Source organism: Streptomyces sp. NPDC002076 (genome assembly GCF_053593835.1).
Genome location: NZ_JBSFDI010000016.1, coordinates 113,963 through 171,115 on the forward strand (window position 1 = coordinate 113,963; position 57,153 = coordinate 171,115).

Genomic DNA, 57,153 nt, shown 5'->3' on the forward strand with positions numbered 1-57,153 from the left:
CGGTGATCGCGGCGGCGGGTATGAGGCGTCGTCGTACGTTCATGACAGTCATTTTCAACAAACATGGAAACCGTTGTCAATAAATGCCGGTGAGCGGCCGGTGAGAGCCCGGGGGAGTGGCTCGGGGAGGGGGCCGATTTGGTCCGGGGGGAGCCTGCGCCGGTAACCTGAATCATTCGCTGGAAGCATCTCGCTTCAACGCCCGTCGTCGTAATGAAGAGAGCACCGTGGCCGCCGACAAGATCGACACCATCGTCAGCCTGAGCAAGCGCCGTGGCTTCGTTTTCCCGTGCAGTGAGATCTACGGCGGACAGCGTGCCGCCTGGGACTACGGACCGCTGGGTGTCGAGCTCAAGGAGAACATCAAGCGCCAGTGGTGGCGCTACATGGTGACGTCGCGCGAGGACGTGGTCGGTATCGACTCGTCCGTCATCCTGGCCTCCGAGGTCTGGGTCGCCTCCGGCCACGTCGCCACCTTCACGGATCCGCTGACCGAGTGCACCGCGTGTCACAAGCGGTTCCGCGCCGACCACCTGGAAGAGGCGTACGAGGAGAAGAAGGGCCACGCCCCGGCGAACGGTCTGGCCGACATCAACTGCCCGAACTGCGGCAACAAGGGCCAGTTCACCGAGCCCAAGCAGTTCTCCGGCCTGCTGTCCACGCACCTCGGCCCGACCCAGGACAGCGGCTCGGTCGCCTACCTGCGCCCCGAGACCGCCCAGGGCATCTTCACCAACTTCGCCCAGGTGCAGACCACCTCGCGCCGCAAGCCGCCGTTCGGCATCGCCCAGATGGGCAAGTCGTTCCGCAACGAGATCACGCCGGGCAACTTCATCTTCCGCACCCGCGAGTTCGAGCAGATGGAGATGGAGTTCTTCGTCAAGCCGGGCGAGGACGAGAAGTGGCACGAGTACTGGATGGAGCAGCGCTGGAACTGGTACACGGGCCTGGGCCTGCGTACTGAGAACATGCGCTGGTACGAGCACCCGAAGGAGAAGCTCTCCCACTACTCCAAGCGCACCGCCGACATCGAGTACCGCTTCCAGTTCGGCGGCAGCGAGTGGGGCGAGCTGGAGGGTGTCGCCAACCGGACCGACTACGACCTCGGTGCCCACTCCAAGGCCTCCGGCCAGGACCTCGCCTACTACGACCAGGAGGCCCAGGAGCGCTGGACTCCGTACGTCATCGAGCCGGCGGCGGGTGTCGGCCGCACCATGCTGGCCTTCCTGCTCGACGCCTACGTCGAGGACGAGGCGCCGAACGCCAAGGGCAAGATGGAGAAGCGGACGGTGCTGCGCCTGGACCACCGGCTGGCGCCGGTGAAGGCCGCCGTGCTGCCGCTGTCCCGCAACCCGGAGCTGTCCCCGAAGGCCAAGGGCCTCGCCCAGGCGCTGCGCCAGCACTGGAACATCGAGTTCGACGACGCCGGCGCGATCGGTCGCCGGTACCGGCGCCAGGACGAGATCGGTACGCCGTACTGCGTGACCGTCGACTTCGACACGCTCGACGACAATGCGGTTACGGTGCGTGAGCGCGACTCGATGAAGCAGGAGCGCGTGTCGCTGGACCAGATCGAGGGGTACCTGGCCCAGCGCCTCCTCGGCTGCTGAGGCCTGCGGCGCTTCAGCCGTTTTTGCCCACCCACCCGCCCGAAACCATCGGCCGGGTGGGTGGGCCTTTTGCGTTCAGGCCCCCCTGCCTCCATGCCATAGGGCCAATCCGGGGCGCCCCGTAGCGCCTCGAATGACAGAGTTGGACTGACAGATATTGAAATCTGTCAGCTGTCATGCAACAGTGAAGCCATGACGATGCACACCCGAACCCTCGGAACCACCGGCCCCCACACTTCCGCCCTCGGCCTCGGCTGCATGGGCATGTCCGCCCTCTATGGCGACGCCGACCGCGCCGAGTCCATCGCGACCGTCCACGCCGCCCTGGAAGCGGGCGTCACCCTGCTGGACACCGGCGACTTCTACGCCATGGGGCACAACGAGATGCTGATCGGTGAGGCCCTGCGCACCGCCCCGGCCGCCCTGCGCGAGCAGGCCCTGACCAGCGTGAAGTTCGGCGCCCTGCGCGACCCGGAGGGCAACTGGAGCGGCTACGACGGCCGCCCCGCCGCCGTGAAGAACTTCGCCGCCTACTCCCTGCAGCGCCTCGGCGTCGACCACATCGACGTCTACCGGATCGCCCGCATCGACCCCGACGTGCCGATCGAGGAGACCGTCGGCGCGATCGCCGAACTGATCGAGAAGGGGTACGTCCGGCACGTCGGCCTGAGCGAGGCCGGCGCCGAGACCGTCCGCCGGGCCGCCGCCACCGCCCCGATCGCCGACCTGCAGATCGAGTACTCGCTGATCAGCCGGGGCATCGAGCGGGACATCCTGCCGACCACCCGCGAACTGGGCATCGGCATCACGGCGTATGGCGTGCTGTCCCGCGGCCTGATCTCCGGCCACTTCACCCGCGACCGGCAACTGGCCGCGAACGACTTCCGCGCCCACTCGCCCCGCTTCCAGGGCGAGAACCTCCGGCACAACCTGAACCTGGTCGAGGCCCTGCGCAAGATCGCCGAGCAGAAGGGCGTCACCGTCGCGCAGATCGCCATCGCCTGGGTGCTCTCCCGCGGCGACGACATCGTGCCGCTGGTCGGCGCCCGCACCCGCGAGCGGCTGGGCGAGTCGCTGGGCGCGCTGGACGTCACCCTGGACGCGGCCGACCTGGCGGCGATCGAGGACGCCGTGCCGGTGGACGCGGCGGCCGGTGACCGCTACCCGACCGCGCAGATGGCACACCTCGACAGCGAGCACTGACCATGGCTCCAGGTACGGTCTAGGGCATGGCACCGCCCACCGAGACCCTGACCGCCGAGCGCATCCTCGAAGCGACCGAGGAGGTGCTGCGCCGTCACGGCCCGGCCAAGGCCACCGTGGTCGACGTGGCCCGCGCGCTCGGCGTCAGCCATGGCAGTGTCTACCGGCACTTCCGCACCAAGGCGGCGCTGCGCGAGGCCGTCACCAAGCGCTGGCTGGACCGGACGTCGGCGAAGCTCGCCGGGATCGCCGTGGCGGACGGCACCCCCGAGGAGCGGCTGCGGGCCTGGCTCGCGGCGCTGTTCGAGGCCAAGCGGCACAAGGCGGGTGACGACCCCGAACTCTTCGCCACCTACACGGTGCTCGCCGACGAGAACGGCACGGCGGTCGGCGAGCACATCGCCGACCTGACCGGACAGCTGACCCGGATCATCGCGGACGGGGCCGGGTCGGGCACCTTCCCGGTGCCCGACCCGGCCGCCGCGGCACGAGCCGTCTTCCAGGCCACCGGCCGTTTCCACGACCCCTGCTACGCCCGGGAATGGACCGCTCCCGGTGTCGACGAGGAGTTCACGGCCGTCGTGGACCTGCTGATACGGGGACTCAGCTCACCCTCACGGTGACCGGCGAGGAGTGGAGCGTGCCGGACTTGGTCGCCACCCGCACATGGTGGGTGCCCTTGTCGGTGAACGTCCGCTTGATCGTGTAGGTGCCGTTCTTGTTGACGACACCTGTGTACTTGAGCGAGATCCACTTGCCGTTGCGCAGGTGCTGCAGCACCAGCGTGGAGCCGGACTTCACGCCCCTGACCCGGCCGGTGAACACCACGGTGTTGCCGACCTTGACGGCCCGGTGGTTGGCCGCGACGGTGATCAAACCCATCGCGTTCGGCATCCGCGACGGCCGCATGGTCGGCATGCCGCTGCGCGTCATCGAGGGTTTGGCGGTCGGCATGCCGCTGCGGGTCATGGTGGGGGAGGGGGTGGGGCTCGGCGCGTGGGTCGCGGCGAAGGCTCCGGTCGTACCGCCGGAGAGCAGCGCCACGGAAAGGACGCCGGCGCCCAGCGCGCGGCCGTAGCGGTGGTGGCGGAGTACGGAGGTCATGTTCATCTCCTGTCGATCGCTCGATCGGACGTATCCCAGGCTGACCCGACTTCGCTCCGTCGGCCACTCGGGACGCTGAGTAACCGTCCGCCCGAGCGCCTATATGCGCAGGTCAGTGGGGATATTCGGAGACTTCGCCGACCCCCGCGCTCAACGGGAGGGCTGCCGGTCCGCCGCCGGATCGACCGTCGCCTGATGGGCCTCGGCCAGATGCTCCTCCGCCTTCAGCCACGGCAGGAACTGGGCGCCTCTGCGCCAGCCGCACGTGTCGCATCTGATCGTGCGCTGCACCCCCGTGCGCTGGACCCGGACGACGTGCTCCCGGCCGTGCTGGTCCCAGCGGCTGACCTTGCTCGTGCTGTTGCCCTGCGGCATGACGCCTCACGTCTCCTCGGCTCCTGTGGCACACCCCGGCCGGGACAGGAGTGTGCAGCAAGACGAACATCAACAGGGGGAGCTTCACGTGGAGTTGTCCAAGCCGTGGCCGGAGTCGTCCCGGCCCGGCCCCGGCTCAGCCGACCTCGCGCGGCAGCCGCAGGCTGAGCAGCCCGGTCAGCACGACCCCGGCCAACTGCACCAGCAGCGTGATGACCAGCGCGTCCCGCATGCCCATGCTCGACGTGAGGGTGAGGAACAGGGTGCCGAGCGTGGCCACGCCGAGGGCGAGCGCGGACTGCTGCGTGGTGACCATCACACCACTGCCGACACCGGCCCGGGCCGGCGGCACCTCGGACATCACGATCCGGAAGACATTGGGCAGTTGGAGCGCCTGCCCGGCACCGGCCACGGCGGCGCCCGGCAGCAGCGAGCCGAAGTCCAGGTGCGGCCAGTCCCGCCAGGCGGCCAGCACGATCAGCAGCACGCCCACACCCTGGATCACCGAGCCGGCGGTGACGACCCGCGTCCCATGACGGGCCGTCAGCCGGGGCCCGGCGAGGGAGGTGAACAGGAACACCACGGCCATCGGCGCGAGCGCGAGCCCGGCCGAGACCGGACCGAGCCCGGCGCCCTTCTGCAGGGCCAGCGCGATGACGAACATGAACCCGCTGAAGCCGATCGAGAACGGCAGGATCAGGATCAGACCGTGCCGCAGCGAGGCCAGCGCCAGCAGACTCGGCGGCACCAGCGGGGTCCGCCCCGCCCGGTCCGCCCGCCGTTCCACTGCCCAGAAGGCGCCCGCGGCGAGCGGGAACGCGGCCAGCGACAGCCAGGTCCACAGCGGCCAGCCCGCGGCCCGGCCCTCGGTGAGCGGGGCGAGCAGCGTCAGCAAGGACGCCGCGAGCAGGACCGTGCCGGGCCCGTCGACGGGCTCGGGGTGCTGTGACCGGGTCTCGGGTACGACCCGCACGGCGAGGATCAGGCCGAGGGCGACCACGGGCACGTTGACGAGGAACACCGCGCGCCAGCCGGTGCCGGCGACATCGGCGGCGACGAGCACCCCGCCGAGTATCTGCCCGGCGACCATGGACAGTCCGGCGGTCGCGCCGTACAGGCTCATGGCCTTGGCGCGGCGCGCGCCGCGGGTGGTGGCCTGGATGGTGGCGAGCACCTGCGGCAGCATCGCGGCGGCCGAGGCGCCCTGCGCGACCCGCGCCGCGACCAGGCTCCAGGCGTCCGGCGCCAGCCCGCAGGCCAGCGAGGTCAGTCCGAACGCGGCCATTCCGCCGAGGAACAGCCTGCGCCGCCCGAACAGGTCGCCGAGCCGCCCGCCGAGCACCAGCAGCACGGCGTACGCGACGCCGTACCCGGCCACCACCAGCTCCAGCACGGCCTCGCTCGCGGCGAGGTCGGTGCCGATGGTCGGCAGGGCGACGTTGACGATGAAGAAATCGACGAGCGGCAGTGCCGCGGCCAGCAGTACGGTGAACAGCCCGAGCCCGCCGAGTGCGGGTGGTGCGGCCGTCGTTCGGACGGCCGGGGTGGTGACGGTTTCACTCATGTCCCCGAGCCTGCGCCGCCGCACAGACTGGTACCAGAGTGTCCTCATCCTGGTACAAGAAGTACCTGGCAACAGGATGACGGGCCAGGCACCCTGGAACCATGACCACCATGGCCACGGACCGCAAGACGCCCGCCACGCAGCCGACGCCCCGGGGATCGGAGATCCGGCGGCACGAACTGGCCGCCTTCCTGCGCAGCCGCCGCGAGCGCATCGGCCCCGAGCAGGTGGGCCTGCCGCGCGGGGCCCGGCGCCGTACCCCGGGACTGCGCCGGGAGGAGGTCGCCCAGCTCTCCGCGGTCGGCGTCACCTGGTACACGTGGCTCGAACAGGCCCGTGACATCCAGGTCTCCGTGCAGGTCCTGGACGCCCTGGCCCGCACCCTGATGCTGGACGCCAGCGAACGCGCCCACCTCTTCCAGCTGGCCGGCGCCACCGATCCGACGCCCGCCGCGAGCTGCCCGAGCGTCACCCCGGCCCTGCGCGAGATGCTGCGCCAACTGGAGCCGATCCCGGCCTGCGTCCAGAACAGCCGGTACGACATCCTCGCCTACAACCTCACCTACGGCCGCCTCCTGTGCGACCTGGACGCGATACCGGCGGAGGACCGGAACTGCATGCTCCTCGTGTACACGAACAAGGACTGGCAGTCATCGGTCATCCACCTGGAGGAGACCCAGCGCCTGATGGCCGCCAAACTGCGCGCGTCCCTGGCCGGCCATCTCGGCGAGCCTGCCTGGAAGATGCTGCTGAAGCGTCTGGAGACGGAATCCCCCAACTTCCGCGAGCACTGGGAGCGTTACGAGGTCGTCGCCGCCCGCACCAAGACCAAGGAGTTCGTCAACGCCCATGTGGGCCACCTCAAGTTGGCGCACACCGACCTGTGGCTCGGCCCCGAACAGGGCGCCCGCATGGTGACGTACACCCCCGCCGACGAGGAGACCCGCGAGCGCCTGGAGAGGCTCTACGACATCGCCCGCGGGGCCGTTGCCGGGGCCGCCAGAGCATCCTGAGGAGGCGGCCCTCCTGCGCCCCGAAGGGGCGCGGGGCTGCATCGATGTGCGGCTCCGCCGCGTGGGCGCGACCAGCCACAGCGGTGCCGCACCCGAACGACGGCACAGTGCGGCCCTTCCAGCGGAGCGCTCAGGCTCCGACCGTCTGGCGGATCTCCGCGGACTCCAGGGTCTCGGCCGTGCGTTCCGCGGTGCGGTGGGCCCAGTGACCGCTGGTGAGGAGGCCGAGGAGGAGCACGGCCAGGCCACAAACGGTGAGGATCCACCAGCCGGGGCGGGCCGCCGAGACGAAGGACTGCTTCATGGGCGACGAGCCGATACCGGAGGCCAGGACCGCGCCGACCACCGCGACGCCGAGCGTCTGGCCCAGCTGCCGGCTCGTGGAGGCGACCGCGGCGGCGACCCCGGCCTGGGCGCGCGGCATGCCGGAGACGGCCGTGTTGGTGATCGGCGCGTTCACGAAGCCGAAGCCGATGCCGAACAGGACGTAGCCGACGAGGAGGGTGGTGTTCGAGGTCTCCGCCTCGAAGGCCGCGAAGAGGACGCCGCTCGCCGTCATCGCCGTACCGGCGACCAGCAGGGGCAGGCGGGGCCCGCGGCTGCCCACCAGGCGGCCGGACAGCGGCGCGCACAGGAAGGTCGGCGCCGCCATCGGCAGCATCCACAGGCCCGCGTGCAGGGCGTCGAGACCGCGGACGTTCTGCAGATAGAGCGTGGACAGGAAGAGGAAGCCGCCCAGCGCCGCGAACGCGCTGATCGCTATCACCGTGGCGCCACTGAACGGCGCCGAGCGGAAGAAACGCAGGTCGATGAGGGGTTCGGTGCGCCGGGGCTCGTACCAGAGCAGGCCGAGCAGGGCCACGAAGGCGATCGCCATGAACGGGGCCACCGCGGTCAGGCCCGAGTCCGGCGCCTCGATGATGCCGTACGTCAGCGCGCCGAACAGGGCGATGACCAGCAGCTGGCCGACCGGATCGGGACGGCGGGCCTTGGGCGCGCGGGACTCGGGGACGAAGCGGAGGGTGAGCAGGAGCGCCGCGAGGCCCACCGGGAGGTTGATCCAGAAGATCGCACGCCAGCTCACCGACTGCACCAGCAGACCGCCGACCAGCGGGCCGGCCGCCATGGAGATGCCGACCACCGCGCCCCAGACGCCGATCGCACGGGCCCGCTCCCGGGAGTCGGTGAAGGTGTTGGTGATGATCGACATGGCGACCGGGTTGAGCATCGAGCCGCCGATCGCCTGCACCATCCGGAACACCACCAGCAGGGACAGGTTCGGCGCGAGCGAGCACAGCAGCGAGCCGATGGAGAAGATCACCAGGCCGGACATGAAGACCCGCTTGCGGCCGATCCGGTCGGCCGTCGAGCCCGCGAGCATCAGCAGCGAGGCGAGCACCAGGGTGTAGGCGTCGATCGTCCACTGCAGGCCGGAGGTGGTGGCGTGCAGATCGCGCTGCATGGACGGCAGCGCCACGTTCAGCACGGTGTTGTCCAGGCTCACGATCAGCAGGCTCATGCAGCAGATCGCGAGCACGAGGAGACGACGGCGGTGGGTCAGCTCGGGCATGGTTTCGATCGTACGCGAATTTCGATAGTGCGTCTAACTAATAGTGTGCCTAATTGATGTGCGCTACACGATCATTGGAGCGCCCCTGTCCAGCGGCTGTCCCAGTACCCGCGGCAGCCGAAGGCCAAGCACGGCCGGCCCCATGGTCGGCCGCAGACCGAGCTGCCGGCGGCGTGAGGGACAATGGGTGCTCGCCCTGTGCTGTACATCCGTCCCGGAGTCGTCTGATGACCCACCCGCTCTCCATCGGCCCGCACGCCGTGACGCCGCCCGTCGTGCTCGCACCCATGGCGGGGATCACCAACGCGCCCTTCCGCACCCTGTGCAGGGAGTTCAGCGGCGGCAAGGGCCTGTTCGTCAGCGAGATGATCACGACCCGGGCGCTGGTCGAGCGCAACGAGAAGACCATGCAGCTGATCAGGTTCGACGCGAGCGAGACGCCGCGTTCGATCCAGCTGTACGGCGTCGACCCGGCGACCGTCGGCAAGGCCGTCCGCATGATCGCGGAGGAGGACCTGGCCGACCACATCGACCTGAACTTCGGCTGCCCGGTCCCCAAGGTGACCCGCAAGGGCGGCGGCTCGGCCCTGCCGTACAAGCGGAACCTGCTGCGGGCCATCCTGCGCGAGGCGGTCAGCGGCGCCGGGGACCTCCCGGTCACGATGAAGATGCGCAAGGGCATCGACGACGACCACATCACCTTCCTCGACGCCGGCCGCATCGCCGTCGAGGAGGGTGTCACGGCGATCGCCCTGCACGGCCGCACGGCCGCCCAGCACTACGGCGGCACCGCCGACTGGGACGCCATCGCCCGGCTGAAGGAGCACGTCCCGGAGATCCCCGTGCTCGGCAACGGCGACATCTGGTCCGCCGAGGACGCGCTGCGGATGGTGCGGGAGACCGGCTGCGACGGGGTCGTGGTCGGGCGCGGCTGCCTGGGACGGCCGTGGCTGTTCGCTGACCTGGTCGCCGCCTTCGAGGGGCGTACGTCCTTCGCGCGGCCGACGCTCCGGGAAGTCGCCGACGTCATGGTCCGGCACGCCACCCTGCTCGGGGAGTGGATCGGCGACGAGCCCAAGGGCGTGGTGGACTTCCGCAAGCACGTCGCCTGGTACCTGAAGGGCTTCGCGGTCGGCTCCGAGATGCGGGGGCGGCTCGCGATCACGTCCTCGCTGCACGAACTGCGCGCCGGGCTGGACGAGCTGGACCTCGACCAGCCGTGGCCCACCGGCGCGGACGGGCCGCGCGGCCGTACGTCCGGCAACAACCGCGTGGTGCTGCCGGACGGCTGGCTGAAGGACCCGTACGACTGCGCGGGGGTCGGCGAGGACGCGGAGCTGGACACGTCGGGGGGCTGATCAGTTCTTCTTCGGATGCGGTGTCGAGCCGAAGGCCGACAGGAAGCGGTCGCGGAAGGCGCTCATCTTCCAGACCGGTGCGGTGTGCGCGGGGCGGAGGCCGTCGGTCCAGCCCCAGCCGGTGATCTTGTCGAGGACCGTGGGGTCCTTGGCGACGATCGAGACCGGCACGTCACGGCTGGCATGGTTGCCGCTGGCGTGGGCGTTCGGCTGGTGGTCGCCGAGGAAGACCAGCACGGTGTCCTTCGTGCCGTACCGCTCCAGCCACTCGGTCAGCGCCGTCACCGTGTACTGGACGGACTTGCCGTACTCCTCCTTGGTGTGCGTGTCGTCGGTGAGGGTGTAGGAGGACGGGTGGCCCGCCTTCTCGATGCCGTTGAAGATGGAGCCGTCGCCCAGCTGGTCCCAGCCGACCATCTTCGGGATCGGCGCCCAGGGCGTGTGGCTGGAGGTCAGGATGAGCAGCGACATCCGTGACTTGCCGGCGGCGGGCTGCTTGCTGTGCACCCGGTCCTGGAACTGCTGGAGCGTGTACTGGTCCGGCATGGTCGACCAGCTGAACTTCGGTCCTTTGTAGCCGAGTTGGAAGGCGTTGTAGACCTTGTCGAGGCCGTACCACTTCTGCTCCGGCCACGCCTTCTGCACACCCGGCATCACTCCGACCGTGTCGAAGGCGCCCGTCTTCTTGAACGCGTCGGTCAGGCTCATGTGGTCGCTCGCCATGACCGTGCGGTAGCGCTGCTGGTTGCTGATCCACAGGCCCGACATGGTGGTGGAGTGCCCGAGCCAGCTGCTGCCGCCGTAGGTCGCCGAGGTCAGCCAGCCGCTCTTGGCGTGGAAGCCCGCCTTGGCCAGGGCCTTGGTGCGGGTGTCGAGGGTGGCGTCGACACCGGGCGCCATGATCGGGTCCTCGACGGCGCTGCGCCCGTAGCTCTCGATGAACGTGAAGACCATGTCCTTGCCCCGCAAATCCGGGACCAGCTGGCTGCCCGGGGTGTTCCCGAAGGCGTCGACCTTGGCCACCTTCCGGAACTCCGCCTCGTCCTTGAGCGTGTTCGAGATCCGGTGGACCTGGTCCTTCAGGGCGTTCGCGGTGCTGTCGGCGGCGAGCGGCACGCCGGACAGCTGGAGGCCGAGGGAGGAGCAGGTGATCCAGACGACCCCGGCGACCAGCGTGCCCCGGGTCGCGGTGGCGGGGTGCCGGGCGAGCAGATTGCTCAGCCGGACCATCGACAGCGCCAGCAGGACGAAGACCGACAGCACGAGGACGATCACACCGGCTACGGCGACGAGGGTGGCCGTACGGCCGTAGGAGTCCTCCAGATACGACTCCGCGTCGCCGAACAGGCTCCAGTCGAGCACGACGTTGAAACCACGGCCGAGGTACTGGTTGAACCCCGCATCGAGCAGGTTCAGCATGGCCATCGCGGCCAGCGCCACCCCGGACACCACGGCCAGCGCCACCCGCGGCCGCCGGGGCAGCGCGATCATCACCGCGGCCCCGATCACGGCCTCCGCCGGTATCCGCAGAAACCTGGAAGGGTGCAGGTTGGCCACGGAGCTGGGCATCACCAGCGCGGCGACGACGAGCATGGCGGCGACCACGGTGACCGTGGCGGACAGCGCCTGAGCACCGGCCGGATGCTCCGCCCGCCACCTTCCCTGCCACGTGGACCAGGCGGTCCAGGGACGCCGGAGCCAGGCAGTCCACGGGCGCCGGGCGGGCTGCGGGCCGGGTATGGGTTCGGGCGACGCCTCCGGCTCGGCCTCCTCGGCTTCTGCTACGGCTGATTCGCGCGTGCTCATGTCCTGGGACAACCCGGCGTCCTTCCCTGCGAGACCCGATCTGCCGTCCCGTACGGCCACTTCGTCACGCCTGTTCACAAGCACCGGGCAAACACCTGGCAAACGGTCGGTGCGCCAACCCAAGGGGCGCGGGGCTGTGTCGATATGCGGCTTCGCCGCGCGGGCGCGACAAGCCACAACGAACCCGCGGTCGACAACGGCGCTAGGTCCTGTCGTCAAACTCCCGCCGTCCGCCCGGAGGGCGGGCCTCGCGCCCGCCGCGGAGCGGCTGATGTCTGCAGTAGGTGCGTGCTCTGGGGGTCCCCCCGGCCGAAGGCTGGGGGAGTGCCGGGCTCTGGCCCTCGTACTGGATGTACTTGGGCCCGGGCCCGGTGCGGCGAGTGGGGGTGCCCCCTTTGGGGGAGCGTGCATGGCGTCGTGGGGCTGGGGGCACCGCCCGGCCGAAGGCTGGGGGAGGGAGTTTGACGACAGGGCCTAGGCACCCCCAACCGCTGTCAGCAGCGCGAGCGGCACCGCAGCCGACCGTGACTCCCGCACACACGCATGCGGATACGGCACCGGCTCCGGATGCGTGTCCCTCCCGTACCCCGCCAGCACCTCCGGCAGCCGATGCCCCGCAACCGACGCCGCGTCCACCAGCGCACGCGCCACCGCCCGGGCCTCGTCATGCAGTCCGTACCGCGCGAGACCCAACGTGATCAGCGCGTTGTCATGCGGCCACACGGAACCCCGGTGATAGGACAGCGGATGGTACGCCGCCTGCCCCGCGGCCAGCGTCCGCACACCCCACCCGGAGAAGAAGTCCGGCTCCAGCAGCCGCCGGCCCACCACCTCGCCGTACTCCTTGTCCAGCAGCCCGGACCACAGCAGATGCCCGGCGTCGGACGCCAGCGCGTCGATCCGGCGGCCCTCGCCGTCCAGCGCGAGCGCCGGGAAGGACTGTTCCCGCATCCAGAAGTCCCGCTGGAACCGGTCCCGCAGATCGGCGGCGGCCTGCTCCAGCAGGGCGCCGTACGTCTCGTCGCCCCACACCGTCCGCGCCAGCCACGCGGTGCGGCGCAGCGCGTCGTACGCGTAGCCCTGCGCGCCCGCCGCCATCACCGCGCCGGTGGGCCGGGTGCCGTCGGCGCAGCAGATCGCGCCGGGGGAGTCCTTCCAGTTCTGGTTGGCGAGGCCACCCTCGTCGGCGCGGTAGACGAGGTAGCCGCGCGAGGTCAGGCCGCCGTGGTCCAGCATCCAGCCGACGGCGGCACGCGCGTGCGGCTCCAGTCGCCGGGCCGGGCCGGTGTCCCCGGTCTGCTCGACGTACGCGCCGAGCAGGATCAGGAACAGCGGGGTCGCGTCGACCGAGCCGTAGTACCGGCCGAACGGCACCTGCCCGAAGTACGCCAGCTCGCCGTGCCGTACCTCGTGCACGATCTTGCCGGGCTGGGCGAGCGGGGACGGGCCGCTGCCGGTGGCCTGGGTCGCGGCGAGCGCGGGCAGCGTGGCGGCGGCCAGTTCGGGGCGGTACGGCAGCGCGAACAGGGAGGTGAGCAGGGCGTCCCGGGCCAGGAGGGCGAGGAACCAGGGGGCGCCGCCGGCCGGGACGCGCAGCTCCTCGCCGTCGGGTCCGCGCGCCGGCACCTGGAGCGCCGCCAGGTCGGCGAGGCCCCGCGCGCAGGCCGCCGCCAGTTCCGGCCAGCCGGTCGGGAAGGCCACGCCCTCCACGAACTCACCTTCCAGCACGCGGAGTTGTTCACGCACGGAGGCCGGGTCGCGGGGTACGCGCAGGGCGCGCTTCTCGCGGTGCGGGCGGGCGATCACGCGGAGCAGCAGCTCGGTGGTGCCGTGCGGTGGCAGGTCGAGGGTCCACACCAGGCGGCGGGCGCCCGTGCCGGTCTCCTCCACGGCGTCGGGGGCCGGGTCGGCGGTGATGGTGGTACGGGACTGCCACTCGGCGCGCCGGTAGGTGAACTCGATGCCGTCGTCGAGGACTTCGCGGGAGCGCACGGCGCCGGGCTTGGCGTAGGTGCGGTGGTCGGAGCGGAGTTCGAACTGGTCGGTGAAGTCCGCGTCGGCGGTGATGGCGAGCCGGACGGTGGTCGGCACCGGGCGGTTGCTGGTCACCCGCAGCGATTCGACGAACGAGCTGTCGCCGACGGCCTGTTGGCGGAAGAGGGTGTGCGCGGGAGGCTCCTGGCGGCCGCCGCGCGGGACCAGGACGCAGCGGGCCGCGTCACCGTCGGTCACCGGGGTGAGCACCTCGGGCACGGCGCCGTCGACGGTGAGCTGCCAGCGGCTGAGGTGCCGGGCGTCGCGTACGAACAACCCGTCCGGGGAGCCGCTGCCCCGGACCCCGCTGATGTCGCCCCGGTCGCCCACGGCGGCGAACGTCGCCCCGTGCACGAGCAGATGAAGCCGGTCCGTCATGCCCGGTCGCCTCCTTCTTCACTTCTGTCAAACGTGCCGGTGGCCGCCTCGGACACGCCCTCGCGGGTGCCCTTGGGAAGGTCTTTGTGCAGCTCGTGATGCAGGTCGAGGGCGAGCGCGGCGGTCCAGCCGAAGCCGGTCGCGCCGCAGGCCTCGCCGGTGTACGGGTCGACGTACTCCGCGAAACCGGTGGCTTCGGCGAGCTGCAGCACGGCCGCGCGCAGTGCGTCGGCCCGCTCCCGCTCGCCGTGCACGCGCAGGCCCCGCTCCAGCAGCCAGCTGGTGTTGAACCAGGCCGGCCCGCGCCAGTACCGGTGCGGATCGAAGGCCTCGCCGAGCAGGTCGTAACTGGGCACGAGCCGGGTGCGCCCGCCGAGCCCGAAGTGCGGCCCGTACAGGGTGCGCACGAGCGCGTCGACGACCTCACGCGGCAGCCCGGGGAGGAGCAACGGCACCAGCCCGGAGACACTCCGCTCACGGATCGGCCCGTCGGCGTGCAGGTCCCGGCACAGGAACATCGCGGCCGCCGGGTCCCACAGCCGCTCCGCCAGCACCTCCGTCAGCCGTTCGGCGCGTGCGTGCCGGGCGGTGCCGGAGGCGCCGAGTTCCTCGGCGATCCTGGCCAGCGCGTGTTCGGAGGCGATGAGCAGGGCGTTGAACGCCGGGTCCTCCACGGCGAACTCACCGCCGCCGCCCCTGTTCCTCGCGCCCCCGTGCCTCCCGCCCGTCCCGTCCCCGTGCCTCCCGCCCGTCCCGTCCCCGTGCCTCCCGCCCGCCCCATCCCTGTACCCCGCGTCCCGGTAGTCGGCGGCCAGCCGCACGTACCGCCCGTAGTCCAGATCCGTCGGCCGGTCCTCGGGCGACCCGTGGGCGAGGTCGGCGCGGCGGAAGGAGCGGGACGGGGCGGGGGTGATCCGGGCGAGCGGGGCGTCCCAGCACGGGCTGTTGTCCATGCCCTGCTCCCAGGGGTGGACCACGGACACCAGCCCCGCACCGCCCAGATCCCGGCGGTGCAGCAGATAGCGGTGCCAGGCGGCCAGCCGCGGGTACACCCGGGCCAGGAAGCCGCGGGCGCGCGACAGCCCGGGGTCGGCGCGGTGCACCAGCCAGGCCGCGAGCGCGTGCACCGGTGGCTGCACGATCCCCGACGTCTGTACGGTGCGCGGGGCGCCCGCCGCGCGACCTGCGGTGGAGGAGCGCCAGAAGTCGGGGCTGGGAAAGTAGGCGTCGAGCGGTACGGAGGGGTTGAAGACGATGTGCGGGACGCGCCCGTCGGCCCACTGCGCGGCCAGCAGTGTCTCCAGCTCGGTCTGGGCCCGCAGCGGCGAGACATGCCGCAGGCCGATCGCGATGAACGCCGAGTCCCAGGACCACTGGTGCGGATACAGGCTCCGGGAGGGGACCGTCGAGGCGCCCGTCCAGTTCGCGTCGAGCACCCGGGCCGCCCGGACGGGCAGGGAGCCGCCGGAGAGCGGGGGACCACCCGCGGTCTCGTGCTTCGCGGGCTCCGCGGGACGGACGGTGAGCTGCGTGCTGCGATCCACTCGGGGCTCCCCGAAGACGAAGGCACCCGGCCGGGCCGACCGGGTTTGGTGGTAACCGTCGTAGAGTTACGTCTATTTAACACGCAAAACTCAATATGTAATGCAGGCTTGGGAAACACAAGGGGGTGCGCATGACCGAACGTCCGGGAAGAAACGGGAAGACCGGCGCTCCGGCCGGCGCCGGCGAGCTGCTCGAACTGGTCCGCAGCGGACGGGCGGTGACGCGCGGTGCGCTCCAGCAGGCGACCGGACTGTCCCGCGCGACCGTCGGGCAGCGCCTGGACCGCCTCTTCCGGGCCGGCTGGCTGCGCGAGGGCGCCGGCGGCCCGGTCGACTCGCCGCTCGGCGGCCGTCCCTCCATCACCCTGGAGTTCGACGACTCCCACGCCGTCGTCCTCGCCGCCGACCTGGACACCCGGCACGCCCGTGCGGCCGTACTCTCCCTGGCCGGCGAGATCCTCGCCGAACACTCGGGGACGCTCGTGATCGGGGACGGCCCGGAGGCCGTACTGCCCGAACTGGGCCGCTGGTTCGGCGAGTTGCTGAAGAAGTCCGGGTGCCCGGCGGCGGAGGTCTGCGGCATCGGGCTCGCCGTGCCCGGCCCGGTGGACACCGGGACCGGCAGGGTGGTGCAGCCGCCGATGATGCCGGGCTGGGACGGCTACGACCTGGCGGGCCGTATCTCCCGCGCCTTCACCGAACACACCGGTGCCCCGGCGGTCCCCGTCCTGGTCGACAACGACGCGAACCTCATGGCGTACGGCGAACAGCGCGCCGGCCACCCCGACTGCGCGGCCTTCGTCCTTGTCAAGGTGTCCACCGGCATTGGCGCCGGGGTGGTCGTGGACGGCTCGATCTACCGGGGCATCGACGGTGGCGCCGGCGACATCGGGCACATCCGGGTCGGCGCGGACGCGCTGTGCCGCTGCGGTTCGCACGGCTGTCTCGCCGCCGTCGCGAGCGGGGGCGCCGTGGCCCGGCGGCTGGCCGAGAGCGGGGTGCCGGCCGCCTCCGGCGCGGACGTACGGGATCTGCTGGCCGCCGGGCATCCGGAGGCGGCGGCGCTGGCCCGGGAGGCGGGGCGGCGGGTCGGTGACGTACTGGCGACGGTGGTGACCCTGCTGAACCCCGGGGTGCTGATGATCGCGGGCGACCTGGCCGGGACCCCCTTCCTCACCGGCGTCCGGGAACTCCTCTACCAGCGGGCGCTGCCGCGCTCCACGGCCCACCTCCAGGTCGTGACCTCCCGGCTGGGGGAGCGCGCCGCGCTCATCGGAGCGGGGGCGCTGGTCGTGGAACACCTCTACGCGCCGGAGCGGGCAGAGGAGCGGCTGCGGGCGCTGGGTGTCTGAGTCGGGCGTGTGACGTGGGTGTTTCCGGGTACCGGGAAGCGGTCCGCATGGTGAAATCCGGCGGGCTGTGGCAGCGTGATTCTCGCCACCCTTGATAAGGGTTGCGCTCAGATGAGCGGATCATGAGCGACTGCACTTCTCCAAAGGGTGGCACTGGGTGCCACCTCCTGATCGTTCACCGATCGAAATCAGGCGTGCGGGATCCCCGCTCATCTGAGCGGAAAACCCCACCCCTGGGCATGGTTGCGTTCAAGAAGCGAAGACATCTGGCGGTGCTTGCTTGCCAAGCCTTGACTTTCGATCCGCTGGCGGACGAGTGGTTACGGGCTCATGACGCGCAAGTGGACGTACCCATGTGCCTTCGATCTGGGTATGTTCCTCGCCGTCAGGGCAGCCACCGTGGCCTCAAGGAGTCGAGACCCGTGTCGGAAAACAAAGAACCCCACGTAGTGAAGTTCGTTTACGACTTCACCGAGGGCAACAAGGACCTCAAGGACCTCCTCGGCGGCAAGGGCGCCAACCTCGCCGAGATGACCAACCTCGGTCTGCCGGTCCCTCCCGGCTTCACCATCACCACCGAGGCCTGCAAGGTCTACCTGGACAGCGGTGAGGAGCCCGCGGCGCTGCGTGACGAGGTGAGTGCGCACCTCGACGCCCTCGAGTCCCGCATGGGCAAGAAGCTCGGCCAGCCCGACAACCCTCTTCTGGTGTCGGTCCGTTCCGGCGCGAAGTTCTCCATGCCCGGCATGATGGACACGGTCCTGAACATCGGCCTGTCCGACAAGTCGGTGCAGGGCCTGGCCAAGCAGGCCGGCGACGACCGGTTCGCCTGGGACTCCTACCGGCGCCTGATCCAGATGTTCGGCAAGACCGTCCTCGGCGTCGACGGCGACCTCTTCGAGGAGGCCCTCGAGGCGGCCAAGGAGGCCAAGAAGGTCACGGTCGACACCGACCTGGAGGCCGCCGACCTGAAGAAGCTGGTCACCAAGTTCAAGAAGATCGTCAAGGCGGAGGCCGGCCGGGACTTCCCGCAGGACCCGCGCGAGCAGATGGACCTCGCCATCAAGGCGGTCTTCGACTCCTGGAACGGCGACCGCGCCAAGCTCTACCGCCGCCAGGAGCGCATCCCGCACGACCTTGGTACGGCCGTCAACATCTGCTCCATGGTCTTCGGCAACCTCGGCCCCGACTCCGGCACGGGCGTCGCCTTCACCCGCGACCCCGCCTCCGGCCACCAGGGCGTCTACGGCGACTACCTGCAGAACGCCCAGGGCGAGGACGTCGTCGCCGGCATCCGCAACACCGTCCCGCTCGCGGAGCTGGAGTCGATCGACAAGAAGTCGTACGACCAGCTCATGCAGATCATGGAGACGCTGGAGAACCACTACAAGGACCTCTGCGACATCGAGTTCACGATCGAGCGCGGTCAGCTGTGGATGCTCCAGACCCGCGTGGGCAAGCGCACGGCGGGCGCCGCCTTCCGTATCGCGACCCAGCTGGTCGACCAGGGCCTGATCGACGAGACGGAGGCGCTCCAGCGCGTCACCGGCGCCCAGCTGGCCCAGCTGATGTTCCCCCGGTTCGACGAGCAGGCCAAGGTCGACAAGGTGGCGCGCGGCATCGCCGCGTCTCCCGGCGCCGCGGTGGGCCGGGCGGTCTTCGACTCCTACACGGCCGTCAAGTGGTCCCGCTCCGGCGAGAAGGTCATCCTGGTCCGCCGCGAGACGAACCCGGACGACCTGGACGGCATGATCGCGGCGGAGGGCATCCTGACGTCGCGCGGCGGCAAGACCTCCCACGCCGCCGTGGTCGCCCGTGGCATGGGCAAGACGTGTGTGTGCGGCGCGGAGGAGCTGGAGGTCGACACCAAGCGCCGTCGCATGACGGTCCCCGGCGGCCACGTCGTCGAGGAAGGCGACGTGATCTCCATCGACGGCTCCTCCGGCAAGGTCTACCTGGGCGAGGTCCCGGTGGTCCCGTCCCCCGTGGTCGAGTACTTCGAGGGCCGGATGCACCCGGGCGCCGACGACGCGGACGAGCTGGTCGAGGCGGTCCACCGCATGATGGCGTTCGCCGATCGCAAGCGCCGCCTGCGGGTGCGCGCCAACGCGGACAACGCGGAGGACGCGCTGCGCGCCCGCCGCTTCGGCGCCCAGGGCATCGGCCTGTGCCGCACGGAGCACATGTTCCTCGGCGAGCGCCGTGAGATGGTCGAGAAGCTGATCCTCGCGGACACGGAGGAGGAGCGCGAGGCGGCCCTGTCGGACCTGCTCCCCCTGCAGAAGACGGACTTCGTCGAGCTCTTCGAGGCGATGGACGGCCTCCCGGTGACGATCCGTCTCCTGGACCCGCCGCTGCACGAGTTCCTCCCCGACATCACCGAGCTGTCGGTCCGCGTGGCCCTGGCCGAGTCCCGCCAGGAGCCGCACGAGAACGAGCTCCGCCTGCTCCAGGCGGTACACCGCCTGCACGAGCAGAACCCGATGCTCGGCCTGCGCGGCGTCCGCCTCGGCCTGGTCATCCCCGGCCTGTTCACGATGCAGGTCCGCGCGATCGCCGAGGCGGCGGCGGAACGCAAGTCCGCGAAGGGCGACCCGCGCGCGGAGATCATGATCCCGCTCGTCGGCACGGTCCAGGAGCTGGAGATCGTCCGCGAGGAGGCCGACAAGGTCATCGCGGAGGTCGAGGCGGCGACGGGTACGGCGCTGAAGCTGGCGATCGGCACGATGATCGAACTCCCGCGAGCCGCCCTGACGGCGGGCCAGATCGCCGAGGCGGCGGAGTTCTTCAGCTTCGGCACGAACGACCTGACGCAGACGGTGTGGGGCTTCAGCCGCGACGACGTCGAAGCCTCCTTCTTCACCGCGTACCTGGAGAAGGGCATCTTCGGCGTCAGCCCCTTCGAGACGATCGACAAGGACGGCGTCGGCTCCCTGGTGAAGTCGGCGGCGGAGGCGGGCCGGCGTACCCGCCCCGACCTGAAGCTCGGCGTCTGCGGCGAGCACGGCGGTGACCCCGAGTCTGTCCACTTCTTCCACGAGGTCGGCCTGGACTACGTCTCCTGCTCCCCCTTCCGCATCCCGGTGGCCCGCCTCGAGGCAGGCCGCGCGGCAACCCAGTCGGTGGGCAGCGACCACCGCTAGGCCCTGACGGGCTCCGTAAACCCCGGAGCCGCCGCTGGTCCCCGACCCTCACCGATCGGCGGCGGCTCCGGCGCACGAAAGAGGAGAGGCGGCACCCTGTGCGGGGGTGCCGCCTCTCCGTGCTGGTTGCCGTTGAACCGGTGACGAGATCGGCAAGGGCTACGAGCTGACCAAAGCCCAGGTCATGGTTGCGGCCAAGCCGTACAAGTGAGACTCGGCGGAAACGGCCCGTCATCCCTTGCATAACAGGATCCCGGCCCGATCAAGGCGGGCCGGGATCCTGTATCGTGCGCCTAGCCGGAGGGCGCCGGCCCGATTCCGGTGGGCCGGCGTTCTCCAGCATGCGCATCGGGCAGCTGCTGGCATTAATTGCCGAATCCGCCGCCCTCGCCGAATCCGCCGAATCCGCCGAATCCGCCGCCCTCGCCATGGCGACAGATGACGCGGAAGCTGGCGATGACTCCGTTCTTTACCTTCACGCCGTCCTCGTCGTCGTGGTGTTCACCCTTCTCGTGGTGCTCGCCCTTCTCGTGGCGTTCACCCTTCTCGTCGTGCTCGCCCTTCTCGCGGTGTTCACCCTTCTCGTGGTGCTCGCCCTTCTCGTGGTGCTCGCGCTCCTCGCAGTTCTCGTTCTCGTGCTCGCGCTCGCGCTCGTCGTCGTCCCTGAACCTCGGGCAGACGCCGTTGGCGTCGCTGTGGGGGCCGACGATGGCGATGGGGGCGCCGTTGTCGCAGACGGCCCCGCGGAAGACCTCGACCACGTTGTGGCTGTCGTTGCGGATGTTGAGGGTCTTGGCACCCAGGCCGCTGATGACGGTGATGCAGCCGTCGGGGCGGCCGGAGTATTCGCGCTCGTTGATGAAGACCCTGCCCTCGAAGTGGGGGCGGAACTCCCTTCCTCCTCTTCCTTCGTTGCCCTTGCCTTCGGTGTTGGGGGTGCTGGGACCGCCGAGCGGTGCCGCCATGGCAGCCGCCGGGGCGGACTGGGGAACCGGCGGTGAGGCGGCCGAGGCGTAGGTGATACCAGTCGCGGTCAGGGCCGCGGCGGCCGCGACGGCCGTGGCGATCGCGTGGGAACGGTTCATGGACATGCCGCTTGTTCTCCTTCTGAGACCGAGAGGGAAGCGCCCGCTGTGGCAGCCGGTGCGAGATTGAACGTACTAACACCCTTTATTGCTGTCATATCGAGCGAATCGGGATCTCGGTTTCGTGGGACTGATCGGGTATGCGGAGGCCTTCCATCCCGCTCTGAAGCAGAGCTGATGAGCCAGCAACCTCCGTGCCGATAGGCGGAGTTGAGCGGCCGTTAGCCCTTGCGGGTGATCTTCTGACATCTAGTCACCCGCAATGGTGGTGGGTCGCCGGGAAGCATCGGCGAGTCGCTGCTTGACATGCGGCCCGGTGCTGATCCGGCGGGCCTGAGAGGCGCGCAAGTCGCTCGGGGCGGTACCTGGTGTGGGTGCCGCCCCTTCGGCTCTTCCGCCCCCTCTCAGAAGGCACCCTCGACGTTCACCGGACCGACCTGGAAGATGCCCGAGCAGGTCGTCCAGGTGGCCGGGACCAGGGTTGCGGTGTGGGAGGCCGGTGGGTAGACCCGCAGGTAGGTGCCGGTGCGCAGGCAGGGGCCGCCCACCGGGCCGTTGGTGGTGCGGGCGATCGCCGACGCCGAATGGGCGGGGGCGAGCGTGACCGTGCCGTACGAGCGGCCGCTGCGGGTGGCGGCCGGGCCTATCCGGTGGTGCGCGGTGTCCAGGACGCTGACGCCCGGGTAGCCGCGCAGGGCGCAGCTGGTCGTGCTGGTGTTGGTGAACCGGATCGGCCAGTACAGCGAGCCCGCCGCGCCTTCCTTGCGGCCCATGGAGAGGTAGAGGTCGCTGACGGCGCAGGTCCGGACGGTGGCCGAGGTCCGTGCCGCCGCCGGGGTCGCGCTCCACGCGGCTCCCGCGGCCGTGAGACCGAGGAGCGCGGCGGTCAGGACGGCCGCCGGGCCGCGCCTGGGGAGTGTCCGGAGGGCTCTCCGAGGACGAGGACTCGGATGATTCGGGAAATTCAGATACGGAAACATGACACATCCGCCTCCATCGGGCGAACGGGTGGATGCAGGTCACTGTCTTGGATGCACCCTGAGCCGGAAAAGTTCTGCATCGCCACCCGAGACGGCCCGCGGCCAGCACATGCGTTCCGGGTGCCCCCCGCCCCTGCTGACACACGGCCGCAACGCATCTTTCGTAATCGACCCGCATGGTTGATCGTTGGGCCGTGCATCGATGACGAGGATGACCGACGTCAGGGGGCACCGACGATGACGATGAGCCGTAGGGGAGTGCTGGTCGCGGGAGCCGCGGCGGCAGGTGCCGGGTTACTCACCGGCTGCGGGACCGACACCGGGCGTGGGGGCGGCGACGCCGACGGGACGCAGCTGTCGCAGTGGTATCACCAGTACGGTGAGGCCGGTACCGAGCAGGCCGTCGAGCGGTACGCCGCCGCCTACCGCAAGGCGCGGGTCAAAGTGCAGTGGCGGCCGGGGAACTACGACCAGCAGACCGCCGCCGCCCTGCTCACCGACTCCGGGCCGGACGTCTTCGAGGTCAACGGGCCGACGCTGGATCAGATCCAGGGCGGTCAGGTCGTCGACCTCACCGAGCTCGTCAGGGACGTCCGGGACGACTTCAATCCGGCCGTGCTCGCGCCGAAGACCTACGACGGCCGGGTCTGGGGCATTCCGCAGGTCGTCGACATGCAGATGCTCTACTACCGGAAGAGCCTGTTGCAGGACGCCGGGGTCGAGCCGCCGGACACGCTGGACGCCCTCGTGGACGCGGCGCGGAAGCTCACCAGCAGCAAGGTCAAGGGACTGTTCCTCGGCAACGACGGCGGAGCCGGAGTGCTCGGCGGCACGCCCCTGTACGCCGCGGGGCTGCGGCTCGTCACCGAGGACGGCAAGGTCGGCTTCGACGATCCCGCCGCCGCCCGCACCCTCGGCAAGCTGCACCGGCTGTACGCCGACAAGTCCCTCCTCCTCGGCGCGCCCGCCGACTGGTCCGACCCGTCCGCCTTCATCCAGGGGCTGACCGCGATGCAGTGGTCCGGGCTGTGGGCGCTGCCGCAGATCGAGAAGGAGCTGGGGGACGACTTCGGAGTCCTGCCCTTCCCCAAGGACGGCGAAGGCCGGCCCGCTGTCCCGGTGGGAGCCTATGGCGCCGCCGTCAGCGCCCGCAGCCGGCACAAGGAGGCCGCAAAGGAGTTCGTGCGCTGGCTGTGGGTCCAACGGACCGACTACCAGGAGGACTTCGCGCTGTCGTACGGCTTTCACATCCCGGCCCGGACCTCCCTCGCCAGGAGGGCCACCGCGCTGCGGTCGGGGGCCGCCGCCGACGCCGTACGCTTCACCACCGACCACGGCTGTGCCCAGCCGCTGCTGTGGACGCCGGCCGCCCAGACCGCCTACCAGGACGCGCTGAGCCGCATCATCAGGAGCGGGGCGAGTCCGGACAGCGAACTGCGGGCCGTCGTACGGAAGGTGGCCGCCGAACTCGACCGCGTAAAGGGCGCGAAGAAGGTGAAGAAGGCGTCGTGAGGCGGCGCAGGGCACTCTGGTTCTGGGTGTTCGTCGGGCCGTTCGCGCTCGGGCTCGCGCTGTTCACGTACGTTCCGCTGCTGTGGAGCGTGGGCCTGAGCTTCTTCGACGCCCACAACACCGTCACGCCCACGCACTTCGTCGGGCTGGACAACTACACGGCGATGCTGAAGGACGACGCGTTCGTCGACAGCCTGAAGACCTTCCTCGTCTTCACCGCCTTCATCGTGCCGGTCACCTACCTGCTCTCGCTCTCCCTCGCCCTGATGGTCAACCGCCTGAAACACGCCCGCGCGTTCTTCAGGTCCGTCTTCTTCCTTCCGGCCGCGTGCAGTTACGTCGTCGCCGCCCTGGTGTGGAAGATGTCGATCTTCAACGGGGTGCGGTTCGGGCTCGCCAACACCGTCCTCGGGTGGATCGGCCAGGATCCCGTCGCCTGGCTCGCCACTCCCGATCCGCCCTGGTACTGGCTGGTCATCGTGACCGTACGGCTGTGGCTGCAGGCCGGTTTCTACATGATCCTCTTCCTGGCCGGGCTGCAGCGGATCGATCCGGTGCTCTACGAGGCGGCCGCCGTGGACGGGGCCCCGCCGGGCTGGACGGTGCTGCGGCACATCACCCTGCCACAGCTGCGGGCCACCTCGGTCGCGGTGGTGCTGCTGCTCGTCATCAACGCCTTCCAGGCCTTCGACGAGTTCTACAACCTGCTGTCGGACGCGCGGGGTTATCCGCCGTACGCCCGCCCGCCCCTGGTCTACCTCTACTACACCGCCCTCGGACAAGGGCAGAACCTCGGGCTCGGCAGCGCCGGCGCGGTGATCCTCGCGCTGGTCATCGCGGTCGTCACGGTGGGGCAGGCGCGGTGGCTGCGGCTGGGAAGGACGGACGCCGATGGATGACGCCCTGGTACGGGTGGGGCGGGCGCTGCGGGTGGTGCTGCTCGTCGCGCTGGCCCTGGTGTTCCTGATCCCCTTCTATCTGCTGGTGCGCAATGGGCTGGCGAGCGAACAGGACATCACCTCGCCCGAGTGGACCTTCTTTCCGGGTGAGGTGAGGTGGGGGAACGTGCGGGAGCTGTTCGACGACCCGTCCGTGCCGTTCGCCCGGTCCCTGCTCAACTCGGGCCTGATCGCCGTCGCCACGACGCTCGGCACCCTGGCGCTCGCCTCCCTCGCCGGTTACGGCCTCGCCCGCATCCCGTACCGGCACGCGAACAAGGTGTTCTACGGCATCCTCGGCACCCTGCTGGTCCCGGCCGCGGTGACCTTCGTACCGAGCTTCGTACTGGTGTCGTCGCTGGGCTGGATCTCCACGCTCCGGGGGCTGATCGTCCCGACCCTGTTCTCCGCCTTCGCCTGCTTCGTGTTCCGGCAGTACTTCCTCGGCTTTCCCCGGGAGCTGGAGGACGCGGCGCAGGTCGACGGGCTCGGCTACTGGCGGACGTACTGGCTGGTGGTCGTGCCGAACGCGCGGCCGGTGTTCGCGGCGGTCGGGACGATCGTGTTCCTCGGCGCGTGGAACTCCTTCCTGTGGCCGCTGGTGATCGGGCAGGACCAGAGCGCCTGGACGGTGCAGGTGGCGCTGTCGTCCTTCATGACGTCCCAGGTCGTCCGGCTGCACGAGCTGTTCGTCGCGGCTGCCGTGTCGATCCTGCCGTTGCTGCTTGCGTTCCTGTGCTTCCAGAGGTGGATCGTGGCGGGGATGGAGCGGTCGGGGATCGACTGACCGCATGCCTCTACAGCGTGCCGCCGCTGTCCACGACCAGGTCCGTGCCCACGACCGAGGCCGCGTCGTCCGAGGCCAGGTAGAGGACGGCGGCGGCGATCTCCCGGGTGGTGGCGATGCGGCCGAGCGGCAGGGTGCCCCGCGCGCGCTCGGCCCGGTCCGCCTCCGTCTCGCCCGGGCGCAGGGACATGGGGGTCTCGGTGGCGCCGGGGCTGACCACGTTGATCCGGACGCCGTCGCGGATGTGGTCCAGGGCGGCGCCCCGGCTGAGCGCGGTCACCGCGGCCTTGGTCGCGGAGTACGCGGCGGCTCCGGGGGAGGCGGTGTGCAGGCCGAAGGTGGAGGAGATGTTCACGATCGCGCCGCCCGCCGGCTGGCTGCGCATCTGGCGGATCTGCGCCTGGAGGGCCAGGAGGACGCCGGTGACGTTGGTCGCGAGCTGGGTGTGCCAGTCCTCCTCCGGAAGGTCCACGAGGGGCTGCCCGCCCCGGAAGACGCCCGCGTTGTTGACCGCCACGTCGAGCGAGCCGAAGTGCTCGACGGCGGCCCGGACCGCCGCGTCGGCGTCCGCCGCGCGGGAGACGTCGGTGGTCACGGCGAGGGCCTTGCCGCCCTGTTCCTCGATCAGCCGGACGGTCTCCGCCAGCGGATCGGGCCGCCGTCCGGCGACGACGACCCGGGCTCCCTCGTCGGCGAGCGCGAGGGCGACGGTCCTGCCGATGCCGGATCCCGCGCCGGTGACGAGGGCCGTCCGGCCGGAGAAGCGAGGCATGGGGATCTCCTTTTGCAGAACGATCGGTTCAGTATGGGGCCAGGAAAAACGCCCTCCGGAGGGAGGGTGTCCGGCTAGTCGAGCAGGGCCAGCGCCTGCTCCGCCGCGTCCCGGACGCGGGCCGGGTCCGCCGACGCCTTGCCGACGACCCGCAGGCCCTGCATCAGCACCAGCAGGGTGCGGGCCAGGGCGAGCGGATCGCGGCCGGTCGGCAACTCGCCCTGGCTCTGGGCGCGCGCCAGCGCGGAGTGCAGCAGCGTCTCCAGATGGTCCCAGTTGCGCTCGACGCGCCGGGCTGCGGCCGGGTCGTGCGGGGCCAGTTCGGCGGCCGTGTTGGTGATCAGGCAGCCGTTCAGCCGCAACCGCTCGTCGGCCGCCTCCGCCGCGTACCGCCGTACGACCGCCCGTACGGCCGGCAGGGCGGCGCCCGGCTGGGACAGCTCCCGCACGATCCGGGTGAGCCCCGACCGCTCGTAGCGCTCCAGCGCCTTCAGGTACAGCTCGTGCTTGCTCCCGAAGGTCGCGTACAGGCTCGCCCTGCCGATGCCGAGGTGCTCGACCAGCTCGGCCATCGACGTCGCCTCGTAGCCGCGCCGCCAGAACAGCTCCAGGGCTGCCTGCAGGGCGGCATCGGGATCGAATTCCTTCGTCCTGGCCATGCAGGCAGCCTAGGGATTACTGAAACGTTCGGTCAAGATCCAGGGAGGTCGAGGCCCGTGTCAGGCGGCCCGCACCTCGTACGCCGCCACCCGCACCTCCTCGTCGTCCAGGCATTCCCCGCTGGCCAGGTCGAAGCGCTGCTTGAGCAGGGGGGAGGCGACGAACGGGCGGTCCCGGTGGGTGCCGGTCAGGCCGCGGGAGAGCACCGCCGCGCCCGTGAAGGGGTCGCGGTTGTCGACGGCGTACAGGCGGTCGGCGCGGTCGCGGAACAGGGCCACCTGGCGGCCGTCCGGCAGCAGGGCGGCCACCCCGCGGCCCGGGGTGAGCGCGCTCAGGTCGCAGGCCGTGAACCAACCGTCGTCGAGCCGGAGTTGGACCTTCAGGTCGGTTGTCTCGACAGCCAGGGTCATCGGGCGCTTCCTTCCAGGATGTCGTCGGCGGGCCGCAGGCCGATGTTCAGCAGCGGCAGGTCGGGCTTGATCTGGTCGCGCTCGGGGACGAAGGCGACGACCGGGTCCGGGGTGTCCGGGGCGTTCACGAAGGACACGAACCGGGCGAGCTTCTCGGGGTCGTTGATGGTCTCCGCCCACTCGTCGCGGTAGTGGGCGACATGCGCCCGCATCAGCCGCTCCAGCTCGTCGCAGATGCCGAGCGAGTCGTGCACCACCACGTCCCGTACGTGGTCCAGGCCGCCCGGGATCCGCTCCAGCCAGGCCGAGGTGCGCTCCAGGCGGTCGGCCGTGCGGATGTAGAACATCAGGAAACGGTCGATCAAGCGGACCAGTTCGGCGTCGGACAGGTCCTGGGCCAGCAGGTCCGCGTGGCGCGGGGTGGCACCGCCGTTGCCGCCGACGTACAGGTTCCAGCCGTTCGCCGTGGCGATCACTCCGAAGTCCTTCGACTGGGCCTCGGCGCACTCGCGCTGGCAGCCGGAGACCGCCGACTTCAGCTTGTGCGGGGAACGCAGGCCCCGGTAGCGCAGCTCCAGGTCGATCGCCATGCGGACCGAGTCCTGGACACCGTAACGGCACCAGGTGGAGCCGACGCAGGACTTCACGGTGCGCAGCGCCTTGCCGTACGCGTGGCCCGACTCGAAGCCGGCGTCCACCAAGCGGGCCCAGATCAGCGGCAGTTGCTCCACCCGCGCGCCGAACATGTCGATCCGCTGGCCGCCGGTGATCTTCGTGTAGAGGCCGAAGTCCCGGGCGATCTCGCCGATCACGATCAGCTTCCCGGGCGCGATCTCGCCGCCGGGGATGCGCGGCACTACCGAGTACGAGCCGTTCTTCTGCAGGTTGGCGAGGAAGTGGTCGTTGGTGTCCTGCAGGGCCGCCTGCTCGCCGTCCAGGACATAGCCGCTCGCGCCGATCGTCGGGGCGAGGGAGGCGATGATCGAGCCGACCGCCGGCTTGCAGACCTCGCAGCCGTCGCCGCCCCGGGCGCCCTCACGGCCGTACCGGTCCAGCAGGTCCTGGTACGACGTGATGCGCAGCGCGAGGACGATCTCGTACAGCTCCTCGCGGGTCTGGACGAAGCAGCCGCACAGGCCCTTGTCGACCTCGACGCCGGACGCCTCCAGCTCGGCGTTGACGAGCTGGCCGAGCACCTTGACGCAGCTTCCGCAGCCGGTACCGGCCTTGGTGCACTTCTTCACCTCGGGCACGGTGGTGCACTTGTGCTCCGTGACCGCGCCGCGGATCGTGCCCTTGCTGACGTTGTGGCAGGAGCAGATGACCGCCTCGTCCGGCAGCGCGGACGGGCCGAGCTGGGCCCCCGAGCCCGCTCCGGCGGGCAGGACGAGCGACTCGGGGGAGATCGGGGGCACCGAACCGGTCAGCGCGCGCAGGGTGCCGTACGCCTCCGCGTCACCGACCAGGATGCCGCCGAGCAGTGTGCCGTCCGGGCCGATGACCAGCTTCTTGTACAGGCCGGCGCGGGAGTCGGAGTAGACGACGTCCAGGCAGTCCTCGGTGGTGCCGTGTGCGTCGCCGAAGGACGCCACGTCCACGCCGAGCAGCTTCAGCTTGGTGGACAGGTCGGCGCCGGCGAAAGCGGCTTCGTCGGAGGCGATCGTCGCCGCGGCCGTCTGCGCCTGCTCGTAGCCGGGGGCCACCAGGCCGTACACCCGGCCGTCCGCCGCCAGCGCGCACTCGCCGATCGCGAAGACGTGCGGATCGCCGACCGTACGGCACTGCTCGTCGACGGTGATGCCGCCGCGCTCGCCGACCGCGAGGCCGCAGTCGCGGGCCAGCTGGTCGCGGGGCCGCACGCCCGCGCTGAACACCACCATGTCGGCGGCGAGTTCGGAACCGTCGGACAGCTTCATGCCGCTGACCGAGCCGTCCGCACCGGTGAGGATCTCCTGGGTGCCCACACCCGTGTGCACGGTCAGGCCCATGCCCTCGATGGTGCGCAGCAGCGCCGCGCCACCGCCCTCGTCGACCTGTACGGGCATCAGGCGCGGCGCGAACTCCACGATGTGCGTGGCCAGTCCGAGCCCCTTCAGCGCGCCGGCCGCCTCCAGGCCGAGCAGTCCGCCGCCGACCACGGCGCCGGTCGTCGCCCGCGTCCTCGCGTACTCCTCGATGGCGAGCAGGTCCTCGATCGTGCGGTAGACGAAACAGCCCTCGGCGTCCTTGTTCGGGACCGGCGGCACGAACGGGTACGAGCCGGTGGCCAGGACGAGGGTGTCGTACTCGAAGACCCGGCCGGACCCGGCCGTGACCGTCCTCGCCTCGCGGTCGATCGTCTCCGCCGGGTCGCCGACGTACAGCTCGATGCCGTGGTCCTTGATGAACCCCATGTCGGTCATGGAGAGGTCCTCAGGGGTCTTGCCCGAGAAGTACGAGGTGAGCTGCACGCGGTCATACGCCGGTCGCGGCTCCTCGCACAGCACGACCACGCGGTGCGTGGCGGTCAGGCCGCGCTCGGCCAGCGCTTCGAGGAAGCGCTGGCCGACCATGCCGTGGCCGACGAGCACGATCGTGGGGGTGGTGTCCGTGGACATCAGGAGCCTCCGTCGTTGGTGAGCAGATGGAGCAGCGGACCGCCGCCGGTCGGGAGCGGCTCTGCTCCCTCCCAGGCGCGGGCGAGCGCGCCGACGGTGCCGAGTTCGCCGACGAGGACCCCGCCGACCAGCCGGTCGTCGCGCACGACGACCTTGCGGTAGGTGCCGCGGGTGGCGTCGGCGAGCCGTACGACGTCGTCGCCGGGGCGCGCCTCGGTCTCGCCGAACGCGGCCAGGTCGAAGGAGGAGCCCGGTCCGGTGAGGGTCAGCCGGGTCAGGGAGCGGGTGCCGGCATAGCGCACGTCCGGGTCTTTGGCGAGCAACTCGGCGAGAACGTCGGCCTGTTCCAGCGCCGGGACCGCCAGGCCGTAGACCGTGCCGTCGTGCTGGACGCAGTCGCCGACGGCGTGGATGTGCGGGTCGCAGGTGCGCAGTTCGTCGTCGACGAGGATGCCCTTGTGCACGGCGAGACCGGCCTGTTCGGCGAGCGAGGTGCGCGGGCGCACCCCGCAGGCGACCACGACGAGGTCGGCGTCCAGGGCGTATCCGTCGGCCAGCTCCACCGAGCGGACCGCCCCCGCGACCGAGCGCACGTCCCGCACCCGGCACTCGGTGTGCACCTCGACGCCCAGGTCCGTGAGATGCCGCAGCACCAGCCGCGAGGCGTCCGGGTCGAGCTGGCGCTCCATGAGCCGCTCGGCCTGCTGGGCGAGGACGACCTGGGCGCCGCGCACGGCGAGCGCGCGGGCGGCGGACACGCCGAGCAGCCCGCCGCCGATGACGACCGCGCGTACACCCGGCCGGACCGCCTTGGACAGCCCCAGGCAGTCGTCCATCGTGCGGAACGCGTGGACGCCCTCGGGGAGTTGGTGATCCGGGGTGAACAGACCGCGCAGCGGCGGCAGCACCGGATTGGATCCGGTGGCGAGAACCAGCGTGTCGTATGCGATCGAGGAGCCGTCGGCGCACTCGACGCTCCGGGCGGCCCGGTCGATACCGGTGACCCGGGCGCGCACCAGGCCCTCGGGCGCCGGCAGACCGATCACCTCGGGGGCGTACCGGCCGGCCAGCACCTCGGCGAGCAGCACCCGGTTGTACGGCGGGTGCTCCTCCTCGCCGACGAGCAGCGCGGGCGTGCCCAGCTCGCCGAGCCGCCGGGCGAGCCGTACGCCCGCGAGGCCGGCGCCGATCACCACCACACGCGTATTCGAGGTCATGCCCTCGAGCGTGCGGTCCGGACGTTACCCGGCCGCATCACGTCTGTTTCCCGTGAGGAACGCTGCCCTCAGCGGGGGCGGGCGGGGGGTGTGAGGGGTCCGTGTGCGGGCGGGGGAGGGCTGTGAGGCGGCGCGGACGGTTCTCGGCGGCGCAGCAGGTCCACCAGGCCGGTGGTGTCCTCCTGGCCGTCCGACGGGATTGTGCACCGCGAGGAGTACGAGGAGGTGCCGTCGCGGGGCGAGTACTCGTTGACTCGCCGGGGCGCGCTTCTGAACGAGACGCCGGCGCCGCGCGGGGCATGGGGGAGGGAGCGTGTCCTCGGCGGCGAACCGGAACACTAGTGTGGCGAAGGGGCGCGGCTCCCGGTCAGGTGTGCGAAGACCACCACGTTGCCCTGGTAGCCGGTGGCCCTGGAGTAGCCGCCGCCGCAGGTGATGACGCGGAGTTCGGGGCGGGGCGCCGCGCCGTAGACCTTCTCGTCGGGGAAGTTGCTCGCCGCGTAGACCTCCACCGCGTCCACGGTGAACACGGCCACGGAGCGGTCCCGGCGGTCCACCTCGATGCGGGCGCCCCGTTTCAGCGCGCCCAGGTCGTAGAAGACCGCGGGGCCCTCGGTGTTGTCGACATGGCCGGCGACGATCGCAGTGCCCGTCTCGCCGGGTATGGTGCCGGCCTCGTACCAGCCGGCCAGGTTCTTGTTCTGGGCCGGGGGGACGTCCAGGCTGCCGGAGCGGGTGAGGGCGAGGCCCATCAGCGGGGCGTTCACGCGTATCTCGGGTATGCGGATGCGGGTGGGTAGGGACGGGGCGAGGGCGGGTGCCGCGAGCCGGTCACCCCCCGGCTCCGGGCGCCCCTCGACCGCGGCGGGCTGCGGCGGCGCGTGCGTCCCGGCGCCACCGCCGAGCAGCCACACCCCGGAGCCGAGGGCCACGACGGTGACCGCGGCTATCGCGGTGTCGCCGAGCCTGTCGCGCGTGGTTCTGCTGCGCATACGAACACCTCTCCCGGAGGCGGACCCCCGTAGATCCGGAGGCGGGGGCCTCCGTGGGCCGGTGGGCGGGCCTCCGTGGGCTTGGAGGCCGGACCTCGGTGGGCCATGGGCGGACCCTGCGTGGGCCGGAGGCCGGGACCTCCATGGAGGGGAGGCGCGGCCGTGGGCCGGTGGCTGGACCCCGGAAGGCCCGGAGTCTGGCCTCCGTGGGGCGGAGGTTGGACCCCGGATGGACCTGGGGGCCTGGCCTCCGTGGGGCGGAGGTTGGACCCCGGATGGACCTGGGGGCCTGGCCTCCGTGGGGCGGAGGTTGGACCCCGGATGGACCTGGGGGTCTGGCCTCCGTGGGGCGGAGGTTGGACCCCGGATGGACCCGGGGGCCTGACTTCCGTCGGCCGGAGGCTGGACCCCCAAGACCAGGGGCCTGGCCTCCGTGGGGCGGAGGTTGGACCCCGGATGGACCTGGGGGTCTGGCCTCCGTGGGGCGGAGGTTGGACCCCGGATGGACCTGGGGGTCTGGCCTCCGTGGCCGGAGGCTGGACCCCCGAGACCCGGGGGCCTGACCTCCGTAGAGCGGAGGCCGGACCCCTCGAACACCGGGGGCGGGTCCTCGTAGGCCCGGAGGCCGGACCCCGAAGACCCTGGGGCGGAAGGAACCCGGAGCACCGGGGGCTGGCCCCATCGGCCCCCTCCCCCTCCGGGCCGCGAGGGGCGTCGGACCTGGAGGGGGCGGGATGTGCGGTACCGGCTGACGGACAGCGGAGGGTGTCCGTCAGATCCCGTCGCCTCTCGCCCGGCGATGCAGGAGCCAGGTACCGCCCGCGGCGGCGACGGCCAGCGCCGCCACACCCGCCGCGGTCTGCACGGGGCCGGCGCCGAGTGCGCCGCCGACCCCCGTCTTCACACTTCCCCGCGGCTGCACCTGCTCGTGCGCCGCGCTCAACGCCACCACCAGGTCGCCGGTGACCTGCCGGGTGCCCTCGGAACATCTGGCGACGATCTCGTACGTCCCCGGCTGCGCGCTCTCGGGCACCTGGAACTGCCCGATCGCCTCGCCCTTGTGCGAGCTGGGCGCGAGCGTGAAGGTGCCGGCGCCGACCGCGCCGGCGTCCCCGATCGCCGAGCCCTTGTCGCCGCACGCGGCCGTGTTGACCGAGACCTGGCCGCCGGGCACCACGTTGGAGGGGTACACGTCCAGGCTGCCGGTGCCGGCCCAGGCGGGTGCGGCGGCCGCCATGACGAGCGCGGCACCGGACAGCAGGCGAGCGGTGCGTCGCATGGTGGCTCCCAGGGCTCTCGTCTCGGTCTCTTCGTTTCCGAGGTAAGCCGCAGTCCGGGAGTTCCGCTCCCTGATGATCCGTCAGAAATGCGGTGAACGGGTGTCGCCCCCGACCCCCACACGGTCTAGCCCCCACCGCGTTCCGGCAGGTCACAGGCGTATCCCGGGATCACGGGACCAGCAAGTATGAAAAGAACACGAATGGAGTTACGCCGCCTTGAACGGGGTCCGGTCGGCGCCTCGCCGTGGAGCGGCAAGGCGCCGACCGGACCCCAGGACCGTCAGTTCACATTGACGGCGCTCCAGGCCGCAGCCACCGCGTTGTACTCGGTGCTGCCCGCGCCGTACAGGTCCTTGGCGGCGTTCAGGGTCGCCGTGCGGGCCCCCGCGTAGTTCGTCGAGGAGGTCATGTAGACCGTCAGCGCCCGGTACCAGATCTTGCCGACCTTGTCCCGGCCGATGCCGGTGACCGTGGAGCCGTTGTACGTCGGCGAGTCGTAGCTGACGCCGTTGATGGTCTTCGGGCCGCTGCCCTCCGCCAGCAGATAGGCGAAGTGGTTGGCGACACCGGAGGAGTAGTGGACGTCGAGATTCCCGACCGACGAACTCCAGTAGTCCGCCGAGTTGCCGTCCTTGGACGGCTTGTCCATGTAACGCAGGGCGGTGTGGCCGAAGCCGGACTTCACGATCTTCTCGCCGATGAGGTAGTCGCCGGGGTCGGAGGGGTTGTTGGCGTACCACTCCACCATCGTGCCGAGGATGTCCGAGGTGGCCTCGTTGAGCCCGCCGGACTCGCCCGAGTAGGTCAGCGCGGCGGTCTTCGACGTCACCCCGTGGGTCATCTCGTGCCCGGCCACGTCGAGCGCGACCAGCGGCCCGAAGGTGGTCCCGTCACCGTCGCCATACGTCATGCAGAAGCAACTGTCGTCCCAGAAGGCGTTGTTGTAGTTGCTGCCGTAGTGGACGCGGTTGTACGAGCCCTTGCCGTCGCCCGCGATGCCGTTCCGGCCCTGGACGTTCTTGTAGTAGTCCCAGGTCATGTTCGTGCCGTACTGGGCGTCGACGGCCGCCGAGGCGCGGTCGGAGGTGGTGCCGGTGCCCCAGTGGTTGTCGGCGTCCGTGAACAGGTCCGCGGGCGCCCGGCTGAAGCAGATGCCGAAGAAGCACAGGTCCGTCTTGCCCTCGGCGTCACCGGTGTAGGTGTTGCCGCGCGTCGGATCCTTGAGCTGGTACGACGATCCCGACTGGGTCGTCTCCAGCGGCACCGTGCCGCTGTACAGGGACTTGCCGTCGCCGGCGGCGGTCTCGATGCTGTCCCAGGCGTCGATCTGCCGCCCCGTGCGGGCGTCGGTCAGCACGGTCCGGGCGACCGGGTTGCCGAGCGAGTCCAGGCCGACCGCGTTGGTGCGCCAGGCGAGCTTCGGGGTGCCGTGCAGGGCGTCGACGATCAGTTCGGGCTTGGCCTTGACCTGCTTCAGGGTGTTGCCGAGGTTGACGGCGCGCAGGGCGTTCACGGCGAGGTCGGCGGCCTTGGGCGCGGAGATCTTCGGGAGGATCGAAGTGAGGGATATCGTGCCGCGGGTGGCCCGGTTCGCACTGCGGTAGGCGCCGTCCGGGGTCAGGTGGACCACGAAGTCGCCGCCCAGCACGGGCAGTCCGTGGTAGGTGCGGTCGTAGCGGACGTGCTGGGTGCCGTCCTTGTCCACGATGACATCGCGGACGCTGGTGCCCTCGGCGGAGGTCAGGCCGAGGCTCGCGGCGTGGGCCAGGAGCGCCGACGCGGCGTGCTGGATCGCGGTGGCCCTGGTCGGTCTGGCGTCGGCGTGGGCGGCGGGGGAGAGGGCCAGGGACAGCAGGGTCGCGGTGGTGACGGCGACGCCGGCGGTGGTGGCGAGACGACGGGATCCTCGGACGTGCTGGCGTATCCGGCTCATGGATCTCCTCGGGAAAGCGCCCGTCAAGGCGTGGGGGCGGCGCTGATGTCCCCAGAGATTTAAGGGGCCCTGACATGTCATGTCCATAGCCCCTTCATGGAGATGTGTGAGGAGCCGAAGGGGGTGGAGAATCGTTTCCGTGATCACCGAGGAGCACGAGAACGACCCTGAGGAGCCCGGCACCCCCCTGCCCTTCTTCGTCTACGGCACCCTGCGCCCCGGCGAGGCCAACCACGACCTGTTCCTGCGGGGCCGCACCGCGTCGGAGGAACCGGCCCGCCTGCGGGACGCCGCGCTGTACGACGGCCCCGGCTACCCCTACGCCGTGGACCGGCCGGGCGGCGAGATCCGGGGCGAGCTGATCACGGCCCGCCCGGAGTCGTACACCGAACTGCTCGCCGCCCTGGACCGCCTGGAGGAGTACACCCCGGGCGACCCCTGCAACCTCTACGAACGCGCGGCCCGCAACGTCACGCGCACCACCGACAACACCACCACCCTGGCCTGGGTCTACCTGGCCGCCCCGCCCGTCGCCGCGCGCCTGCGCGCCGAGGGAAAGCCGATCGAGGACGGCGACTGGCTGTCCCGGCGCTGACGCGGAGTTCCGCGGGCACGCAGATCGCCCCCGCGTGGCCGCTGGCCTGCGGGGGCGTCGTCTGCCGGTGGGTGGGTGGTCAGTTGTCGGGGCCGAGTGTGGTCAGGTCGATGGTGTCGGTGATGGCTTTGCAGCCGTCGGCCGTGAGGTTGACGTGATCGCCGGAGTCGAAGACCGGGGTCCGCCTGGCCAACGGCTCATCGAAACCGATCAGTCAGATCAAGGCGGGCGACGCGGTCCTGGCCACGGACCCGCAAACGGGCGTCACTGCCCCGGAAAAGGTTGGCCGCTGCCCGCCGTGACCTGCGGACCGATCCCCGCTCCTACCGTGGCCCCACGACCTCCACCCGCACCGCGCACGACTTGAACTCCGGCATCCGGGACGTCGGGTCGAGGGCCGGGTTGGTCAGGGTGTTGGCGCGGCCCTCGCCGGGCCAGTGGAAGGGCATGAAGACGGTGTCGGGGCGGATGGCGGAGGTGATCCGGGCGGGGGCGGTCGCCCGGCCCCGGCGGGAGGTCACGGTCACCGGATCCCCCTCGGCCGCGCCGATCCGGGCCGCGAGGCGGGGGTGGAGCTCCACGAAGGGGCCGGGAGCGGCGGCGTTCAGCTCGGCCACCCGCCGGGTCTGCGCCCCCGACTGGTACTGCGACACCACCCGGCCGGTGGTCAGCAGCAGCGGATACTCGGCATCCGGTTCCTCCGCCGTCGGGCGGTGGGTCACGGGGGCGAACCGGGCCCGGCCGTCCGGCGTGGCGAAGCGGTCCAGGAAGAGGCGCGGGGTGCCCGGGTGAGCCACCTCGCCTTCCGGATCCTCGTCCGCGTTCTGCGGGCACGGCCAGAACACCCCGTTCTCCTCCGCCAGCCGCCCGTACGTGATCCCCGAGTAGTCCGCCGGACCGCCCGCGCTCGCCCGGCGCAGCTCCTCGAAGACCTGCTCCGCGTCTGTCGGGAAGCCCTTCTCCACCCCCAGCCGGGCCGCCAGTTCGTGCAGGACGTACAGGTCGCTGCGGACCCCGGGCGGCGGCGTGACCGCCTGGCGGCGCAGCAGGACCCTGCCCTCCAGGCTGGTCGTCGTGCCCGTCTCCTCCGCCCACTGGGTGACCGGCAGGACCACGTCCGCCAGCTCGGCCGTCTCCGACATCACCACATCGCAAACGGCAAGGAAATCAAGGGACCTGACCCGCTCCTCGACATGCGCCGCATGCGGCGCCGACACCACCGGGTTGGATCCCATCAGCAGCAGCGCCCGGATGTCCGTGCCGAGGGCGTCGAGCAGCTCGTACGCGCTGCGTCCGGGGGCGGGCAGCGTATCCGGGTCCACGCCCCACACCCCGGCCACATGCGCCCGCGCCGCCGGGTCGTCCAGCTTGCGGTAGCCGGGCAACTGGTCGGCCTTCTGGCCGTGTTCGCGGCCGCCCTGCCCGTTGCCCTGCCCGGTCAGACAGCCGTAGCCGCTCAACGGCCGCCCCGCGCGTCCTGTCGCCAGGCACAGGTTGATCCACGCGCCGACCGTGTCCGTGCCCTTGGACTGCTGCTCCGGCCCGCGTGCGGTGAGCACCATCGCCGACTCCGGCTCGCAGAACAGCCGTACCGCCTCCCGGAGCTGCGGAACGGACACCCCCGTGATCCGCTCCACCTGCTCCGGCCAGTGCGCCATCGCCACCGCGCGCGCCTGCTCCCAGCCCGTCGTCCGCTCCCGGATGTACTCCTCGTCCGTCCGGCCCTCCGCCACCACCAGGTGCAGCAGGCCGAGCGCCAGGGCGAGATCGGTGCCCGGCCGGGGGGCCAGGTGCAGGTCCGCCTGCTCGGCGGTCCTCGTCCGGCGCGGGTCTACGACGATCAACGTGCCGCCGTTCTCCCGCAGTTCGCTGAAGAAGCGCAGGGAGGGCGGCATGGTCTCCGCGAGGTTCGACCCGACGAGGATCACGCACCCGGTCTTCGGTGTGTCCTCCAGGGGGAAAGGGAGGCCCCGGTCGAGCCCGAACGCCTTCGTGCCCGCCGCCGCTGCCGACGACATGCAGAACCGGCCGTTGTAGTCGATCTGCGAGGTGCCCAGCACCACCCGGGCGAACTTCCCCAGGGCGTACGCCTTCTCGTTCGTCAGCCCGCCCCCGCCGAACACGCCCAGCGCGTCCGCGCCGTACTCCTCCCGCGTGTTCCCGAGCCGCTCGGCGATCCGGTCCAGGGCCTCGTCCCAGCCCGCCTCGACCAGCCGGCCCCCGGACCGCACCAGCGGCGAGGTCAGCCGTACCGCGGGCGAGAGCACCTCGGCCGCGGTACGGCCCTTGCCGCACAGCGCGCCCCGGTTCACCGGGAAGTCCGTCCGCTCGGTCACCTCGACGCCCCCCTGCGGCAGGGGCGTGACGTTCATCCCGCACTGCAAGGCGCAGTACGGGCAGTGGGTGGGCGTCGAGGCGATCGGTTCCATGCCGCCAGCGTGCGGCGGGCGTGTTACGGCCCCGACCGCCTCCCGTTACACGCCCGGCACGGCGACCTCCCCGCCGGGCCGGTGACGCCGTGAGGTCCCTTACTGCCGGCTCAGCGAGCGGCTCACGCCCGCCGCGATCGTCGTCGCCAGCACCCAGCCGGTGACGATCAGCAGATACGACAGCCACTGGTACCACCCGCGCGGCGCGTACGCCGCCTCCTGGCCGAAGTCGATGATCGGCAGCAGCAGGTCGAGGGTGTAGAAGAGCGGGTTGAACGCGGGCGCCTCGGACGGCTTGAGCGCGGGCGGATGGTGCAGGGCGAAGGCGAGCGTGCCGGTGCACAGCAGGAGCAGCAGCCAGCCCGCGGCCCGCATCGGACGGAAGCCGTAGCCGACGGCCGCGTCCTGGAGAAAGCCCCACAGCCGGGCGTACGGCGGCAGGGTACGGCGGTGGCGACGGAGCTTGGCCAGCTGGACGGTGCGCGCGGCGGCGTCGTCGCCGACCGTGCGGTATGCGGTGGTGAGCTGCTCGTAGGGGTGGGGGAGATAGCCGTCCGGCTCGCGTTCCAGCAGCGGAAGACGTTGCTCGGCCGGGAGGTGCGGGGTCAGGACGCGATAGCCGAGCCCGTCGAGCTGCACGCGCTCGGGCCACACCTCGGGCGGCACGTGCAGCAGGTCGAGCTGGGCGCGGCGCAGGTTGACGGCGCCCTCGACGGGCGCGGCGTCACGCAGCCACAGTTCGCCGATGACACCGCTGCTGGCGCGCAGGGCCTGGCCGCCCGGGTTGGACAGACGGGCATGGGCGAGGTTGAGCTGACGGGGAATCCTGGCACCGGCCAGATTGACCCGGCCGTGGGTCCGCAGCCGCATGGCGTGCAGGTCGGTGCCGACCGTCAGGACCTCGGCGTGCAGGGCGGAGCCGCCGGGGGCGTTCAGCTCGGCGTCGTTGAGATTGACCTGTCCGCCGACGACCGCCCCGTTCAGGTGCACCCTTCCGTGCGCGACCAGCCCGGGTGCCCACACGTCGGTGGCCACCTCGGCGTGGTTGAGCTGGAGCACGGGCTCCTCGGGGACCTCGCCGGGACTGCCGAGCCGCGCACCGCCCGCGAAGAACGCTCCGGACAGCTTCGCCCCCTGGAGCCGTACCGGCCCCGCGATCCGGCAGCAGCTGATCCGCACGACGCCTTCGGCGCGCAGGTTCCCGGCCGTCAGCCCCGGCAGCACCGAGTCGCTCAGGACCAGCACGACGACCCGCGCCCCGTACAGATCGGGCGCCTCCTCGAAGTGGCAGCAACGCAGCCGGACCGGATGGCCGACGGTGCCGTACTTGAGGTCCAGCCGCCCGGTGATGCGCGCCCCCCACACCTTCAGCCCGGCGATCCGCCCGTCCCGCACCGGCCCGTCCAGCAGCAGCTCCCGCAGCACCTCCGCCCGCAGCGTCCGCTCCGGACCCCAGGACGCACCCTGCGCGGGGTCTTCGTCCTCGCCCTCCCGGAAGTCGACCCCTTCGCCGAGCGGGAAGGCCTCCCGGACGCGGCGCTCGGCGGGCGTCAGGTCCGTGATCTCCACGTCAGCCCCGCGCCTGAGCGAGCGCCTCGGTGACCCCGTGCTCCCGCGGGCCGAGGAAGGTCGGATCCGGACGGAACACCGCGTCCAGCACCGCCTTGCCCGCCGCGAACACCTCCCGGGTCCCGCCGTAGTACCAGGTCACGTCGTGCTTGTCGGCCACCCCGACCCCGTACGAGTCCACCCCCGCCGCCTCGCACAGCGCCACCGCACGCCGGATGTGGAAACCCTGGCTGATCAGCACGGCCCGGTCCACACCGAAGATCTTCTTGGCCCGCACACAGGAGTCCCAGGTGTCGAACCCGGCGTAGTCGCTGACGATCCGCCGGCCCGGCACCCCGTGCTTCTCCAGGTAGGCGCGCATGGCATCGGGCTCGTCGTAGTCCTTGCGGCTGTTGTCCCCGGTGACGAGCACGACCTTGATCCGCCCCGCCCGGTACAGCCGCGCCGCCGCGTCCAGCCGGTGCGCCAGATACGGCGACGGCTCCCCGTTCCACAGCCCCGCACCGAAGACGACCGCGACGGGTGCCGGCGGGGCCTCGGCCGTCGTGCGCAGCCGATCCGCCGTGGACACGAACAGCCAGGTCGCCGGCAGCAGCGCCAGGACACAGCCGGCCATCACGGCCTGCACCAGCCGCCGCTGCCCCGTGCGGGTGCGCGGCAGCCGCGGTCGACGGATCTTCATACGGTCCCCCAGGGCTCGGTGCAAACCGGTTCCGACCATGGAGGACGCCACCGGCAGCCGTCCGGTTCGCCTCACATCGAGCATCCGTACGACGTGAAGCAGCGGAAAACGCTCGTGACGGCCCGGCAACTGCCACGCAACCTGGCCCCGTCAGGATCCTTTCATGACGGCGTCGCACCCTCCCCGCTCCGAGTCCCTCATCCACCTCGACAGCACGGCGCACCTCATGGACAGCATCAGCAGCCGGCTCGCCGGCCGGCTCCGGCTCGTCTCCCCGCTCGGCCACCGCCGCACGGCCCCGCCCGCCCTCGTCCTGGTCGCCCACGGCAGCCGCGACCCGCGCGCGCTGGAGACCGTGCGGACGCTCGCGGACCGGGTGCGCGAACTGCGCCCCGCCCTCCCCGTCCACCTGGGCCACATCGAGCTGAACGAGCCCCTGCTCCCGGACACCCTCGCCGCCCTGGGCGACACCCCCGCCGTCCTGGTCCCGCTGCTCCTCTCGCGCGGCTACCACGTCAAACAGGACATCCCCGAGATGGCTGCCGCCGCACCGGCACCGACCCGCCTGGCCACCCCGCTCGGCCCGCACCCGCTCCTGGTGGAGACCCTCTACGACCGCCTGGTCGAGTCCGGCTGGCCCCCGGCCATGGACGCGGCCACCCGTCGTGCGAGCGCGGTCGTCCTGGCCGCCGCCGGCTCCCGCGACCCCGACTCGGCCTCCGACACCCGCCGCACGGCCCGCCTCCTCGCGGACCGGCTGGGCGTCCCGGTCGTCCCGGCCTACGCCTCGGCGGCGACCCCGACGGTCCCGACAGCGGTACGGGCCCTGGCGGCGAGGGGCCGGCACAAGGTGGCGGTCGCGTCGTACTTCACGGCGCCGGGGCGTTTCGCGACGCAGTGCGCTCAGGCGGCGCCGTGGATGGCGTCGGCCCCTCTGGGCGCGCATCCGGCGATGGCTCGCCTGATCCTGCACCGGTACGACCAGGCACGGGTGACGAGGCAGGCGGAACTGGCTTCGGCTTGAAAGAAGGGGCTGCGAAAAGGGGGCGCGGGGCTGTGTCGATATGCGGCTCCGCCGCGTGGGCGCGACAAGCCGCACACGAGCCGCACCCGCCTCAAAACAGAACAGGGCAGATGAGTAGGCATACTGTCGAAGAATGGAAGGCACCGCACTCGACAACGGCCCCTACGATCCAACCTCAGCGGAGCGTTGGGTGCCCGAGCCCGACAAACGCCCCGGCCGCACCGCCTTCCAACGCGACCGCGCCCGCATCCTGCACTCCGCCGCGCTCAGAAGACTGGCAGGCAAGACCCAGGTCGTCACGCCAGGCAGCCAGAGCCAGGCATGGGACGCCAGCCCCCGGACAAGGCTCACCCACTCCCTGGAATGCGCCCAGGTGGGCCGGGAGCTCGGCGCGGCCCTGGGCTGTGACCCCGACCTGGTGGAGGCCGCCTGCCTGGCCCACGACCTCGGCCACCCGCCCTTCGGCCACAACGGCGAACAGGCGCTGAACGCCTTCGCGGACGACTGCGGCGGCTTCGAGGGCAACGCCCAGTCCCTCAGGCTCCTCACCCGTATCGAGCCCAAACGGTTCACTGCCGGGGGCACCCGTTCGGTCGGCCTCAACCTCACCCGCGCCACCCTCGACGCCGCCACCAAGTACCCCTGGCCGCGCGGCGCCCACCCCACCGACCCGGCGTCGAGGAAGTTCGGTGTCTACGCGGACGACCGCCCGGTGTTCGACTGGGTCAGGGCGCACGCCCCCGGCACCCGCACCTGCTTCGAGGCCCAGGTCATGGACTGGGCGGACGACGTGGCGTACTCGGTGCACGACGTCGAGGACGGCCTGCACGCCGGTCACATCGACCCCAACTGCCTGCACGCCGAGCCCGAGCGGCAGGCGGTGTTCGAGGTCGCCATCGGCAGATACGTTCCCGCGGACACCGCCCCGGCCGAACTGGCCGCCGCCCTCGACCGGCTCCAGGACGAGGAGTGGTGGCCGCACGGCTACGACGGCACGGCGGGCGCCCAGGCCCGCCTGAAGGACGCCACCAGCCAGCTCATCGGCCGGTTCTGCCTGGCCGCCGAGGGCGCCACCCGCGTCGCGTACGGCACCGGCCGGCTCACCCGCTACGACGCCGAACTCGTCGTACCGCGCGAGGCCCGCATGGAGTGCGCGGTGCTCAAGGCGGTCGCGGACCGGTATGTGATGCAGCGCGCCGAGCAGGAGCGGCTGCGCGCGGACCAGCGGGTCGTCGTGGCGGAGCTGGCGGAGGCGCTCACCGCCCGCGCGCCGGACGGGCTGGATCCACAGTTTCGGGCCCTGTTCGACGGGGCAGACGACGACCACGCACGCAAGCGGGTGATCGTCGACCAGATCGCCTCCCTCACGGACGCCTCCGCGCGCTCGCTGCACGCGAGACTTACGGGGCATATGTGAGAGGAACATGACCGTCCGTGGCCTGATCGGGTCACTCCCTCTTCCCGCAGCACGCCCGGTGCGGGACGCTCGCATGTGGCGGCACCCTTACGAGGAGGCATCAAGTGGTCGACGCGGATCAGACATTCGTCATCGTCGGGGGCGGACTCGCCGGCGCGAAGGCGGCCGAGACGCTCCGGGCGGAGGGCTTCACCGGCCGGGTGATACTGATCAGTGACGAACGCGACCACCCCTACGAGCGACCGCCGCTGTCCAAGGGCTATCTGCTCGGCAAGGAGGAACGCGACAGCGTCTTCGTGCACGAGCCGGCCTGGTACGCGCAGAACGACATCGAGCTGCACCTCGGCCAGTTCGTGGACCGCATCGACCGCAGCGCGAAGACGGTCCGCTTCGGCGACGACGGCACCCTCGTCCGCTACGACAAGCTGCTGCTGGTCACCGGCGCCGAGCCGCGCCGCCTGGACATCCCGGGCACCGACCTGGCGGGCGTGCACCACCTGCGCCGCCTCGCCCACGCCGAGCGCCTCAAGGGCGTCCTCGCGGCCCTCGGCCGGGACAACGGGCACATCGTGATCGCGGGCGCCGGCTGGATCGGCCTGGAGGTCGCGGCGGCGGCCCGCCAGTACGGCGCGGAGGTCACGGTGATCGAGCCGGCGCCGACCCCGCTGCACGGCGTCCTCGGCCCCGAGCTGGGCGGCGTCTTCGCCGAGCTGCACCGCGAGCACGGCGTCCGCTTCCACTTCGGGCGGCAGCTCACCGAGATCATCGGCCAGGACGGCATGGTCCTCGCGGTCCGCACCGACGACGGCGAGGAGCACCCGGCGCACGACGTGCTCGCCGCGATCGGGGCGGCGCCCCGGGTCGGCCTCGCGGAGGCGGCGGGCCTGGAGATCGCCGACCGGGCGCTCGGCGGCGGCATCGTCGTCGACGAGCGGCTGCGCACGTCCGACCCGGACGTCTACGCGGCCGGTGACGTGGCGTCCTTCCCGCTGGCCCGGTTCGACACCCGGCTGCGGGTGGAGCACTGGGCCAACGCCCTGAACGGCGGACCGGCGGCGGCCCGCGCGATGCTGGGCCAGGACATCGTCTACGACCGGGTGCCGTACTTCTTCACCGACCAGTACGACCTGGGCATGGAGTACAGCGGATGGGCGCCGGCCGGGTCGTACGACCAGGTGGTGATCCGGGGTGACGCCGGGAAGCGGGAGTTCATCGCGTTCTGGGTGCTGGAGGGACGCGTGCTGGCGGGGATGAACGTGAACGTGTGGGATGTCACAGACCAGATCCAGAAGCTGATCTGTTCCAGGGCCCAGGTGGACACGGAGGCCCTGGCCGACCCGCACGTGCCGCTGGAGAGCCTGACTTCCTGAGGACCGGGACTGTCACAGCACCCCCGTGCTGCGATACCCGGGGGACAACCCCCGGACCCCCGGCCGGGGGCCGGTCAGCGCGCCCCGGGTGTGTCAGTCCCGCCCCGTAGAATCACCTCGTGGCAGGACGGATCAACGACGAGGACGTGAAGGCGGTACGGGACGCGGTCCCGATCGACGCCGTGGTCTCCGAGTACCTCCAGCTGCGGGGCGCGGGCGGCGGCAACCTCAAGGGGCTGTGCCCGTTCCACGACGAGAAGTCGCCGTCCTTCCAGGTCAGCCCCAGCAAGGGCCTCTTCCACTGCTTCGGCTGCCAGGAGGGCGGCGACACCATCACCTTCGTGATGAAGGTGGACCACCTCTCCTTCTCGGAGGCGGTGGAGCGGCTCGCCGCCCAGGCCGGCATCACGCTGCGTTACGAGGAGGGCGGGTACAACCCGACCCACCAGCGGGGCGAGCGCATCCGCCTGGTCGAGGCGCACAAGATCGCCGCGCAGTGGTACGCCGAGCAGCTCGCCACCGGCCCCGAGGCCGAGACCGGCCGGATCTTCCTCGCCGAGCGCGGCTTCGACCAGGCCGCCGCCGTCCACTTCGGCGTCGGCTACAGCCCCCAGGGCTGGGACCACCTCACCCGCTATCTGCGCGGCAAGGGCTTCAGCGACAAGGAGCTGATCCTCTCCGGGCTGTCGCAGGAGGGCCGCCGGGGTCCCATCGACCGCTTCCGGGGCCGTCTGATGTGGCCGATCCGGGACATCGGCGGCGAGGTCGTCGGCTTCGGCGCCCGCAAGCTGTACGAGGCGGACAACGGCCCGAAGTACCTGAACACCCCCGATACGGCGATCTACAGGAAGAGCCAGGTGCTGTACGGCATCGACCTGGCGAAGAAGGAGATCGCCAAGGCCAGCCGCGCGGTCGTGGTCGAGGGCTACACCGACGTCATGGCCTGCCATCTCGCAGGCGTCACGACGGCCATCGCGACCTGCGGTACGGCCTTCGGCGGCGAGCACATCAAGATCCTGCGCCGGCTGCTGATGGACAACGGCAGCGCCCGCGTGATCTTCACCTTCGACGGCGACGCGGCGGGCCAGAAGGCCGCCCTGCGCGCCTTCGAGGACGACCAGAAGTTCGCCGCCGAGACCTACATCGCCATCGCGCCCGACGGCATGGACCCGTGCGAGCTGCGCCTGGCCAAGGGCGACGAGGCGGTGGCGGACCTGGCCGAACCGCGCACGCCGCTCTTCGAGTTCGCGCTGCGCCAGATCGTGAGCCGCTACGACCTGGACACGCCGGGGGGGCGCGCGGCCGCACTGGACGAAGCCGCGCCAGTCGTGGCCAAGATCAAAGACCGCAGCGTCCGGCGTGAGGTCGCGGTGCAACTGGCGGGCCTGGTCGGAATCCTGGATCAGGAATTCGTCGTGGATCGCGTCGGCTACCTGGTGCGCAGAAACGGGCACGGCGGCCAGGCTCCCGCGCCGGCGCGAAGCCGGATGCCGGAGTACGACGCCACACCGCGCCCGGCGAGCAGCGGCCCGGCCCTCACCCTGCGCAACCCGGTCTACGCCGCCGAACGCGAACTGCTCAAACTCGCCCTCCAGCGCCCCGAGCTGGTCTCCCCGGCCTTCGACGCCTACGGTGTGGACGAGTTCACCGCGCCGCCGTACGCGGCCGTCCGCCAGGCCGTCGCGGAGGCGGGCGGCGCGGAGTACGGCGTCCAGGACCCGCAGGAGTACCTGGTCCGGGTCCGTGAGGCCGCGCCCGACGACACCGTCCGCGCGATGGTCACCGAGCTGGCCGTGGAACCGATCCTGCGCCGCACGGTCGACGAGACCTACGCCGGCACGGTCCTGGTCCAGATCCGCCGCCGCGCCGTCGAGCGCCGCATCCACGACATCCAGTCCCAGCTGACCCGCCTCGCCACCGGCGGCGACCCCGCCCAACTGGCCGCCGTACAGAACGAGATGTGGGTGCTGCAGCAGTACGACCAGGCGCTCCGGGAGCGGGGGGCGGAGGCGCTCTAGCGGCCCGCGAAGGTCGGTGTCACCGCCTGCACCAGCCGCTTCGCGAACTCGCGCCCGCGGTGGGCGAACCGCGGGTACTCGGTGACGAAGTGGTCCCACTCGACGTATTCCACGGCCTGTGCCACCTCTCGCAGGGTGACCAGATCGCGGTCCCGGCCGGACGAGTCGGCGCTGCCCGAGAGCTGGAAGGCCCGCAGCAGCAGGTCGTAGCGGAGCGGGTGGGATTCGGCCAGCAGTACGGCGTCGTACAGGTCCTTGCCCTGGGGATGCATGTCGTCCATCAGCCACATCAGCTTCCAGGCCAGCGACAGCTCGGGGGACGCGGCCGACAGCACGGCTCGGCCGGGTAGTTCGACCGGCTCGGGCTGCTCGGGCAGCTCCTCGTTGAAGACGAAGTCCAGCTGCACGTGCCCGCCGGGCAGGCCGGGTGCCGACCAGGGCAGGAGCATGCGGCGGCCGGGCACACGGTCGTAGGTCCAGATGTCCTCCACGAGGGTGCTCCGGGCCGCGAACCTCACTTCTCCGGCGTCCGCCGCCCGCGCCTGCGCCGCCTCCGCGATGCCGTCGAGCATCCGGGTCGTGCGCGCCTCCTCGATCCCCCAGTCCGCCGGTACGACGACGAAGTCCAGGTCGCCGGGCTCGCGGGCCGCCTCCCCGAACCACAGCGACATCAGCAGACTGCCGCGCAGCACCAGGGACTCGACCCACTCGGAGTCCCCGATCGCGGCCAGGACCAGGTGCAGCGCCTGCCGCCGGGCCGTACGCCACGCCTCGCCGCGCGCCGGGTCGGCGAAGGCGGGGTCGGTGGCGCGGTAGGCGTTCTGGTACTGCTTGAGGGCCGGTTCGAAGACGGGCCGCTGGGTCACGTCTTCGCCGGGTACCTGCGTCAGCGTGCGCGGCAGGTCGTTCGCCCGCCGGGTCGCCTCGTCCAGGGGCTCTGCGGGAAGCCGCTCGCTGCGCCACAGGGCGCGCCATGTCTCGCTCACGCCGACACCTCCAGCCATCCCTCGTCCACCGACTCATCGCTGTCGTGCAGCACGAACTCCCGCTCCACGGACAGGACTTCGAACCCGCCGAGTTCCGAGAGCAGCAGACGCAGAGCTTGTTCGGCCGCCGCGTCGCGGACACCCCGGCAGCGCTGCGTCACGAACCGCTCGTGCCGTCCGTCCTCGCACACCCGGCGTGCGTTCCACGACAGGTGCGCGCCGTGCGGGACGACCCGTGCGGTCAACGAGGCCAGGTCGGTCTCCGCGTCCAGGAGCAGCTTCACATGGTGCTCGAAGTACTGCCCGCCCCCGCACGGCCCATCGGGCACCTCCGGCGCCCACGGCACCGACTCCGTCTTCACCCGGACCGGCGCGAAACCGGCCGACCGCAGCGCCGCCACCGTCCGGTCCGCCCGCGCCGACTGCTCGGCGTACGAGGCCGAACCGGCCAGGGTCAGCATCGGCTGGTCCTGCATCCGGCCGCGGGCCAGCACGATGTGCGTCAGCTTCAGCCCGGCCGCCTCCGCCCAGCCGCGCAGCCGCTTTGTCTCGGCGGGGCCGGCACAGCGGACGGTGACATGGGTTTCGTACAGAAGTCCGGACACCCGGGGATCCTCCCAGATCAAGGCCGGACCCGGCGCCCGGTTTTCCTGCGTCGATCACCATCCGGTCACGAACCGGACGCAAAAAGTCACCGCAAGCCCCTCGTGGCGGGGATGTGTCGTACTCCACACTGGGTCCGGTGCCCGAGTCCTCGGAGCGCAGGCCGTCGACTCTCCGCTCCCGAAGTACCGCTGCCGCACAGCCTTCAGCAGCGATCATCCTGGAGGTCGCCCCCGTGCAGACCCAGACCCTCACCCAGACCGACAGCGCCACCAGTGCCACCAGTGCCACCGGTACCACCGGCACGACCGCGGACGAGCCGGACGCGGAGCTGGACGTCCTCGTGGCCGTGCCCCCGCAGGGCCGCCCCGCCCACCACCCGGAGGCGGTGCCCGCCGAGCCGGTGGAACCACCGGCGGAGGCGCTCGTGGACGAGCCCGAGGAGGACGGCGAACCGCTGGAGGCCGCCGAGCCCGTCGAGACACGGGTCGCCGCCCGGGCCGAGACCGGCGGCCCCTCGGCCGACCTGTTCCGCCAGTACCTGCGCGAGATCGGCCGTATCCCGCTGCTCACCGCCGCAGAGGAGGTCGAACTCGCCCGCCGGGTCGAGGCCGGCCTGTTCGCCGAGGAGAAGCTGGGCAACGCCTCCGATCTGGACAGCCAGTTGGCGCTCGACCTGGACCGGCTCGTCGTCATGGGGCGGATGGCCAAGCGGCGGCTCATCGAGGCCAACCTGCGGCTCGTCGTGTCCGTCGCCAAGCGGTACGTCGGCCGCGGCCTGACCATGCTCGACCTCGTCCAGGAGGGCAACCTCGGGCTGATCCGGGCGGTGGAGAAGTTCGACTACGCCCGCGGCTACAAGTTCTCGACCTACGCCACCTGGTGGATCCGCCAGGCCATGTCCCGGGCCCTGGCCGACCAGGCCCGCACCATACGGGTTCCGGTGCACGTGGTCGAACTGATCAACCGGGTCGTCCGGGTGCAGCGGCGCATGCTCCAGGAGCGGGGTTACGAGCCGACGCCCGAAGAGGTCGCCGCGCATCTCGACCTGCCGCCCGAACGGGTCTCCGAGGTGCTGCGCCTCGCCCAGGAGCCGGTCTCGCTGCACGCCCCGGTCGGCGAGGAGGACGACGTCGCCCTCGGCGACCTGATCGAGGACGGGGACGCGGCATCGCCGGTCGAGTCGGCGGCGTTCCTGCTGCTCCGGGAGCATCTGGAGGCCGTGCTGTCCACGCTGGGCGAGCGGGAGCGGAAGGTCGTACAGCTCCGGTACGGGCTCATCGACGGCCGGCCCCGCACGCTGGAGGAGATAGGCCGGCTGTTCGGGGTGACCCGGGAGCGGATACGGCAGATCGAGTCCAAGACCCTCAACAAGCTCCGGGATCATGCCTTCGCTGACCAGCTGAGGGGTTATCTGGACTGAACGGGGGGGGCCGCCTGCCGACGGCCCCCCCCGTGCGCCTAGTCCACCTCGGCCACAGCCTGCGCGAACTGGGCCTTGTACAGCCGGGCGTACGCACCGTCCGCGGCCAACAGCTCCGCGTGCGCGCCCTGTTCCACGATCGACCCGTTCTCCATCACGAGAATCGTGTCGGCGTCCCGGATCGTCGACAGCCGGTGCGCGATCACGAACGACGTCCGTCCCGCGGCCAGCTTGGCCATCGCCTTCTGGATCAGCACCTCGGTGCGGGTGTCGACCGAACTCGTCGCCTCGTCCAGCACCAGGATCGTCGGGTCGGACAGGAACGCCCGCGCGATGGTGATGAGCTGCTTCTCACCCGCGCTGACGCCCGTGCCCTCGTCGTCGATCACGGTGTCGTACCCGTCGGGGAGCGTGCGGATGAACCGGTCGGCGTGGGCCGCCCGTGCCGCCTCCTCGATCTCCCCGCGGGTGACCTCCCGGGACGCCCCGTATGCGATGTTGTCCGCGATGGTGCCGCCGAACAGCCAGGTGTCCTGCAGCACCATGCCGATACCGGAACGGAGTTCGTCCCGGGACATCTTCTGGATGTCGACCCCGTCGAGGGCGATCCGGCCGCCCGAGACGTCGTAGAACCGCATCAGCAGGTTGACCAGCGTGGTCTTGCCCGCACCCGTCGGACCGACGATCGCCACCGTGTGACCGGGCTCCACCGTGAGCGAGAGGTCCTCGATCAGCGGCTTCTCCGGGTCGTACCGGAAGGACACGTGCTCCAGCCGCACCCGGCCGCGCAGCTCCGCCGGCCGCTCGCCCGGCACCGGATCCGCCTCCTGCTCCTCCGCGTCCAGGAGTTCGAAGATCCGCTCGGCCGAGGCGACACCGGACTGCACCAGGTTCGCCATCGACGCGACCTGCGTCAGCGGCATCGAGAACTGCCGCGAGTACTGGATGAAGGCCTGGACGTCACCGATGGACAGGGAACCCGAGGCGACCCGCAGACCGCCGACCACCGCCACCAGGACGTAGTTCAGGTTCGACACGAACATCATCAGCGGCTGCATGACGCCGCTGTTGAACTGCGCCTTGAACCCGGCCTGGTACAGCGCCTCGTTCTGCTCGGCGAACTGCTTCGCCGACTCCTCCTGCCGGCCGAACACCTTCACCAGGGTGTGCCCGGTGTACATCTCCTCGACATGCGCGTTCAGTTTGCCGGTGGAGCGCCACTGCTGCACGAAGTGCGGCTGCGAGCGCTTGCCGACCCGGGTGGCCACCAGGAACGACAGCGGCACGGTGACCAGGGCGACCAGCGCCAGGATCCAGGAGACGTAGAACATCATCACGAGCACGCCGATGATGGTCAGCAGCGAGTTGATCAGCTGCCCCATCGACTGCTGGAGCGTCTGCCCGATGTTGTCGATGTCGTTCGTCGCGCGGGACAGCACCTCGCCGCGCTGGCGCTTGTCGAAGTACGACAGCGGCAGCCGTGACAGCTTCGCCTGCACGGACTCGCGCATCCGGTACATCGTGCGGTTCACGGCCCGGTTGACGAGCCGGGTGGCCACCGCCATCAGCAGGCCGGCGACCAGGAACGTACAGAGCGCGAACAGCAGGACGTTGCCGACGGCACCGAAGTCGATGCCCTTGCCGGGGGTGAAGTCGGTGCTCTTCAGCATGTCCGCGATGGAGCCCTGGCCATGGGCCCGCATCCGGTCGAGAACCTGCTCCTTGGTGACCCCGGCCGGCATCTGCCGGCCGATGATGCCGGCGAAGACCAGGTCGGTGGCCCTGCCGAGGATCTTCGGGCCGATCACGCTGAGGGTCACGCTGACGACCACACAGAGCAGCAGGCCGTAGATCGTGAGCCGTTCCGGTCTGAACTGGGCGACGAGCCGTTTGCCCGACCCCTTGAAGTCCATCGAGCGCTGGTCGGGGCCGCCCCCGGCCATCATGCGTCCCATGGGCCCTGCCATCAGGCGGCCTCCGCTTCCGTCAGCTGGGAGAGCACGATCTCCCGGTAGGTCTCGTTGCTCGCCATCAGCTCCCGGTGCCGGCCGGAGCCGACCACCCGGCCCTCGTCCAGCACGACGATCCGGTCCGCGTCCCGGATGGTCGCCACCCGCTGGGCGACGATGACGACGGTCGCCTCGGCGGTCTCGCGGGCGAGCGCGGCGCGCAGGGCCGCGTCGGTGGCGTAGTCGAGCGCGGAGAAGGAGTCGTCGAAGAGGTAGATCTCCGGGCGCTGGACCAGGGTGCGGGCGATGGCGAGCCGCTGGCGCTGGCCGCCGGAGACGTTCGTACCGCCCTGCGCGATCGGCGCGTCCAGGCCGCCCTCCAGCTTGCTCACGAAGTCCTTGGCCTGCGCCACCTCCAGCGCGTGCCACAGCTCCTCGTCGGTGGCGTCCGGGTTGCCGTAGCGCAGGTTGGTGGCGACCGTCCCCGCGAACAGGTACGGCTTCTGCGGCACCAGCCCGACCGTCCGCGCGAGCAGCTTCGGGTCGACCTCCTGCACGTCCACGCCGTCCACCAGGACCTCGCCCTCGGTGGCGTCGAACAGCCGCGGGACCAGCCCGAGCAGCGTCGACTTGCCGCTGCCGGTGGAGCCGATCACGGCCGTCACCTCACCGGGCCGGGCCACCAGGTCGATGGACTTCAGCACCGGCTCCTCGGCACCCGGATAGCGGAAGCCCGCGCCCCGGACCTCCAGATACCCGTGCCGGCGCAGCTCCGTGACCGGCGCGACCGGCGGAACCACGCTGGAGTCGGTCCCGAGGACCTCCTCGATGCGCTCGGCGCACACCTCCGCGCGCGGCACCATCATGAACATGAAGGTGGCCATCATCACGGACATGACGATCTGCATCAGATAGGCGAGGAAGGCGGTCAGGTCACCGATCTGCATCCCGCCGCTGTCGATCCGGTGCGCGCCGAACCACACCACCGCGATCGACGACAGGTTCACCACCGTCATGACGATCGGGAACATCAGCGCGAGCATCCGGCCGGTGGCCAGCTGCATCTCGGTGAGATCGCCGTTGGCCTTCCCGAACCGGCCCTGCTCGTACTCGTCGCGCACGAAGGCGCGGATCACCCGGTTGCCGGTGATCTGCTCGCGCAGCACCCGGTTCACCGTGTCCAGGCGGACCTGCATCGAGCGGAACAGCGGGCGCAGCCGGCGCACGATGAGCGTCACGGAGATCGCCAGCACCGGCACGACGGCCACGAGCACCCCGGACAGCGGCACGTCCAGGCCGAGCGCCAGCACGATGCCGCCCACACACATGATGGGCGCCGACACCATCAGGGTGAACGTCATCAGGGCCAGCATCTGGACCTGCTGTACGTCGTTCGTCGTACGGGTGATGAGCGACGGCGCGCCGAAGTGACCCACCTCGCGCGCGGAGAAGGACTGCACCCGGTCGAAGACGGCCCCGCGCACGTCCCGGCCGAGCGCGGAGGCGGTCCGCGCACCGAAGTACACGGCGCCGATGTTGCACACGACCTGCGCGAGCGAGATGCCGATCATCAGGGCACCGAAGGACAGGATGTAGTCCGTGTCGCCCTTCACGACACCGTTGTCGATGATGTGCGCGTTCAGCGTGGGCAGGTAGAGGGTGGCGCAGGTCTGCAGGAACTGCAGCAGCACCAGCAGGGCGATGGGCTTCTTGTAGGGCCTGAGATAGGTCCGCAGGAGTCGTATGAGCACGCTGGGTCTCTCGGAGTCGGCGGGTGGGGGCTGGTCGGTTGCCCCTGGCCCCTATCGTCGGACACTCCACCCGCGTTACCTCAACCGATTAACCCGACAGCGGACCAAGGACCGACGGTGCCTCGGCCGCCGGCCCTACGTCTCACACGCGGAACGCCCCCGGGTGGGTCTGCTCCCGCACCGCCGTGAACTGCTGCCGCACCGCCTGGCCCACGGGCAGTTCGTCGCCCGGCTCCAGCACCTGCGCCGCCGCGCCCTGCCAGGCCGGCGGGGTGCGCGGATCGAGCGCGCCCTGCGACACACCGAGCGCCCAGGCCGCCTGCCGGGCCGCGCCGATCGCCGCGTAGTCCGCGGGCTGCGGTACGACGACCTGCGCGCCGAACAGCGAGGGCGCCGAGGCCTGCACGGCGGGCAGCTCGGCGGCCGGCCCGAGCAGGAAGATGCGCCGCACGTCCACGCCCCGCCCGCGCAGCACGTCCAGCGCGTCGCCGAGCCCGCACAGCATGCCCTCGAACGCGGCGCGCGCCAGATGCTCGGGCTTCATCGACTCGCGCCTGAGGCCCGCGAGAGTCCCGGCGGTGTGCGGCAGATTCGGCGTCCGCTCTCCCTCCAGATAGGGGAGCAGGACCAGTCCGTGCGCGCCCGGCGTGGACTTCATCGCCAGCTCGGACAGGCTCTCCAGATCCGGCAGCCCGAGGAGTTCGGCGGTCCCGCGCAGGGCCCGTACGGCGTTCAGGGTGGTGACGACCGGCAGGTGCATGCCGGTGGCGTCGGCGAGCGAGGTGATCATCCCGGACTGGTCGGCGAGCGCCTCGGGGTGCACGGCCATCACGGACCCGGAGGCACCGAGGGACACGACCGCGTCCCCCAGCCCGATCCCGAGCCCGAACGCGGCGGCCATGGTCTCCCCGGTCCCGGCGGAGATCAGCAGCCCCTCCGGGGTCGTACCGGCCGCGTCCGACGGGCCGATCACCTCCGGCAGCATCGCCTGATGGCCGAGCGCCAGCTCGACCAGGTCGGGCCGGTAGGCGCCGGTGGCGGCAGACCAGTACCCGGTGCCGGACGCCCCACCGCGATCGGTGGTCCTGCGCACCGGCCGCCCGAGCAACTGCCAGACCAGCCAGTCGTGCGCCTGCAGCAGTACGGCCGTGCGGCGGGCGTTCTCGGGCTCGCTCTTGGCGAGCCAGCGCAGCTTGGTGACGGGCTGGGCGGCCTGCGGCACGCAGCCGACGGCCTGCGCCCAGGCCTCCCGCCCGCCGAGCGCGTCGATCAGGTCGGCCGCCGCGACCTGCGCCCGCTTGTCCGCGCCGACCAGCGCCGGGCGCACGGTGTTGCCCTGGGCGTCCAGCGGGACCAGTGCGTTCTGCTGGGCCGACACGCCGATGGCCTGCACGCCCTCCAAGAGGCCGCCGCCGGCCGCCTCACCGAGGGAGAGCAGCCAGGCCTGCGGGTCCACGTCGCTGGGCCGGCCCTCCACTGGATGCTGGGCGTATCCCTGCCGCAGTACGGCACCGGTGTCCGTGTCGCAGACCACGATGCGTGTGAAGTCCGGTGAGCTGTCCAAGCCGGCGACTATCCCCATGCCCTGAATTTTGCAGCATTCCTGTGGATGATGCGGTGGCAGTGGGCGGCCAAGGGAGTGGGGAGGCGTGCACTCCTACGTGTTGCTCGTGCCCCAGTCGTCCTCCGGGGTGCCGTTCAGGTTCCGTTCCCGCAGGGAGCGGACCCGCTGGGCCACGGTCTCGGGGACGCGGTCGCCGACCCTGTGGCTGACCGTGTGGAAGGCCTTGCCGGCGTACTGGCGGCCCTGCTGGGCGGCGGTCTCGGCGGTATTGCGGACGGCCGGGTTCTGCGCGATCCGCCGAGCGGACTTCTTCAGCTGCTCGTAGCGCTCGCGACCGGCCCTCGTGCCGAGCACGTAACCGAGGGCCAGTCCGGCGACGAACGTGAGCCGGTAGCGCATGGCTGCCACCCTTCCCTTGCCTTGGTCTGCGGTGCGACGTGGGCGCCGAGGGGAACCGATTGGCGGAACACCCCCCTGCTTGCGCTAATGTATGTGTCGCAGCGAGCGAGCGCCCCCTGGCGAATACCCGGGGAGGTACGTTCGATGCAAACGAGGCGATCCTCCGTAGCTCAATTGGCAGAGCAGCCGGCTGTTAACCGGCAGGTTACTGGTTCGAGTCCAGTCGGGGGAGCTTCGGTCCTCCGTAGCTCAATTGGCAGAGCAGCCGGCTGTTAACCGGCAGGTTACTGGTTCGAGTCCAGTCGGGGGAGCGCGATGAACGAGGACCCCTTGGGGGTCCTTTTTCATGCCCGGGGGAACCGTCGCGCCTGCGTCAATGTCCTCAAGGTCATGAGCAGCACGGAAGCCGACCATCCGAAGCAGGAGATCGTATGAGCGGCTATGCTGCGGCAGACGGCGCGCACACTTGTACGCGACACGCCGCTATGGGGCGGTAGCTCAGCCGGTTAGAGCAGCGGACTCATAATCCGTCGGCCGTGGGTTCGAGTCCCACCCGCCCCACCAGGCACCGCAGATGCAGAAGCGTTTCTACCTGCGGCAACGGAGAAGGAGGGTCACCACGCCCGGCGTGGCGGCCCTCCTTCACCCCCTCAGACCAAGATCCAGTGGACACGTAGTGGACACGGGGGCGATCCAGTGGACAGAGGAGCCCTCATGCCGCCTTCCGACGCCCGTTCGGAGTGCGGCGAGCAGGCCAGGCCGCTGCGGGCGGCAGGCCCGTCGGCAGCGCCCAGCCATCCAGGCCCGGGGCTTCGGAGCGGGCGATCGTGAAGCGTGTGAGTGAGAAGTCCGACCGCTGCTCTTCCGGATACCGGTAGTTGAAGTTCTCCACTCGAACCAGCTCAAGATCGTTCGCGGTGCAGTGATCACGTATCCACTTCACGGCCGCGTTGGCCGCGTCGTCCTGGCTGCGGCCGGCCAGTGTGATCATGCCGAGAAGATCGGATTCCGGTTGGGCCTGAGCTCCCACAGCCCAGGTGCCACCTGACTGCCGCGCGCCGTGGGCGAAGAAGACGGCGATGTCGCCCTGCCAGGCCGTCTCGGGGATCGCCAGAGGCGTGCGCACCTCGAAGGGGACGTCGCGGGGGACGACGGCCATCACCGACTCGGCCTCGGCCCGCATCATCTCGGGCAGCACGCTGGTGTACGTGTCGGAGGTGATCTGGCGGGAGGAGTGCCCTAGCTTCTCCTGGACCACCTTGATGTCGTTCCCGGCGAGCAGAGACAGGGTGGCGGCGAGGTGACGCAGGTCGTGCAGGCGGACCGACGGCAGGCCGGACAGCTCCACGAGGCGGGTGAAGCGTCGGGATATCCAGTCGGGGTGCAGTGCCTCCCCGTTCTCGTGCGTCCATACGCGGCCGGTCTCGACGTAGGCGTCTCTCCACTCCTGGCGCTTCTGTTCCTGCTTCGCACGGAAATTGACCAGGTTGTCGGCGGACTCCAGGCTCAGCGACAGGGTGCGGACGCTGTCGGCCTTCGGCGCTTCGCCGTACAGCTCGTAGGCGACCTCCACGATCTGCTGGGAGATCCGCAGCCAGAGGGCGTCCGTGTTGACCTCCGTCCACGGCAGCGCGGCCATCTCGCCGCGTCGGGGGCCGAGGAAGATGAAGCTGTGCCACAGCTCGTAGAGCCAGTCGCCCTTGACGAAGTCGAGGAACTGACCGGTCAGCTCCGGTGTCCAGACCATGACCGGGCCGGGCTTCTCGCCGGTGCGCTTCCAATGCTCGACGCGCTCGGGCGTCCAGACGAGTGGCTTCGGCCGGGTGACCGGCGGTAGCTCCACGAGCTGCGCCCAGTTCCTGGCGAACGCCTGCTCGCGCTTGATCCCCCAGGAGAGCGCCGAGCTGAGGGTGTCGTTGATGCGGTGCATGGTGGCGGCGGAGGTGACCTTTCGCAGCCCCTTCTTGCCCTCGCGGAGGGCCGCGTTCGCGTCGAGGAACGCTCGACGGGCGGCGCGGCGCTCCTCCTTCTTCCCGGCCGCCTTCACCCAGGCCCGGTGCGCGTCGTCGCGTTCCTTCTGGAGCTGATCGACGCGGAGACGGTGGAGGATCCGCTCGGCGTTCTCCTTCTCGATCGCGTCGTACATCCGGTCTAGGT

The 57,153-nt window shown here is 71.0% G+C and carries 45 protein-coding genes and 3 tRNA genes (2 of these 48 only partly in view); 20 read left to right on the forward strand and 28 right to left on the reverse strand.

Annotated elements, in window-relative coordinates; translation table 11 throughout:
• Positions 1–43, reverse strand: the start of a protein-coding gene (locus tag ACWCQS_RS30245) for a metal ABC transporter substrate-binding protein (RefSeq protein WP_451007382.1). Its footprint begins 917 nt before the window's first position; 43 of the gene's 960 nt are visible here — the first part of the coding sequence; its start codon is at positions 41–43; its stop codon lies off the left edge, out of view.
• A gap of 184 nt (positions 44–227) precedes the next feature.
• Between ACWCQS_RS30245 and ACWCQS_RS30250 the strand changes: the two genes are divergently transcribed.
• The 3 genes from ACWCQS_RS30250 (at position 228) to ACWCQS_RS30260 (ending at position 3,436) form a co-directional block, all read left to right on the forward strand.
• Positions 228–1,610, forward strand: a complete 1,383-nt coding sequence (locus ACWCQS_RS30250; protein ID WP_451007383.1) for a glycine--tRNA ligase — start codon at positions 228–230, stop codon at positions 1,608–1,610.
• Between the two features lie 192 nt (positions 1,611–1,802).
• The gene (locus ACWCQS_RS30255) at positions 1,803–2,813 is read left to right on the forward strand and encodes an aldo/keto reductase (protein ID WP_451007384.1); all 1,011 of its coding nucleotides are present in this window, start codon (positions 1,803–1,805) and stop codon (positions 2,811–2,813) included.
• Between the two features lie 26 nt (positions 2,814–2,839).
• Entirely contained in the window at positions 2,840–3,436 is a 597-nt protein-coding gene (locus ACWCQS_RS30260) for a TetR family transcriptional regulator (protein WP_451007385.1), read from the forward strand.
• Here ACWCQS_RS30260 and ACWCQS_RS30265 read toward each other — a convergent pair.
• From ACWCQS_RS30265 to ACWCQS_RS30275, 3 genes are all read right to left on the reverse strand, one after another.
• Positions 3,417–3,917, reverse strand: coding sequence for a hypothetical protein (locus tag ACWCQS_RS30265; RefSeq protein ID WP_451007386.1), 501 nt, complete (start codon positions 3,915–3,917; stop codon positions 3,417–3,419). The two genes, ACWCQS_RS30260 and ACWCQS_RS30265, sit on opposite strands and share 20 nt — an antisense overlap.
• 150 nt (positions 3,918–4,067) lie before the next feature.
• Positions 4,068–4,292, reverse strand: a complete 225-nt coding sequence (locus tag ACWCQS_RS30270) for a hypothetical protein (protein WP_228620312.1) — start codon at positions 4,290–4,292, stop codon at positions 4,068–4,070.
• A 136-nt stretch (positions 4,293–4,428) separates the two neighbouring features.
• Complete coding sequence (locus ACWCQS_RS30275) at positions 4,429–5,856, reverse strand: MFS transporter (protein ID WP_451007387.1); 1,428 nt, start codon at positions 5,854–5,856, stop codon at positions 4,429–4,431.
• Between the two features lie 101 nt (positions 5,857–5,957).
• Here ACWCQS_RS30275 and ACWCQS_RS30280 point away from each other — a divergent pair, with 101 nt between their 5' ends.
• The gene (locus tag ACWCQS_RS30280) at positions 5,958–6,869 is read left to right on the forward strand and encodes a helix-turn-helix transcriptional regulator (protein WP_451007388.1); all 912 of its coding nucleotides are present in this window, start codon (positions 5,958–5,960) and stop codon (positions 6,867–6,869) included.
• A 130-nt stretch (positions 6,870–6,999) separates the two neighbouring features.
• Here ACWCQS_RS30280 and ACWCQS_RS30285 read toward each other — a convergent pair whose 3' ends face one another.
• Complete coding sequence (locus ACWCQS_RS30285) at positions 7,000–8,439, reverse strand: MFS transporter (RefSeq protein WP_451007389.1); 1,440 nt, start codon at positions 8,437–8,439, stop codon at positions 7,000–7,002.
• Between the two features lie 227 nt (positions 8,440–8,666).
• On the opposite strand from ACWCQS_RS30285, the gene dusB reads away from it, so the two are divergent.
• Positions 8,667–9,797: a tRNA dihydrouridine synthase DusB gene (gene dusB / locus ACWCQS_RS30290; protein WP_451007390.1), complete on the forward strand. Its 1,131-nt coding sequence runs from the start codon at positions 8,667–8,669 to the stop codon at positions 9,795–9,797.
• On the opposite strand, the gene ACWCQS_RS30295 is transcribed toward dusB, so the two are convergent.
• From ACWCQS_RS30295 to ACWCQS_RS30305, 3 genes are all read right to left on the reverse strand, one after another.
• The gene (locus ACWCQS_RS30295) at positions 9,798–11,603 is read right to left on the reverse strand and encodes a CDP-alcohol phosphatidyltransferase (RefSeq protein ID WP_451007391.1); all 1,806 of its coding nucleotides are present in this window, start codon (positions 11,601–11,603) and stop codon (positions 9,798–9,800) included.
• A 474-nt stretch (positions 11,604–12,077) separates the two neighbouring features.
• Positions 12,078–14,015 (reverse strand): amylo-alpha-1,6-glucosidase, encoded by a 1,938-nt coding sequence (locus tag ACWCQS_RS30300; RefSeq protein WP_451007392.1) that lies wholly within the window; start codon positions 14,013–14,015, stop codon positions 12,078–12,080.
• Positions 14,012–15,559 (reverse strand): MGH1-like glycoside hydrolase domain-containing protein, encoded by a 1,548-nt coding sequence (locus ACWCQS_RS30305; protein WP_451007393.1) that lies wholly within the window; start codon positions 15,557–15,559, stop codon positions 14,012–14,014. The genes ACWCQS_RS30300 and ACWCQS_RS30305 overlap by 4 nt, the downstream gene beginning before the upstream one ends.
• Positions 15,560–15,690: 131 nt before the next feature.
• On the opposite strand from ACWCQS_RS30305, the gene ACWCQS_RS30310 reads away from it, so the two are divergent.
• Positions 15,691–16,911, forward strand: a complete 1,221-nt coding sequence (locus ACWCQS_RS30310; protein ID WP_451007394.1) for an ROK family protein — start codon at positions 15,691–15,693, stop codon at positions 16,909–16,911.
• Between the two features lie 422 nt (positions 16,912–17,333).
• Positions 17,334–20,054 (forward strand): pyruvate, phosphate dikinase, encoded by a 2,721-nt coding sequence (ppdK, locus tag ACWCQS_RS30315; protein WP_451007395.1) that lies wholly within the window; start codon positions 17,334–17,336, stop codon positions 20,052–20,054.
• A 365-nt stretch (positions 20,055–20,419) separates the two neighbouring features.
• Here ppdK and ACWCQS_RS30320 read toward each other — a convergent pair whose 3' ends face one another.
• Together ACWCQS_RS30320 and ACWCQS_RS30325 are read right to left on the reverse strand one after the other, a co-directional pair.
• Complete coding sequence (locus ACWCQS_RS30320; RefSeq protein WP_451007396.1) at positions 20,420–21,145, reverse strand: hypothetical protein; 726 nt, start codon at positions 21,143–21,145, stop codon at positions 20,420–20,422.
• Between the two features lie 398 nt (positions 21,146–21,543).
• Positions 21,544–22,119 (reverse strand): DUF4232 domain-containing protein, encoded by a 576-nt coding sequence (locus tag ACWCQS_RS30325; RefSeq protein ID WP_451007397.1) that lies wholly within the window; start codon positions 22,117–22,119, stop codon positions 21,544–21,546.
• 237 nt (positions 22,120–22,356) lie between these two features.
• Here ACWCQS_RS30325 and ACWCQS_RS30330 point away from each other — a divergent pair, with 237 nt between their 5' ends.
• From ACWCQS_RS30330 to ACWCQS_RS30340, 3 genes are read left to right on the forward strand one after another with little or no spacing between them, the layout of a single operon-like run.
• A complete protein-coding gene (locus ACWCQS_RS30330) occupies positions 22,357–23,631 on the forward strand; it encodes an ABC transporter substrate-binding protein (protein ID WP_451007398.1) in 1,275 nt (424 codons plus the stop codon).
• A complete protein-coding gene (locus tag ACWCQS_RS30335; protein WP_451007399.1) occupies positions 23,628–24,530 on the forward strand; it encodes a carbohydrate ABC transporter permease in 903 nt (300 codons plus the stop codon). The genes ACWCQS_RS30330 and ACWCQS_RS30335 overlap by 4 nt, the downstream gene beginning before the upstream one ends.
• Complete coding sequence (locus ACWCQS_RS30340) at positions 24,523–25,356, forward strand: carbohydrate ABC transporter permease (RefSeq protein ID WP_451007400.1); 834 nt, start codon at positions 24,523–24,525, stop codon at positions 25,354–25,356. The genes ACWCQS_RS30335 and ACWCQS_RS30340 overlap by 8 nt, the downstream gene beginning before the upstream one ends.
• Positions 25,357–25,366: 10 nt before the next feature.
• Here the strand turns inward: ACWCQS_RS30340 and ACWCQS_RS30345 are convergent, their stop codons facing one another.
• From ACWCQS_RS30345 to ACWCQS_RS30365, 5 genes are all read right to left on the reverse strand, one after another.
• The gene (locus ACWCQS_RS30345; RefSeq protein WP_451007401.1) at positions 25,367–26,128 is read right to left on the reverse strand and encodes an SDR family NAD(P)-dependent oxidoreductase; all 762 of its coding nucleotides are present in this window, start codon (positions 26,126–26,128) and stop codon (positions 25,367–25,369) included.
• 74 nt (positions 26,129–26,202) lie between these two features.
• A complete protein-coding gene (locus ACWCQS_RS30350) occupies positions 26,203–26,787 on the reverse strand; it encodes a TetR/AcrR family transcriptional regulator (protein ID WP_451007402.1) in 585 nt (194 codons plus the stop codon).
• Positions 26,788–26,847: 60 nt separating this feature from the next.
• Positions 26,848–27,198 (reverse strand): nitrite reductase small subunit NirD, encoded by a 351-nt coding sequence (gene nirD, locus ACWCQS_RS30355; RefSeq protein WP_451007403.1) that lies wholly within the window; start codon positions 27,196–27,198, stop codon positions 26,848–26,850.
• Positions 27,195–29,795 (reverse strand): nitrite reductase large subunit NirB, encoded by a 2,601-nt coding sequence (nirB, locus tag ACWCQS_RS30360; RefSeq protein ID WP_451007404.1) that lies wholly within the window; start codon positions 29,793–29,795, stop codon positions 27,195–27,197. The genes nirD and nirB overlap by 4 nt, the downstream gene beginning before the upstream one ends.
• Entirely contained in the window at positions 29,795–31,012 is a 1,218-nt protein-coding gene (locus ACWCQS_RS30365) for an NAD(P)/FAD-dependent oxidoreductase (RefSeq protein WP_451007405.1), read from the reverse strand. Before ACWCQS_RS30365 ends, nirB begins: the two co-directional genes overlap by 1 nt.
• A 225-nt stretch (positions 31,013–31,237) precedes the next feature.
• Between ACWCQS_RS30365 and ACWCQS_RS30370 the strand changes: the two genes are divergently transcribed.
• Positions 31,238–31,354: a hypothetical protein gene (locus ACWCQS_RS30370; protein WP_451007478.1), complete on the forward strand. Its 117-nt coding sequence runs from the start codon at positions 31,238–31,240 to the stop codon at positions 31,352–31,354.
• Here the strand turns inward: ACWCQS_RS30370 and ACWCQS_RS30375 are convergent.
• The 3 genes from ACWCQS_RS30375 to ACWCQS_RS30385 all read right to left on the reverse strand — a co-directional run bounded on the left by ACWCQS_RS30375 (position 31,351) and on the right by ACWCQS_RS30385 (position 35,217).
• Positions 31,351–32,004, reverse strand: coding sequence for a class F sortase (locus ACWCQS_RS30375; protein WP_451007406.1), 654 nt, complete (start codon positions 32,002–32,004; stop codon positions 31,351–31,353). The two genes, ACWCQS_RS30370 and ACWCQS_RS30375, sit on opposite strands and share 4 nt — an antisense overlap.
• A gap of 772 nt (positions 32,005–32,776) precedes the next feature.
• Positions 32,777–33,283: a hypothetical protein gene (locus ACWCQS_RS30380; protein ID WP_451007407.1), complete on the reverse strand. Its 507-nt coding sequence runs from the start codon at positions 33,281–33,283 to the stop codon at positions 32,777–32,779.
• 281 nt (positions 33,284–33,564) lie between these two features.
• Entirely contained in the window at positions 33,565–35,217 is a 1,653-nt protein-coding gene (locus tag ACWCQS_RS30385) for a M4 family metallopeptidase (RefSeq protein WP_451007408.1), read from the reverse strand.
• Between the two features lie 139 nt (positions 35,218–35,356).
• Between ACWCQS_RS30385 and ACWCQS_RS30390 the strand changes: the two genes are divergently transcribed.
• Positions 35,357–35,812, forward strand: coding sequence for a gamma-glutamylcyclotransferase family protein (locus ACWCQS_RS30390; RefSeq protein ID WP_451007409.1), 456 nt, complete (start codon positions 35,357–35,359; stop codon positions 35,810–35,812).
• Positions 35,813–36,135: 323 nt separating this feature from the next.
• On the opposite strand, the gene ACWCQS_RS30395 is transcribed toward ACWCQS_RS30390, so the two are convergent.
• The 3 genes from ACWCQS_RS30395 to ACWCQS_RS30405 all read right to left on the reverse strand — a co-directional run bounded on the left by ACWCQS_RS30395 (position 36,136) and on the right by ACWCQS_RS30405 (position 40,492).
• Complete coding sequence (locus ACWCQS_RS30395) at positions 36,136–38,241, reverse strand: molybdopterin oxidoreductase family protein (protein WP_451007410.1); 2,106 nt, start codon at positions 38,239–38,241, stop codon at positions 36,136–36,138.
• A 99-nt stretch (positions 38,242–38,340) separates the two neighbouring features.
• The gene (locus tag ACWCQS_RS30400) at positions 38,341–39,810 is read right to left on the reverse strand and encodes a membrane-associated oxidoreductase (RefSeq protein WP_451007411.1); all 1,470 of its coding nucleotides are present in this window, start codon (positions 39,808–39,810) and stop codon (positions 38,341–38,343) included.
• 1 nt (position 39,811) lies between these two features.
• Positions 39,812–40,492 (reverse strand): SanA/YdcF family protein, encoded by a 681-nt coding sequence (locus ACWCQS_RS30405; protein ID WP_451007412.1) that lies wholly within the window; start codon positions 40,490–40,492, stop codon positions 39,812–39,814.
• A gap of 163 nt (positions 40,493–40,655) precedes the next feature.
• On the opposite strand from ACWCQS_RS30405, the gene ACWCQS_RS30410 reads away from it, so the two are divergent.
• From ACWCQS_RS30410 to dnaG, 4 genes are all read left to right on the forward strand, one after another.
• Complete coding sequence (locus ACWCQS_RS30410; protein WP_451007413.1) at positions 40,656–41,516, forward strand: sirohydrochlorin chelatase; 861 nt, start codon at positions 40,656–40,658, stop codon at positions 41,514–41,516.
• Positions 41,517–41,649: 133 nt separating this feature from the next.
• Positions 41,650–42,933, forward strand: coding sequence for a deoxyguanosinetriphosphate triphosphohydrolase (locus ACWCQS_RS30415; RefSeq protein ID WP_451007414.1), 1,284 nt, complete (start codon positions 41,650–41,652; stop codon positions 42,931–42,933).
• Between the two features lie 104 nt (positions 42,934–43,037).
• Positions 43,038–44,303 carry an NAD(P)/FAD-dependent oxidoreductase gene (locus ACWCQS_RS30420; RefSeq protein WP_451007415.1) on the forward strand — a complete coding sequence of 422 codons (1,266 nt, stop codon included), beginning with the start codon at positions 43,038–43,040 and terminating at the stop codon, positions 44,301–44,303.
• Positions 44,304–44,422: 119 nt separating this feature from the next.
• Positions 44,423–46,321 (forward strand): DNA primase, encoded by a 1,899-nt coding sequence (gene dnaG / locus ACWCQS_RS30425; RefSeq protein ID WP_451007416.1) that lies wholly within the window; start codon positions 44,423–44,425, stop codon positions 46,319–46,321.
• Here dnaG and ACWCQS_RS30430 read toward each other — a convergent pair.
• A complete protein-coding gene (locus tag ACWCQS_RS30430) occupies positions 46,318–47,325 on the reverse strand; it encodes a nucleotidyl transferase AbiEii/AbiGii toxin family protein (protein WP_451007417.1) in 1,008 nt (335 codons plus the stop codon). The two genes, dnaG and ACWCQS_RS30430, sit on opposite strands and share 4 nt — an antisense overlap.
• The gene (locus ACWCQS_RS30435) at positions 47,304–47,912 is read right to left on the reverse strand and encodes a hypothetical protein (RefSeq protein WP_451007418.1); all 609 of its coding nucleotides are present in this window, start codon (positions 47,910–47,912) and stop codon (positions 47,304–47,306) included. Before ACWCQS_RS30435 ends, ACWCQS_RS30430 begins: the two co-directional genes overlap by 22 nt.
• A 137-nt stretch (positions 47,913–48,049) precedes the next feature.
• Here ACWCQS_RS30435 and ACWCQS_RS30440 point away from each other — a divergent pair, with 137 nt between their 5' ends.
• Positions 48,050–49,333 carry an RNA polymerase sigma factor gene (locus ACWCQS_RS30440; protein ID WP_451007419.1) on the forward strand — a complete coding sequence of 428 codons (1,284 nt, stop codon included), beginning with the start codon at positions 48,050–48,052 and terminating at the stop codon, positions 49,331–49,333.
• Between the two features lie 38 nt (positions 49,334–49,371).
• On the opposite strand, the gene ACWCQS_RS30445 is transcribed toward ACWCQS_RS30440, so the two are convergent.
• From ACWCQS_RS30445 to ACWCQS_RS30460, 4 genes are all read right to left on the reverse strand, one after another.
• Positions 49,372–51,300 (reverse strand): ABC transporter ATP-binding protein, encoded by a 1,929-nt coding sequence (locus tag ACWCQS_RS30445; RefSeq protein ID WP_451007420.1) that lies wholly within the window; start codon positions 51,298–51,300, stop codon positions 49,372–49,374.
• Entirely contained in the window at positions 51,300–53,033 is a 1,734-nt protein-coding gene (locus ACWCQS_RS30450) for an ABC transporter ATP-binding protein (protein ID WP_451007421.1), read from the reverse strand. The genes ACWCQS_RS30445 and ACWCQS_RS30450 overlap by 1 nt, the downstream gene beginning before the upstream one ends.
• Before the next feature lie 142 nt (positions 53,034–53,175).
• The gene (locus ACWCQS_RS30455) at positions 53,176–54,615 is read right to left on the reverse strand and encodes an FGGY family carbohydrate kinase (RefSeq protein WP_451007422.1); all 1,440 of its coding nucleotides are present in this window, start codon (positions 54,613–54,615) and stop codon (positions 53,176–53,178) included.
• Between the two features lie 75 nt (positions 54,616–54,690).
• Positions 54,691–54,996, reverse strand: coding sequence for a YtxH domain-containing protein (locus ACWCQS_RS30460; protein ID WP_451007423.1), 306 nt, complete (start codon positions 54,994–54,996; stop codon positions 54,691–54,693).
• A 159-nt stretch (positions 54,997–55,155) separates the two neighbouring features.
• Between ACWCQS_RS30460 and ACWCQS_RS30465 the strand changes: the two genes are divergently transcribed.
• The 3 genes from ACWCQS_RS30465 to ACWCQS_RS30475 all read left to right on the forward strand — a co-directional run bounded on the left by ACWCQS_RS30465 (position 55,156) and on the right by ACWCQS_RS30475 (position 55,560).
• Positions 55,156–55,228: transfer RNA gene (locus tag ACWCQS_RS30465), tRNA-Asn, on the forward strand.
• Between the two features lie 6 nt (positions 55,229–55,234).
• Positions 55,235–55,307, forward strand: a tRNA-Asn gene (locus ACWCQS_RS30470).
• A 176-nt stretch (positions 55,308–55,483) separates the two neighbouring features.
• A tRNA-Ile gene (locus ACWCQS_RS30475) sits at positions 55,484–55,560 on the forward strand.
• 148 nt (positions 55,561–55,708) lie between these two features.
• Here ACWCQS_RS30475 and ACWCQS_RS30480 read toward each other — a convergent pair.
• A protein-coding gene (locus ACWCQS_RS30480; protein ID WP_451007424.1) for a tyrosine-type recombinase/integrase crosses the window boundary here: on the reverse strand, positions 55,709–57,153 show its 3' portion. Its footprint extends 439 nt past the window's final position; only the last 1,445 of its 1,884 coding nucleotides appear in the window; the start codon falls outside the window, past its right edge; it ends in the stop codon at positions 55,709–55,711.

What these genes read in the sequence shown, in the direction of transcription:
- ACWCQS_RS30295 (WP_451007391.1), bottom strand. Translation starts at nt 11,603, where the DNA reads ATGAGCACGCGCGAATCAGCCGTAGCAGAAGCCGAGGAGGCCGAGCCG.
- ACWCQS_RS30405 (WP_451007412.1), bottom strand. Translation starts at nt 40,492, where the DNA reads ATGAAGATCCGTCGACCGCGGCTGCCGCGCACCCGCACGGGGCAGCGG.
- ACWCQS_RS30320 (WP_451007396.1), bottom strand. Translation starts at nt 21,145, where the DNA reads ATGTCCATGAACCGTTCCCACGCGATCGCCACGGCCGTCGCGGCCGCC.
- ACWCQS_RS30280 (WP_451007388.1), top strand. Translation starts at nt 5,958, where the DNA reads ATGACCACCATGGCCACGGACCGCAAGACGCCCGCCACGCAGCCGACG.
- ACWCQS_RS30385 (WP_451007408.1), bottom strand. Translation starts at nt 35,217, where the DNA reads ATGAGCCGGATACGCCAGCACGTCCGAGGATCCCGTCGTCTCGCCACC.
- ACWCQS_RS30270 (WP_228620312.1), bottom strand. Translation starts at nt 4,292, where the DNA reads ATGCCGCAGGGCAACAGCACGAGCAAGGTCAGCCGCTGGGACCAGCAC.
- dusB (WP_451007390.1), top strand. Translation starts at nt 8,667, where the DNA reads ATGACCCACCCGCTCTCCATCGGCCCGCACGCCGTGACGCCGCCCGTC.
- ACWCQS_RS30285 (WP_451007389.1), bottom strand. Translation starts at nt 8,439, where the DNA reads ATGCCCGAGCTGACCCACCGCCGTCGTCTCCTCGTGCTCGCGATCTGC.
- ACWCQS_RS30375 (WP_451007406.1), bottom strand. Translation starts at nt 32,004, where the DNA reads ATGCGCAGCAGAACCACGCGCGACAGGCTCGGCGACACCGCGATAGCC.
- ACWCQS_RS30380 (WP_451007407.1), bottom strand. Translation starts at nt 33,283, where the DNA reads ATGCGACGCACCGCTCGCCTGCTGTCCGGTGCCGCGCTCGTCATGGCG.
- ACWCQS_RS30275 (WP_451007387.1), bottom strand. Translation starts at nt 5,856, where the DNA reads ATGAGTGAAACCGTCACCACCCCGGCCGTCCGAACGACGGCCGCACCA.
- ACWCQS_RS30300 (WP_451007392.1), bottom strand. Translation starts at nt 14,015, where the DNA reads ATGACGGACCGGCTTCATCTGCTCGTGCACGGGGCGACGTTCGCCGCC.
- ACWCQS_RS30345 (WP_451007401.1), bottom strand. Translation starts at nt 26,128, where the DNA reads ATGCCTCGCTTCTCCGGCCGGACGGCCCTCGTCACCGGCGCGGGATCC.
- ACWCQS_RS30350 (WP_451007402.1), bottom strand. Translation starts at nt 26,787, where the DNA reads ATGGCCAGGACGAAGGAATTCGATCCCGATGCCGCCCTGCAGGCAGCC.
- ACWCQS_RS30415 (WP_451007414.1), top strand. Translation starts at nt 41,650, where the DNA reads ATGGAAGGCACCGCACTCGACAACGGCCCCTACGATCCAACCTCAGCG.
- ACWCQS_RS30325 (WP_451007397.1), bottom strand. Translation starts at nt 22,119, where the DNA reads ATGTTTCCGTATCTGAATTTCCCGAATCATCCGAGTCCTCGTCCTCGG.
- ACWCQS_RS30445 (WP_451007420.1), bottom strand. Translation starts at nt 51,300, where the DNA reads ATGGCAGGGCCCATGGGACGCATGATGGCCGGGGGCGGCCCCGACCAG.
- ACWCQS_RS30410 (WP_451007413.1), top strand. Translation starts at nt 40,656, where the DNA reads ATGACGGCGTCGCACCCTCCCCGCTCCGAGTCCCTCATCCACCTCGAC.
- ACWCQS_RS30430 (WP_451007417.1), bottom strand. Translation starts at nt 47,325, where the DNA reads ATGGCTGGAGGTGTCGGCGTGAGCGAGACATGGCGCGCCCTGTGGCGC.
- ACWCQS_RS30340 (WP_451007400.1), top strand. Translation starts at nt 24,523, where the DNA reads ATGGATGACGCCCTGGTACGGGTGGGGCGGGCGCTGCGGGTGGTGCTG.
- ACWCQS_RS30460 (WP_451007423.1), bottom strand. Translation starts at nt 54,996, where the DNA reads ATGCGCTACCGGCTCACGTTCGTCGCCGGACTGGCCCTCGGTTACGTG.
- ACWCQS_RS30310 (WP_451007394.1), top strand. Translation starts at nt 15,691, where the DNA reads ATGACCGAACGTCCGGGAAGAAACGGGAAGACCGGCGCTCCGGCCGGC.
- ACWCQS_RS30365 (WP_451007405.1), bottom strand. Translation starts at nt 31,012, where the DNA reads ATGACCTCGAATACGCGTGTGGTGGTGATCGGCGCCGGCCTCGCGGGC.
- ACWCQS_RS30330 (WP_451007398.1), top strand. Translation starts at nt 22,357, where the DNA reads ATGACGATGAGCCGTAGGGGAGTGCTGGTCGCGGGAGCCGCGGCGGCA.
- ACWCQS_RS30395 (WP_451007410.1), bottom strand. Translation starts at nt 38,241, where the DNA reads ATGGAACCGATCGCCTCGACGCCCACCCACTGCCCGTACTGCGCCTTG.
- ACWCQS_RS30260 (WP_451007385.1), top strand. Translation starts at nt 2,840, where the DNA reads ATGGCACCGCCCACCGAGACCCTGACCGCCGAGCGCATCCTCGAAGCG.
- nirD (WP_451007403.1), bottom strand. Translation starts at nt 27,198, where the DNA reads ATGACCCTGGCTGTCGAGACAACCGACCTGAAGGTCCAACTCCGGCTC.
- ACWCQS_RS30455 (WP_451007422.1), bottom strand. Translation starts at nt 54,615, where the DNA reads ATGGGGATAGTCGCCGGCTTGGACAGCTCACCGGACTTCACACGCATC.
- ACWCQS_RS30265 (WP_451007386.1), bottom strand. Translation starts at nt 3,917, where the DNA reads ATGACCTCCGTACTCCGCCACCACCGCTACGGCCGCGCGCTGGGCGCC.
- ACWCQS_RS30255 (WP_451007384.1), top strand. Translation starts at nt 1,803, where the DNA reads ATGACGATGCACACCCGAACCCTCGGAACCACCGGCCCCCACACTTCC.
- nirB (WP_451007404.1), bottom strand. Translation starts at nt 29,795, where the DNA reads ATGTCCACGGACACCACCCCCACGATCGTGCTCGTCGGCCACGGCATG.